General features: G+C 29.5%; 55 protein-coding genes (2 of these 55 only partly in view). 40 read left to right on the forward strand and 15 right to left on the reverse strand.

Annotated features, from left to right (window positions below):
• From BUA92_RS07375 to BUA92_RS07435, 14 genes are all read left to right on the forward strand, one after another.
• A protein-coding gene (locus tag BUA92_RS07375; protein WP_242950099.1) for a hypothetical protein crosses the window boundary here: on the forward strand, positions 1-143 show its 3' portion. The gene continues 442 nt to the left of window position 1, outside the view; the window shows 143 of its 585 coding nt (coding positions 443-585); the start codon falls outside the window, past its left edge; it ends in the stop codon at positions 141-143.
• A 372-nt stretch (positions 144-515) separates the two neighbouring features.
• Complete coding sequence (locus tag BUA92_RS07380; protein ID WP_021800698.1) at positions 516-719, forward strand: DUF4177 domain-containing protein; 204 nt, start codon at positions 516-518, stop codon at positions 717-719.
• Positions 720-1,126: 407 nt separating this feature from the next.
• Positions 1,127-2,098 (forward strand): HAD-IC family P-type ATPase, encoded by a 972-nt coding sequence (locus BUA92_RS23575; protein WP_242950101.1) that lies wholly within the window; start codon positions 1,127-1,129, stop codon positions 2,096-2,098.
• 59 nt (positions 2,099-2,157) lie between these two features.
• Positions 2,158-3,489 (forward strand): HAD-IC family P-type ATPase, encoded by a 1,332-nt coding sequence (locus tag BUA92_RS23580; RefSeq protein WP_242950103.1) that lies wholly within the window; start codon positions 2,158-2,160, stop codon positions 3,487-3,489.
• 155 nt (positions 3,490-3,644) lie between these two features.
• On the forward strand, positions 3,645-3,788 hold the full coding sequence (locus BUA92_RS23840; RefSeq protein WP_341412121.1) for a hypothetical protein: 144 nt from the start codon (positions 3,645-3,647) through the stop codon (positions 3,786-3,788).
• Between the two features lie 521 nt (positions 3,789-4,309).
• Positions 4,310-7,771, forward strand: a complete 3,462-nt coding sequence (locus tag BUA92_RS07395) for a DUF5050 domain-containing protein (RefSeq protein WP_073018319.1) — start codon at positions 4,310-4,312, stop codon at positions 7,769-7,771.
• 564 nt (positions 7,772-8,335) lie between these two features.
• On the forward strand, positions 8,336-8,701 hold the full coding sequence (locus BUA92_RS07400) for a DUF1304 domain-containing protein (protein WP_073018321.1): 366 nt from the start codon (positions 8,336-8,338) through the stop codon (positions 8,699-8,701).
• Positions 8,702-8,818: 117 nt separating this feature from the next.
• Positions 8,819-9,559, forward strand: a complete 741-nt coding sequence (locus tag BUA92_RS07405) for an NADPH-dependent oxidoreductase (protein ID WP_073018323.1) — start codon at positions 8,819-8,821, stop codon at positions 9,557-9,559.
• Between the two features lie 235 nt (positions 9,560-9,794).
• A complete protein-coding gene (locus BUA92_RS07410) occupies positions 9,795-10,538 on the forward strand; it encodes a YwqG family protein (protein ID WP_073018325.1) in 744 nt (247 codons plus the stop codon).
• Between the two features lie 222 nt (positions 10,539-10,760).
• On the forward strand, positions 10,761-11,468 hold the full coding sequence (vanR, locus tag BUA92_RS07415; protein ID WP_073018327.1) for a VanR-ABDEGLN family response regulator transcription factor: 708 nt from the start codon (positions 10,761-10,763) through the stop codon (positions 11,466-11,468).
• 7 nt (positions 11,469-11,475) lie between these two features.
• Complete coding sequence (locus BUA92_RS23845; RefSeq protein WP_083553462.1) at positions 11,476-12,543, forward strand: sensor histidine kinase; 1,068 nt, start codon at positions 11,476-11,478, stop codon at positions 12,541-12,543.
• Positions 12,544-12,694: 151 nt separating this feature from the next.
• The gene (locus tag BUA92_RS07425) at positions 12,695-13,063 is read left to right on the forward strand and encodes a YxeA family protein (protein ID WP_073018330.1); all 369 of its coding nucleotides are present in this window, start codon (positions 12,695-12,697) and stop codon (positions 13,061-13,063) included.
• A 71-nt stretch (positions 13,064-13,134) separates the two neighbouring features.
• Complete coding sequence (locus tag BUA92_RS07430; protein WP_073018332.1) at positions 13,135-13,905, forward strand: ABC transporter ATP-binding protein; 771 nt, start codon at positions 13,135-13,137, stop codon at positions 13,903-13,905.
• On the forward strand, positions 13,892-15,841 hold the full coding sequence (locus BUA92_RS07435) for an FtsX-like permease family protein (protein WP_073018334.1): 1,950 nt from the start codon (positions 13,892-13,894) through the stop codon (positions 15,839-15,841). The genes BUA92_RS07430 and BUA92_RS07435 overlap by 14 nt, the downstream gene beginning before the upstream one ends.
• A gap of 138 nt (positions 15,842-15,979) precedes the next feature.
• On the opposite strand, the gene BUA92_RS07440 is transcribed toward BUA92_RS07435, so the two are convergent.
• Positions 15,980-16,690, reverse strand: a complete 711-nt coding sequence (locus BUA92_RS07440; protein ID WP_073018336.1) for a GntR family transcriptional regulator — start codon at positions 16,688-16,690, stop codon at positions 15,980-15,982.
• Between the two features lie 243 nt (positions 16,691-16,933).
• On the opposite strand from BUA92_RS07440, the gene BUA92_RS07445 reads away from it, so the two are divergent.
• The 8 genes from BUA92_RS07445 to BUA92_RS07480 all read left to right on the forward strand — a co-directional run bounded on the left by BUA92_RS07445 (position 16,934) and on the right by BUA92_RS07480 (position 23,618).
• A complete protein-coding gene (locus BUA92_RS07445; protein WP_073018338.1) occupies positions 16,934-18,322 on the forward strand; it encodes a glycoside hydrolase family 1 protein in 1,389 nt (462 codons plus the stop codon).
• Between the two features lie 16 nt (positions 18,323-18,338).
• Positions 18,339-19,637 (forward strand): PTS sugar transporter subunit IIC, encoded by a 1,299-nt coding sequence (locus BUA92_RS07450; RefSeq protein ID WP_073018340.1) that lies wholly within the window; start codon positions 18,339-18,341, stop codon positions 19,635-19,637.
• A 38-nt stretch (positions 19,638-19,675) separates the two neighbouring features.
• On the forward strand, positions 19,676-19,978 hold the full coding sequence (locus BUA92_RS07455) for a PTS sugar transporter subunit IIB (RefSeq protein ID WP_073018342.1): 303 nt from the start codon (positions 19,676-19,678) through the stop codon (positions 19,976-19,978).
• Between the two features lie 11 nt (positions 19,979-19,989).
• Positions 19,990-20,313, forward strand: coding sequence for a PTS sugar transporter subunit IIA (locus tag BUA92_RS07460; RefSeq protein WP_073018344.1), 324 nt, complete (start codon positions 19,990-19,992; stop codon positions 20,311-20,313).
• 172 nt (positions 20,314-20,485) lie between these two features.
• Positions 20,486-21,349, forward strand: a complete 864-nt coding sequence (locus tag BUA92_RS07465) for a transglutaminase-like domain-containing protein (RefSeq protein WP_242950104.1) — start codon at positions 20,486-20,488, stop codon at positions 21,347-21,349.
• Between the two features lie 15 nt (positions 21,350-21,364).
• Positions 21,365-22,222: an AraC family transcriptional regulator gene (locus tag BUA92_RS07470; RefSeq protein WP_073018346.1), complete on the forward strand. Its 858-nt coding sequence runs from the start codon at positions 21,365-21,367 to the stop codon at positions 22,220-22,222.
• 94 nt (positions 22,223-22,316) lie between these two features.
• The gene (locus BUA92_RS07475; RefSeq protein WP_073018348.1) at positions 22,317-23,135 is read left to right on the forward strand and encodes a M55 family metallopeptidase; all 819 of its coding nucleotides are present in this window, start codon (positions 22,317-22,319) and stop codon (positions 23,133-23,135) included.
• A 30-nt stretch (positions 23,136-23,165) separates the two neighbouring features.
• A complete protein-coding gene (locus BUA92_RS07480; protein WP_073018350.1) occupies positions 23,166-23,618 on the forward strand; it encodes a GNAT family N-acetyltransferase in 453 nt (150 codons plus the stop codon).
• An 80-nt stretch (positions 23,619-23,698) separates the two neighbouring features.
• Here BUA92_RS07480 and BUA92_RS07485 read toward each other — a convergent pair whose 3' ends face one another.
• Complete coding sequence (locus tag BUA92_RS07485) at positions 23,699-25,438, reverse strand: ABC-F family ATP-binding cassette domain-containing protein (protein ID WP_073018352.1); 1,740 nt, start codon at positions 25,436-25,438, stop codon at positions 23,699-23,701.
• 267 nt (positions 25,439-25,705) lie between these two features.
• Between BUA92_RS07485 and BUA92_RS07490 the strand changes: the two genes are divergently transcribed.
• Both BUA92_RS07490 and BUA92_RS07495 read left to right on the forward strand, forming a co-directional pair.
• Complete coding sequence (locus tag BUA92_RS07490) at positions 25,706-26,713, forward strand: hypothetical protein (protein ID WP_073018354.1); 1,008 nt, start codon at positions 25,706-25,708, stop codon at positions 26,711-26,713.
• Between the two features lie 110 nt (positions 26,714-26,823).
• Positions 26,824-27,270, forward strand: a complete 447-nt coding sequence (locus BUA92_RS07495; RefSeq protein ID WP_073018356.1) for a NanQ anomerase/TabA/YiaL family protein — start codon at positions 26,824-26,826, stop codon at positions 27,268-27,270.
• A gap of 115 nt (positions 27,271-27,385) precedes the next feature.
• Here BUA92_RS07495 and BUA92_RS07500 read toward each other — a convergent pair whose 3' ends face one another.
• Together BUA92_RS07500 and BUA92_RS07505 are read right to left on the reverse strand one after the other, a co-directional pair.
• Positions 27,386-28,180 (reverse strand): nitroreductase family protein, encoded by a 795-nt coding sequence (locus tag BUA92_RS07500; protein WP_073018359.1) that lies wholly within the window; start codon positions 28,178-28,180, stop codon positions 27,386-27,388.
• A 14-nt stretch (positions 28,181-28,194) separates the two neighbouring features.
• Positions 28,195-29,412, reverse strand: a complete 1,218-nt coding sequence (locus BUA92_RS07505) for an MFS transporter (protein ID WP_073018361.1) — start codon at positions 29,410-29,412, stop codon at positions 28,195-28,197.
• Positions 29,413-29,550: 138 nt separating this feature from the next.
• Between BUA92_RS07505 and BUA92_RS07510 the strand changes: the two genes are divergently transcribed.
• Positions 29,551-30,369: a helix-turn-helix domain-containing protein gene (locus BUA92_RS07510; protein WP_073018362.1), complete on the forward strand. Its 819-nt coding sequence runs from the start codon at positions 29,551-29,553 to the stop codon at positions 30,367-30,369.
• 14 nt (positions 30,370-30,383) lie between these two features.
• On the opposite strand, the gene thpR is transcribed toward BUA92_RS07510, so the two are convergent.
• The 3 genes from thpR to BUA92_RS07525 form a co-directional block, all read right to left on the reverse strand.
• Positions 30,384-30,941 (reverse strand): RNA 2',3'-cyclic phosphodiesterase, encoded by a 558-nt coding sequence (gene thpR, locus BUA92_RS07515; RefSeq protein WP_073018363.1) that lies wholly within the window; start codon positions 30,939-30,941, stop codon positions 30,384-30,386.
• A 122-nt stretch (positions 30,942-31,063) separates the two neighbouring features.
• On the reverse strand, positions 31,064-31,771 hold the full coding sequence (locus BUA92_RS07520; RefSeq protein ID WP_073018364.1) for an ABC transporter ATP-binding protein: 708 nt from the start codon (positions 31,769-31,771) through the stop codon (positions 31,064-31,066).
• Complete coding sequence (locus BUA92_RS07525; protein WP_073018365.1) at positions 31,764-32,924, reverse strand: ABC transporter permease; 1,161 nt, start codon at positions 32,922-32,924, stop codon at positions 31,764-31,766. The genes BUA92_RS07520 and BUA92_RS07525 overlap by 8 nt, the downstream gene beginning before the upstream one ends.
• A gap of 151 nt (positions 32,925-33,075) precedes the next feature.
• On the opposite strand from BUA92_RS07525, the gene BUA92_RS07530 reads away from it, so the two are divergent.
• The 6 genes from BUA92_RS07530 (at position 33,076) to BUA92_RS07555 (ending at position 39,379) form a co-directional block, all read left to right on the forward strand.
• A complete protein-coding gene (locus tag BUA92_RS07530) occupies positions 33,076-33,960 on the forward strand; it encodes a cobalamin-dependent protein (protein ID WP_073018366.1) in 885 nt (294 codons plus the stop codon).
• Positions 33,961-34,204: 244 nt separating this feature from the next.
• Entirely contained in the window at positions 34,205-35,236 is a 1,032-nt protein-coding gene (locus BUA92_RS07535; RefSeq protein WP_073018367.1) for an iron-siderophore ABC transporter substrate-binding protein, read from the forward strand.
• Positions 35,233-36,231: a FecCD family ABC transporter permease gene (locus BUA92_RS07540; RefSeq protein ID WP_073018368.1), complete on the forward strand. Its 999-nt coding sequence runs from the start codon at positions 35,233-35,235 to the stop codon at positions 36,229-36,231. Before BUA92_RS07535 ends, BUA92_RS07540 begins: the two co-directional genes overlap by 4 nt.
• Entirely contained in the window at positions 36,228-37,259 is a 1,032-nt protein-coding gene (locus tag BUA92_RS07545) for a FecCD family ABC transporter permease (protein WP_073018369.1), read from the forward strand. The genes BUA92_RS07540 and BUA92_RS07545 overlap by 4 nt, the downstream gene beginning before the upstream one ends.
• A complete protein-coding gene (locus BUA92_RS07550; RefSeq protein ID WP_073018370.1) occupies positions 37,259-38,077 on the forward strand; it encodes an ABC transporter ATP-binding protein in 819 nt (272 codons plus the stop codon). Before BUA92_RS07545 ends, BUA92_RS07550 begins: the two co-directional genes overlap by 1 nt.
• Before the next feature lie 186 nt (positions 38,078-38,263).
• Entirely contained in the window at positions 38,264-39,379 is a 1,116-nt protein-coding gene (locus BUA92_RS07555; RefSeq protein ID WP_073018372.1) for an SLC13 family permease, read from the forward strand.
• A gap of 70 nt (positions 39,380-39,449) precedes the next feature.
• Here the strand turns inward: BUA92_RS07555 and BUA92_RS07560 are convergent, their stop codons facing one another.
• The gene (locus tag BUA92_RS07560; RefSeq protein WP_073018374.1) at positions 39,450-39,635 is read right to left on the reverse strand and encodes a hypothetical protein; all 186 of its coding nucleotides are present in this window, start codon (positions 39,633-39,635) and stop codon (positions 39,450-39,452) included.
• 153 nt (positions 39,636-39,788) lie between these two features.
• Complete coding sequence (locus BUA92_RS22815) at positions 39,789-40,466, reverse strand: helix-turn-helix domain-containing protein (RefSeq protein ID WP_083553446.1); 678 nt, start codon at positions 40,464-40,466, stop codon at positions 39,789-39,791.
• 360 nt (positions 40,467-40,826) lie between these two features.
• Between BUA92_RS22815 and BUA92_RS07570 the strand changes: the two genes are divergently transcribed.
• The gene (locus tag BUA92_RS07570; RefSeq protein WP_073018376.1) at positions 40,827-41,483 is read left to right on the forward strand and encodes a DUF6796 family protein; all 657 of its coding nucleotides are present in this window, start codon (positions 40,827-40,829) and stop codon (positions 41,481-41,483) included.
• A gap of 59 nt (positions 41,484-41,542) precedes the next feature.
• On the opposite strand, the gene BUA92_RS07575 is transcribed toward BUA92_RS07570, so the two are convergent.
• From BUA92_RS07575 to BUA92_RS07585, 3 genes are all read right to left on the reverse strand, one after another.
• On the reverse strand, positions 41,543-43,213 hold the full coding sequence (locus tag BUA92_RS07575) for a sensor histidine kinase (RefSeq protein ID WP_083553447.1): 1,671 nt from the start codon (positions 43,211-43,213) through the stop codon (positions 41,543-41,545).
• 3 nt (positions 43,214-43,216) lie between these two features.
• Complete coding sequence (locus BUA92_RS07580) at positions 43,217-43,894, reverse strand: response regulator transcription factor (RefSeq protein WP_073018378.1); 678 nt, start codon at positions 43,892-43,894, stop codon at positions 43,217-43,219.
• Between the two features lie 96 nt (positions 43,895-43,990).
• Positions 43,991-44,446: a hypothetical protein gene (locus BUA92_RS07585; protein WP_073018380.1), complete on the reverse strand. Its 456-nt coding sequence runs from the start codon at positions 44,444-44,446 to the stop codon at positions 43,991-43,993.
• Between the two features lie 150 nt (positions 44,447-44,596).
• On the opposite strand from BUA92_RS07585, the gene BUA92_RS07590 reads away from it, so the two are divergent.
• On the forward strand, positions 44,597-45,559 hold the full coding sequence (locus tag BUA92_RS07590) for a tRNA dihydrouridine synthase (RefSeq protein ID WP_073018382.1): 963 nt from the start codon (positions 44,597-44,599) through the stop codon (positions 45,557-45,559).
• Between the two features lie 75 nt (positions 45,560-45,634).
• Here BUA92_RS07590 and BUA92_RS07595 read toward each other — a convergent pair whose 3' ends face one another.
• Together BUA92_RS07595 and BUA92_RS07600 are read right to left on the reverse strand one after the other, a co-directional pair.
• A complete protein-coding gene (locus tag BUA92_RS07595) occupies positions 45,635-46,384 on the reverse strand; it encodes a DUF975 family protein (protein WP_073018384.1) in 750 nt (249 codons plus the stop codon).
• A 177-nt stretch (positions 46,385-46,561) separates the two neighbouring features.
• Entirely contained in the window at positions 46,562-47,137 is a 576-nt protein-coding gene (locus BUA92_RS07600) for a TetR/AcrR family transcriptional regulator (RefSeq protein WP_073018385.1), read from the reverse strand.
• Positions 47,138-47,367: 230 nt separating this feature from the next.
• Between BUA92_RS07600 and BUA92_RS07605 the strand changes: the two genes are divergently transcribed.
• The gene (locus tag BUA92_RS07605) at positions 47,368-48,069 is read left to right on the forward strand and encodes an ABC transporter ATP-binding protein (protein WP_021800734.1); all 702 of its coding nucleotides are present in this window, start codon (positions 47,368-47,370) and stop codon (positions 48,067-48,069) included.
• A gap of 12 nt (positions 48,070-48,081) precedes the next feature.
• Positions 48,082-51,495, forward strand: coding sequence for an FtsX-like permease family protein (locus BUA92_RS07610; protein ID WP_073018386.1), 3,414 nt, complete (start codon positions 48,082-48,084; stop codon positions 51,493-51,495).
• A gap of 50 nt (positions 51,496-51,545) precedes the next feature.
• On the opposite strand, the gene BUA92_RS07615 is transcribed toward BUA92_RS07610, so the two are convergent.
• Positions 51,546-52,181: a YgjV family protein gene (locus tag BUA92_RS07615; RefSeq protein ID WP_073018387.1), complete on the reverse strand. Its 636-nt coding sequence runs from the start codon at positions 52,179-52,181 to the stop codon at positions 51,546-51,548.
• Positions 52,182-52,403: 222 nt separating this feature from the next.
• Here BUA92_RS07615 and BUA92_RS07620 point away from each other — a divergent pair, with 222 nt between their 5' ends.
• The 5 genes from BUA92_RS07620 to BUA92_RS07640 all read left to right on the forward strand — a co-directional run.
• Positions 52,404-52,940, forward strand: a complete 537-nt coding sequence (locus BUA92_RS07620) for a coiled-coil domain-containing protein (RefSeq protein ID WP_073018388.1) — start codon at positions 52,404-52,406, stop codon at positions 52,938-52,940.
• A gap of 185 nt (positions 52,941-53,125) precedes the next feature.
• On the forward strand, positions 53,126-53,962 hold the full coding sequence (gene licT / locus BUA92_RS07625; RefSeq protein ID WP_073018389.1) for a BglG family transcription antiterminator LicT: 837 nt from the start codon (positions 53,126-53,128) through the stop codon (positions 53,960-53,962).
• Between the two features lie 156 nt (positions 53,963-54,118).
• The gene (locus tag BUA92_RS07630; protein ID WP_073018390.1) at positions 54,119-55,975 is read left to right on the forward strand and encodes a beta-glucoside-specific PTS transporter subunit IIABC; all 1,857 of its coding nucleotides are present in this window, start codon (positions 54,119-54,121) and stop codon (positions 55,973-55,975) included.
• An 18-nt stretch (positions 55,976-55,993) separates the two neighbouring features.
• Complete coding sequence (locus tag BUA92_RS07635) at positions 55,994-57,448, forward strand: glycoside hydrolase family 1 protein (RefSeq protein WP_073018391.1); 1,455 nt, start codon at positions 55,994-55,996, stop codon at positions 57,446-57,448.
• A gap of 62 nt (positions 57,449-57,510) precedes the next feature.
• Positions 57,511-57,671 carry the start of a 2-keto-3-deoxygluconate permease gene (locus tag BUA92_RS07640; RefSeq protein ID WP_073018392.1) on the forward strand. 769 nt of this gene lie beyond the right edge of the window, so only the first 161 of its 930 coding nucleotides appear in the window; it begins with the start codon at positions 57,511-57,513; its stop codon lies off the right edge, out of view.

A 57,671-nucleotide genomic window follows, 5' to 3' on the forward strand; every position in this document is an offset into this window, starting at 1 on the left:
TGATAGATAAGTTATTAAGCTCTGGTGATAGTAAATATATCAATCAAATAAAGAGTTTTTCAAGCCTTCAAAGTGAGCTTAATATCAAAATAGTGCTTGTAGAAAATGAAGATAACCTATTAAAGACAAAGAGAATTAAATAATTCTTTGATTTGGTAAAGTTGAAAAATTATTAACTGTAAGGCAAAGATTAATTAAAAAATAGGGGTGAAGTAACAAGAGGATATATTATAGTAGATTATAGTGTATTTTAAAGGGTTATGTTTCGCCTCCAACATTAAATCCAAGGCATATATGTCGTGGATTTTTTTAGGTTTAAGTTATTATAAGTAGGTACTAAAATTAAAGAATTTAAAACTTGATATATATTATATTTATTGAAACAATTTACTTTTTGAGGTATTATTTGAAGTGATGGCATTTATATTAATGGTTTATGATAACGATTAGAATATAATTTGCCTATACAAAAATTAAGCATATAAAAATATGTATAAAAGAAGGGATTGAGTATTATGGATTATGTTGTTTTGCAAGTTGTACTAAAAGAAAAATTTATTGGGACAGGCTCTGGAAATTTGACAGAATTAGAAAAAGTGATAAACACACAAGCTAGTAAAGGTTATAGATTACATACTATTACTACTGCTTCAGCTGGTAGCAAAGGTTTGATGGGTGGAGATAGAATTCAAGCTACATTAGTTTTTGAAAAATTATAATAAATCAAAGAACTTAATTAATAATTGTGGTTAAGTATGAATAGTGGATTTATTTAAATATAATCCACCACTACCACATGGAGCCTAGGCAGAGATGTCTAGGTTATTTCATTTTATTTTTACAAACCTTTTATTAAAATCTAAACTACTTTCTAGAAACTAATTTGAATAGCAAAATGTGCTCTTTGAGACCAAAAGCACCACTTGGCACAGGCAAGGTTTATTAAAGTTAAGTTATATTTTCTAAAATACTTAAGAATTTTTAAGATTTGGTTTATGAAAAACTTAAGATAGTTCTTATAAAATAGTATTATGAGGTAATAAGTATAAAAGAATAAAAATTTATAAGTGGAAGTATGTTTGCAATGGAATATACACAAAGGACTAGAATATAAGGAGTTATAAAAATGAATGATTTAAGGAATATTGTAGGATTGACTAATGAACAAGTAGAAATACAAAAAAGATCAGGATTAAGTAATACAGCAGTAAAACCCCTATCAAAAACTAAATTACAGATAATTATATCAAATGTATTTACTTATTTTAATTTAGTTTTTGCAATCATTACAATATTGCTGATATCAGTAAAATCTTATAGAGATTTAACTTTTTTACCGATTATTATTGCTAATATTTTAATTGGAATTATACAAGAATTAAGAGCAAAAAAAGTTTTAGATAAACTTACTATGATAAATACACCATGTTCTTTAGCGATTCGTAATGGGAAAAGAGTGAAAATTCCAGTTCACGAACTTGTTAAAGATGATATTGTGATATTTAAAGCAGGTAATCAAATATCTGCAGATTGTATAATAATAAAAGGAGATGTAACAGTTAATGAAGCCTTACTTACGGGAGAAGCAGACGAAGTACATAAATATGAAGGTGATACCTTAATGTCTGGAAGTTTTGTTGTATCTGGACAATGTTATGCTAGACTAGAAAAAGTAGGGGAAGAGTCTTATATATCACAACTAACATTAGAAGCAAAAGCATCAAAAAAGGAAGAACAATCCAAAATAATAAGATCTTTAAATAAGATTGTAAAAATAGTAGGAATTATTATAATACCAATAGGTATAACTTTATTTTATCAACAATACATAGTTCAAGGAGAAAGTGCAAAAATAAGCATTCAAGCAATGGTTGCAGCAATAATAGGAATGATTCCAGAAGGATTGTTTTTATTGGCAAGTGTAACATTAGCAATAAGTGCAATGAAACTTGCAAAAGGAAAAGTTCTTCTTCATGATATGAAATCAATTGAAACATTGGCAAGGGTTGATACCTTATGTGTTGATAAAACAGGAACCATAACAGATGGTACAATGAAAGTAATTGATATGTACTTATTAAATAAAAAGATGATTTAATAAAAATAAAAGATTTAATCGGTGATTTTTCATATGCGCAGAGTGCTGATAATATAACAATGAAAGCAATAAAGGAGTATTTTACAAAATCAACTGGAAGAAAAGCAAAATCAATATCAGGTTTTTCATCAGAATTTAAATATAGTGGGGTTGAATTTGAGGAGGAATCTGTAATATTAGGAGCTCCAGAGATGGTTTTAAAAAACATATACAATGAATATGAAGATAAAATAGAGGAATATAGCAATCAAGGGTATCGTGTATTAGTATTTGGAAAATATGAAGGAATACCAAACGGAAAAGAATTAACAGGAAAAGTTATTCCTTATTGTTTAATTATACTATCTAATCCAATTAGAGAAAATACTCCAGAAACTTTTAAATATTTCTATGAGCAAGGTGTAGATATAAAAGTTATTTCAGGAGATAATCCTATTACGGTTTCAAAAATCGCAAAACAAGCAAAAATTGAAAATGCAGATGATTACATAGATTGCTCACGTTTATCAGATGACAAGGCAATAGAAAATGCAGCCAATGAATATACGGTATTTGGAAGAGTGACACCAGAACAAAAAAGAAAATTAATAAGAGCATTAAAAAAACAAGGAAAGACTGTGGCAATGACAGGAGATGGAGTAAATGACATTTTAGCTTTAAAAGAAGCTGATTGTTCAATAGCAATGGCTTCTGGAAGTGAAGCAGCAGTGCAAGCATCTCAACTTGTATTATTAGAATCAGATTTTTCTAAGATGCCTAATATCGTAAAAGAAGGAAGGCGAGTAGTTAACAACTTGGAAAGATCAGGTAGTTTATTTTTAGTAAAAAATATATTTTCTATTTTAACAGCAATACTAGCAATTTCTTTTAGAATGAGATATCCATTAACACCATCACAAATTTCACTTATTAGTATGTTTACAATAGGGATTCCAGCATTTTTATTATCACAAATACCAAACACAGATATAATAAAAGGAAATTTTGCAAAAAATATTATATTAAAAGCACTTCCAGGGGGATTAACAGATACAATAATCGTAGCTATTATGGTGACTGTTGGAATATATTTTGATGCAAGTGTATCAGATACTTCAACAGCATCAACAATATTACTAGCAATAGTAGGACTAATGGTCTTATATAATATTAGCAAACCAATGAATAATTATAAATTTGCAATATGGATAGCTTGCACTTTAGGATTGATTTTGAGCATGATATTTTTTAAAGATTTATTTGCTCTAACAAAAAGTATGGCTATACAAGCAGTTTTATTATGTATAAATTTTTCAATTATGACAGAACCAATTTTGCGATATATAACCAAAATGATCAATTGGATAAATTTACTTTTAGAACGACATAGTAAGGAAAGATTTAATAATTAAACAAAAAAGATTATATAAATTTTAGAGAAGATGTTAAAAATATTTTTTCTATTGCAGTTAATTGAAGAGTTTGGAGTAAGTGATACTGAAGAGGTTATACCAAATGAAGAGATATATATGAATCCTTATACAATGATAAATCTCAAAGCTTTTATATTTATGTAGATAATAAAAAAGTTGGTGGTGTTGTTTTGAATATAGATACTAAAATACATCATAATAGTTTGGATTTATTGTATATTTATCCAGATTGTCATAGTAAAGGACTTGGATATAATGTATGGAAGAAGACTGAATAAAAGTACTCAGAAACAGAAGTTTGGTAAACTATTAAACCTTATTTTGAAAAGTGAAATATAAATTTTTATATAAATAAATGTGAATTTCATATTGTTGAATTTTTAATAAACAGCATAAAGATAAAATGGCAAACATTGTTGAAAAACATTCAATACTCATGCTAATGTGTATATTAAGGAATAATCTACTAGAGTTTTATAATCAATACGGTAGTGAGTATTTTGGAAGTGGCTGACACCAACAAAATTAAAAAAATTGATTATTTTGCCATAGAAGAAGTGCAACTAGCTAATGGTCAAATTTTCTTCTTGTGTCTAAGCAAACCAAAAATAAGGGAGTTATTGGAGTGTGAATAAATTCAATAACTCCCTTTAAAATTGTTATCATTATTTTGTTGTGCTAATGCAACATCAGAAACATTTCGCTACTCTTAATTTATTCTTTTTAACATTATATTTACATGTTTACACATTATGTTAAAATATAAGTATGCTAAAAGGGAATTAAGGTGGGGGATTTTATGAAAAAGGTATTTAAGAAAATTCTTATTTTTTTTCTGATTATTTGGATTATGCCAATGGGATTAGTAAAGGCTAAATCAGAAGTTTTAAATGATACAACTTTAAATAAGAACTTAGATGTTAACAAAGACTTGGTAGTTGATATTAAAGATTTAGCACAGGTATCTATAAATTATAACATTAATAGCAAAATGCCTGGATGGCAAGAAAAATATGATTTTAACGGTGATGGTATTATTGATATATATGATCTTACTATGGTGTCTAGATTTATAAATAGTACAATTGTAATAAGTAGTAATGTAATCAAGACTGTTGAACAAGGGAAAGCATACTCATTACCTCAAACTATTAGTGCCAATATGGGTAATAACTATTATGTAGATTTGTTAGTTAAATGGAACTCAACAGCAGTTAATACTTCAAAGGTTGGACAATATAATTATACAGGTACAGTATTAGACTATAACAAGTCGATAACATTAACTTTAAACGTTGAACCACCTAATAACGCTAATATAAATAATTATGGGTTTGCAACATTTGATGGCACATGTGTATATTATGGAAATCCGATAAATGAAGGAAAATTATCAAAGGCAAAAATCGACGGTAGTAGTGTTACAAAGATAAACGATGATCAAGCGCTATTTATAAATGTTCAAGAGAATTATATTTATTATTGCAATCTGTCAGATAATAATAGTGTATATAAAGTTAATAAAGATGGAACAGGAAGAACAAAACTAACGACAGAGCCTGCTACTTATCTAAGGGTGTATAATAATTCAATCTATTACCAGAATATTAATGATAATTATAGTTTATATAGAATGGATTTAATAGGAAGCAATAAGGCTAAAGTAACTGAAGATATACCAATTTATATTAATTTATATGAAAAATATATGTACTATAGTAATCTTTCAGATTACGGGGAGATTACTAAAGTGAATTTAGATAATAAATCTAAGATCGCCCTTAATTCAGCGCAGTCATTATATATTAGCGTGTTAGGAAATTATATTTTTTATCAAGATTATAATGATAAGTTTATCTATAGAATGAATACAGACGGTACAAATATAACACTTCTAAGAGCAGTTAATGGCATAGAATTGAATGCAATAAATGACTGGGTGTACTATATAAATGAAAGTGATGGAAATACTCTACATAGGGTTAAAGATGATGGCAGTATTGATGAAAAACTTAATAATTTTCCTATTACTGATATTAATATAACTGGTAATAGAGTATTTTTATATGATGAAAATGGTTATTTGTATAGTAGTAAGCTAGATGGAACAGATTTGAAGCTTTTTGGTATATGTAGGACTATCTTAAATATCGATGATCAGAATATACAAGTTGGACAAGGTGATTATTGTGAACTACCTCAGTATTTTCTGGCTAGGATGACAGATGGCTCAAAGTTAATGCTACCAGTTCTTTGGAATTCTTATGATATTGACACCAGTAAAAAAGCAACTTATGCATATAAAGGAGTAGTTCAAGGATATAACAAAGAGATTAATTTATCAGTTCAAATTGTGGAAAGAGGAAATAGTAACGGAAATAGTGTTTATGAAGGTTTGGTTATAGAAAAAAATGGATGGGAATATTTTTCTGATATAGGTGATGGAAAGCTTTATAAAATTAAATCTGATGAAACATGTAAAATTAAACTTAGTGATGATCAAGTGAAAAATATTAATGTAATAGGAGATTGGGTTTACTATAGAAATGTTTCTGATAACGATAAGCTTTATAAAGTTAAGAGCGATGGGTCTTTAAGAACATTAGTATGTAGTGATTCTATGGAAAATTTAAGTATCGTAGGAGATTGGGTTTTTTATTCAAATACCACTGATAATCATTTTTTATATAAAGTCAAAACTGATGGAACAAATAGAACTAAACTAAGTGAAGAATATGTTAGCAATGTAAACGTGATGGGCAACTGGATTTATTATTTAAGTGTTACGGATAGAAGTAAGATATACAAAATAAATAAAGATGGTTACGAAAGGACTAGGCTAACAAATCATGAAAGTTATAGTCTAATTGTTTCAGGGAATAATTTGTTTGCTAAATATTCCTCAGGTATTTTAAAGATGAATACAGATGGCTCTAATCAAGAGGAGATATCAGCTGATTCATATATTTTAAATTATAATGTATCAGGAGATAAAATTTACTATTATGATAGTATAGATTATAAGCTTAGAGTAATGAATACTGACGGAAGTGGAAGAAAGGTCTTAAGTCAAGACAAGTTAGCAGATGGTACATTCAGCCTAAATAATATACAAATAAATGGTGAGTGGATTTACTATAAAAATATTTCAGGGCATTCGAAAATGTATAAAGTAAAAAATGATGGATCAGGAAGACAAAGATTCGGTGTGGATATGACTATAAAAAATATTGAGCAATTTAGTGTTAGCGTTAAATTAGGAGAAACGTATAATCTTCCATCCACAATTATTGCTACAATTTCTAGTGATGAAAAGATTTATGTACCTGTTAAATGGAACATAGAGAAAGTTGATACTTTTAAACTAGGAAGCAGTACTTATGAAGGAACAGTAAATGGATATAGTGGTAATGTAAAATTAACTGTTATTGTTGTAGATAAAGAAGTTGCAGGCAATATACCAAATCAAGATTTCGTTGCACAATCTGGTGAGTGGACTATTATCAATAACTTTAAGATGAAAGAAGATGGTACTGAAAAAGGATACTTTATTAACGACTGGGTTAACAATCCAAATGTGGTTGGAGATTGGGTGTATTATTCTAATGGATATCTTAATAAGGTTAAGATTGATGGGACAGGTTTAACAGAGATATGTGACGATAGTGCGGTTATGATTAGTGTATTGGGTGATTGGATTTACTATATAAATAATAGTGATGATGGGAAACTTTACAAGATAAGGCTTTGTGGACTTGATAAGTCAAAAGTTACAGATGATAAAGTTGATAATACTATAGTTGCAGCTGATGGGTGGATATATTATGAAAACAAAATTGATCCTCATAATTTAAACAAAGGTGCATTTTACAAAATAAAAACAGATGGTACAAATAGAATGAAATTATCAGATGATACTCCAAGCTATATTAATATAGTTGGAGACTGGATTTATTTTCAATCGAGTTATTCCACAATAAGTAAAATGAAAACAGATGGTTCTTCTAAAACCGTTTTAAGTAATGTAACTCAGCCGAGTAGCATGAAAGTAGTTGGAGACTGGATATATTTAGATAACAACTATAAATTAAGTAAAATAAAAATTGATGGTACGAGTCCAAGTCGAATATGCGATATGCAAGCGGTTCATATAAATGTTTTAAATGATTGGATTTATTTTTACGCAACTGATGGAAAATATCATCGAATTAGATTTGATGGTTCTGATAATCAGATTGTATATGATCCTTTTTATAAATAGAAAAAATGGTTATTTAAACTCTTTAAGCATAATATTTTGTTTATTGAATAAGATAATATTTTTCTTAAGTTCTATCTTTGATTATCGAACCTTAAGATAGGATATCGATAATGGGGAAATGAGCCTATGTAAGCTTTACCACAGAAACTGAAATTTTAAAGCTATTAAAACCAGTAACCTGTTCTTGAGCGTCTGGAAGAGGGAAATGTAGAACTGAGGACTGTCCTAGTCGAGAATTATTTAAGCATTGCTACTTTCGGACAGGGTTTGACATCCCTCTCTCCACCAAATACTCAATTAGATAGTAATTAAATGTAAAGTCCTTGATTTCAAGGGCTTTATTTGTTTTTAAGTTGTGAGCATGCATTTTTTAGTGATTATACTCTCCCTTTATAATTTGCAAGATAATAATACATTGACAAAATCAATTAAATAGAATAAAATTTAATTGTGTAAAATACAATTTAAAACAAAAAGCTATTACTTATAGATTTAGTCAAATGTTTATATGAAAGATATAGACTTATAAGTAAATAAGGTTATGAATTTGCAAAGGAGGTTATTATGCAAATTATCTTAGATATTTTAGTTATTGCTGTAGCGCTTGAACATATTTTTATAATGCTACTGGAGATGTTTTTCATTAAATCATCAGTTGCTAGAAAAACTTTTAATATAGATAGTAAACTTCTTGATAGAAAAGAAGTAGGAGTTATGTTTGCAAATCAAGGATTATATAATGGCTTCTTAGCTGCAGGATTGTGTTGGAGCTTTTTTGTACCAGAATTAATGTCAACGCAATTAAGGTTTTTCTTTTTAGGATGTGTAATTATTGCTGCTATATATGGAGCAATTACATCTAATAAAAAGATTCTTGTAAAGCAAGGTGGTTTAGCCATATTAGCAATGATTTTATTAATAATAATTTGAGCTATATCATAATTATTTATAGATAATCATGATAATGTAAAAGATAAATTTAAAGATTACAATTTACGAAGTAAATTGAGTTATATAAAATATTTAAAATTTAGGAGGTTATTTATTATGAATAATACAATAGATAAAATAAAAAATCATAGATCAATAAGACAATATCTAGATAAAGAGGTTTCAAATGAATTAATAGATGAAATTCTTAAGAGTGCTCAGGCTATGCCTAACTCAATTAATGGACAACAAACATCTGTTATAGTTGTAAGAGATAAAGAGAAGAGAGAGAAATTATCAGAACTTGTTGGTAATCAACCATATGTTGCAAAGGCTCCAGTATTTTTAGTGTTTGTGATGGATTTTTATAGAACTAATCTTGCAGGTGAAAAAACTGGTATGAAGCAGGTAATTCATGAAGATGTAGAAGGTATTCTTGCAGGATCTGTAGATGTTGGAATAGCTTTAGGAGCTTCTGTTGTTGCTGCCGAATCTCTTGGACTTGGAACAGTACCTATTGGTGGTATCAGAAAAAATCCAGAAGAAGTTATAGAATTATTAGGATTACCTAAATATACTTTCCCAATGGTAGGATTAGTAGTTGGATATCCAGCTGATGAATCACATAAAAAACCTAGAGTTCCTTTTGAAAGTTTTAGGCATGATGAAGCTTATGATATAAAAGCTGTTGAAGACTCAATTAATGTTTATGATGAAGAGATGGATGAATATCTAAAGGAAATTGGAAGAGCTGAGCAAGAAACAAACTGGAGTACTGTAACTTCAAGAGTTTATCAATCAGTTTATTATCCTAAAGTTAAAGATGCTATTAATAAACAAGGCTTAAAAACTAAATAATCAATTTTATTGTGAGTAAAACCCTAGGCTAATTTGATTAGCCTAGGGTTTTTATTTTTATAGATTTTAAATTATCTTAGTGGGAACTATAACATAAATAAGCGAGCTTTTACTCTATAATTATTGAAAATAATTGGTTAAGCCTGTTTTATATGCGAAAATACTATATAATAAGGTTAGTATAAATTTTCAAAAAGATGTTATATTTGGCACATTTATTTATGGAGGAGATAAAATGATTACATATGAAGTTCCTGAGATTTTAAAAAAGTATGAAGACACAATAAGAAGCACTTACAGATATAGTAATGAAATAAGTTTTAAACGTGAAGAAACAAAACCATGGGAGAGTAAGTTAGGTGGATGTCCATATTTGAAAGATATTGAAGAGTATCCATTAGATGAAGATGGAGATCCTATGTTGTTTTTAGCACAGATAAATATATCAGATCTTGAGAAAATGGACGAGTTACCAGAAAAGGGATTATTGCAGTTTTTTGTTATGAATGATGATATGTTTGGTTTAGATAATCCCGTTGTTGTAAAATACATAGAAAACTATGAAGAGGATGAGGAGTTTTTAATAAAGGAAAATCCATATGAAAATAATAAAGAATATAAGTCAAATCTTCCTTTTTCACATAATGGAAAAATGTATTTTGAAACAAGGGAAATGCCTATATCTTCTTCAATAGATTTATTTGAAGAACTTTTTAAGGATGAGCTTACAGCAGAAGAATATGAGAAGCTAAGTGATGACTGCTACAGTTGTGATAGTAGAGTTGGTGGATATCCATATTTTGTTCAGCATGATAGTTTGGGTTTTGATGATGAGGATTTCCTTTTATTACAGCTAGATATAGATGATGAATGTGGCATTATGTTTGGAGACTCTGGAAACTGTGTTTTCTCCATTCCTAAGGATGCCTTGAAGAATAGAGATTTTTCAAAAGTGGTATATGATTGGCAATGTTGTTAATGAGTAAGACAAGTTATATGACACTTTTGAAGAGTTAGGAAGATGGACTCCTTGAGCCACATACAAGATTCAATATAATAACAGGCAAAAACAAAGCAAGTGATTGTATTTACACACATAGTCACTTGCTTTTATTATTGGTTAAACTAAAATATATGCCTAGTGCTAGAATTAAAATTGTGTGTTAACATATAACTACTAATAGGAAAGGGGCGTTAAATTTTGAGTTCAAGAATTTTAGTGGTTGATGACGAGAAAGAAATTGCTGATTTAATAGAAGTTTATCTAAAAAATGAAGGTCATAGTGTTTATAAATATTATAATGGGAAGGATGCACTTGAGTGCATTAATTCACAGCCATTGGATTTGGCTATTTTAGATGTGATGCTTCCAGATATAGATGGTTTTACGATTTGTCAGAGGATTAGAGAAAAATATTTTTTCCCTGTTATTATGCTAACAGCTAAGAGTGAAGATATGGATAAGATTATGGGTTTAACTATAGGTGCAGATGATTATATCACAAAGCCATTTAACCCACTAGAGGTATCGGCACGAGTAAGAACACAACTTAGAAGATATAATAATTATAATCAGGTTAAGGAAGTTAATATGGACTTAGCTGAAACTTGTAATGAATACGATTTTGATGGATTAATTATTAATCAGGATACTCATAAATGTACCTTATATGGAAAGCAGTTATCATTAACACCAATAGAGTTTTCGATTTTATGGCATTTATGTGAAAACAAAGGGAAGGTTGTTTCTTCAGAGGAATTGTTTGAGGCAGTATGGGGAGAAAAGTATTTTGATAATAATAATACAGTTATGGCTCACATTGGGAGGTTACGTGAAAAGATGAAGGAACCAGCTAGAAATCCTAAATTTATAAAAACAGTGTGGGGAGTTGGTTATCAAATTGAATAAGATAGATATGAAGGCTTTTGTAAGACGTATATTTCTCCATGTATTTGGGCGTTTTGTTTTAGAGGTTACAATATTTTCTGTAGTTTTAATGACTATAGGTTATTTAGTTTATGATCTTCTTAAAAGCCTTACACAGTATGACTTTTTTAAATTTATTGATTATAATAAGTCGATTTTATTTATGACTATATGGTTTTTTGGTTGTGTTGCTATTCTTGTGAGGTATTGGATTAAGACAATTAAATATATTACAATGGTAGCAGATTCAAGTACTTCTCTTATTAATTCAAATGGAGAGATGATTCATTTTCCACCTATATTAAAAGAGGTTGAGGATCAGATTAATGATCTTAGGGTACATGTGCTTCGAAATGAGCAAATTGCAAAAGAGGCAGAACAAAGGAAAAATGATTTAGTTATATATTTGGCTCATGATTTAAAAACACCTCTTACTTCTGTCATTGGTTATTTGACGTTGTTAAGAGATGAACAGCAGATTTCAGAGGAGTTAAGAGAACGATATCTCTCTATTTCTTTGGAGAAAGCTGAACGTTTAGAAGATTTAATTAATGAATTTTTTGAAATTACAAGATTTAGTTTATCAAATCTTACTTTAGAATTGACTAGTGTTAATCTTACAAGAATGTTAGAACAAATTGCTTATGAGTTTAGGCCCATGTTAATACCTAAAAATCTTAAATGTGAGTTAAAGTCTCCAGCTGATGTGATTATTAAGTGTGATGTGAAAAAAATAGAGAGGGTGTTTGATAACCTAATTCGTAATGCGATTAATTACAGTTTTGAAGGGAGCAACATTACAATTACTATTTCTCAAGATGAGAGTGGTGTTAAGTTAAAGTTCAGTAATTATGGTAATGTTATTCCAGAAGAAAAACTTAATCGTATTTTTGAGCAGTTTTACCGTTTAGATACTGCAAGAACTACTAAAACTGGGGGCGCTGGTTTGGGTCTTGCAATCGCAAATGAAATTGTTCAATTACATAAAGGAACTATTACGGCTTTTAGTGAAAATGACATAATTGAGTTTGAGATTTTTATTCCTAAACTTTCGTAGGAAAATCGTAAGAATTTCATTAAAGAAAAGTAGGTTTTTCTTATGGGAAAACGAAAATAGAATGCTTCCTGTTTCGATATAATTGGATTATCGAAGCAGGGAGCATTTTGCTTACAAAAAAATTATTTAATTAAAATATGGAGGTTTTATTATGAAAAAAATTATTATTCCGTTTATAATTTTAGCGGTTGGGGTGGGAATATTTTTAATGAGTGGCAGTATGACTGTTGATAGAATTAACCCATTTATTAGCACAGACAAGTACTATACAGTTATAAAAGAAGATGGTAAATATTTAGGAAAAGATAAAGTTCGTCCAGAGGATGAGTGTTATGAGCATGAGTTTATAGGCTACAACAATGAAGGTAAGGAACAAAAGATTATAATTAATGCAGCAAAGAAGTTACGTCATGGTGCCTATTTATTAATAGACTCTAAAGGAAAGAATGGAAAATACTACGAAGAAGTACAACCAGACCAAATTCCAGCAGCAATAAAAGAAAAATTAGATTCAAAATAGAAATTTTTATATATGTGAAAATATTGTAAGAAGAATTCATAGAAGTGTTTGAGAAAGGGAGAGGGTAAAAGATGAAAAAAGTATTAGAGGCAAGAAATATTTCAAAAGTATATGATACAGGTGAAAGTAAATTTACAGCATTAAAAGGAATTAGCTTACAGGTAAATGAGGGCGACTTTGTTGGAATCATGGGCCCTTCAGGATCAGGTAAAACAACTCTGTTAAATGTTCTCTCTACAATTGATAATACTTCAAAAGGAGAAATCTTGATTGACGGAAAAGATGTAGTAAGTATGAATGATGACAAATTAGCATTGTTTCGTCGTAACCATTTAGGATTTATTTTTCAGGATTATAATTTATTAGATACTTTAACTGTAAGAGAGAATATTGCATTACCCCTTGCATTATCTAATGTAAAGGCTAGAGAAGTAGATTCTCGTGTAATTGAAATTGCTAACAAATTTGGTATTAAAGATATTTTAGATAAATATCCCTATCAGATTTCAGGTGGACAAAAACAACGTTGTGCTGCATCACGTGCTATTGTGACAAATCCAAGTATAATTTTTGGAGATGAACCAACAGGGGCACTTGATTCAAAATCAGCAACAGATTTATTAGAAACTATAGAAACATTAAATGAAAATAATAAAGCAACTATTTTGATGGTAACTCATGATGCATTTGCTGCAAGTTATTGTAAACGCGTAATTTTCATCAAAGATGGAGAATTATATCAAGAATTACAACGAAATGATTTAACACGTAAGCAATTTTTCAAAAAAGTTGTAGATGTCATGTCTACTATCTCGGGAGGTTCTGTAAATGACGTTATCTAGTATTGCCTTTCGTAATATAAAAAGGAACTTTAAGGATTATTTTATATACTTTGTTTCTATAATTTTTAGTATTGTGATTTATTTTACATTTAAGGCATTGCAGTACAATTCTCAAGTGGTAGGAGATGGGGGAGATTCAAAGATTGCTGATGCCTTTAAAATTTCTAGTGTCATGTTGATTATATTTGTTGCAGTTTTTATTATTTATTCTAATGGATTTTTTGTACGTAAACGTAAAAAGGAAGTGGGATTATATTCGCTTCTAGGAATTCAAAAAAAGCAAATTGGAAAAATGTTGTTTTATGAAAACATGTTAATTGGGCTTATATCACTAGTAGTTGGTATTATAGTTGGAAGTTTGCTATCTAAGTTATTTCTTGATTTATTGATAAACATAATGGGATTAGAATTAAGTGTTTATTTTGAAATACCATTAAAAGCAATAATAGATACAGGGTTTATCTTTTTTGCAATTATATTTTATACATCAATTCAAGGGTATCGTTTGATTTATAGATTCAAGTTAGTTGAGTTATTTAGTGCTGAAAACGAAGGGGAAGCTATGCCGAAAGGCTCTGTTATTATAGCATTAACTTCAGTATTTTTAATAGGATCTGGGTATTTTCTAGCATTAATTTTTTTAGAGCTTCTTAAAAGGAATGTTAATTTCCTTATGGGTTCTCTATATATAGTGCTTTCAACAGTTTTGGGAACCTATTTATTATTTAAGTTTTTTACTGTTTTCATTTTGAAAAGAGCAAGAAAAAATAAGGCTTTATTTTATCGTGGAATAAATATGATAGCAACATCTCAGCTGTTATATCGTATCAGAGGAAATGCAAAATCACTTGCAACAATTGCAGTGTTAAGTGCTGTTACATTAACATCTGTAGGGGCTTCTGTTTCTATATATTACAATACCTTTATACAATCTAAAAAAGTTGCACCATTTAGTTATTCCTATGAAAAAAATGATAAAGAATTAGAGAATAGAGTAAATGTTATTTTAAATGAGGAAAAAGCTAACCATCCAGTAACCAATAGATTTGAAGTAGAAATGGTTCCAGTTAAAGGTAACTTTGAAGGAGAAAAAGTAGAGGAAATTAGAAATGCTAATTTTATTATTTCAGAATACTATCATTTCTTGTCTCAATCATCCTTTAACAGACTTTCAAAAGAAATGGGAACAGAGGAAGTAAGTTTAAATGATGATGAAGCCTTTGTGTATGATTATGCCTATGTTAAAGGATATGAGTTTAGTCCAATATATAAGGGAAATAAAGCAGTATTTCCAATTGGAAATGAGATGAAGAGATTAACAGTTAAAGGAGCAAATGAGAGTAGTATAACTAATTTAAATGAATTAGTTATAATTGTTCCAGATAAGGTGTACGAAAAAGCAAAAGAAGTAAATGGAGTAAAAACTGTTGAGAATATCAGTGTTAAGAATGAAATTAATGCTAAATCACTAACAGAAAAATTTAATAATATAATGCCTGTAGAAGAATTTCTAAGTGTGAGATCTTTTAATGATTTTTATACAGGATTTCAAAAGCAAATTCAAGTAACAGGCTTAATAATGTTTATTGGTATCTTTTTAGGGCTTGTATTTTTACTTGCGACAGGGTCAGTAATTTATTTTAAACAGATAACAGAAGCAAATATAGATCGAGTACGGTATTCCATACTTCATAAAATTGGAGTAACTAAAAAAGAGATGAAAAAGACTATAGCAAAACAAGTAAGATTCGTTTTTATAACCCCATTAGTTATAGGGATTTTACATAGCTTATTTGCTTTGATATCTTTATCTAAATTGATTCCATACAAAATCTTGATTCCTTTACTAATAAGCATAGGTGTGTATGTTCTTATCTACAGTGTATATTACCTTCTAACAGTTCGATCTTATTATAAGATTGTTAGAAGAAAGTAGATCATAGATAAAATGATAATTGGATTTCAAAGGTCACGTTTCATATCAACCATAAAAACCACGACAATACCTGTATAAGTATTGTCGTGGTTTTTTATTGCCATGGATGTTAGCTAATGATTTTATCTAAAAGATTTTTTAAATATTATTTACTAAAACAGTATTGAATTTAAAGAACTCATACCTATGGTGAGTTATTGAATATTCAAAAATCTTACCATTTTCTAAATAACATATTTTTTCAATTTCCATAATAAAGTCAGATTCAGTTAAGTTCAAATAACGTTGGTCGTTGGCATTAGCTTTATCACCCTCTATAGAGATGTGAGCACTTTGGATTTTAAGATTAAGTTCATTATTTATGTAATCATAAATTGATCCTTCTAAATGTTTTTCCTTTAGTCCAGGTATAACATAAATAGGCATATAAGTTTCTTCTAATATTTGTGGTTCGTTATCTACAGAGCGTAATCGTAAGATTCTATATATATATTCGTCTGTTATATTAAGTTTTTCTGCAATATCTTTAGTTGGTGTAATAATAGAAAAATCTATTACTGTTGATTTTAAGTGTTCTTTTCCAAATTTTTTAGAGTAACTTGAAATTTGATTTAATTCTACAGTAGTCTTACTAGACAAATTTTCCTTAACATAGGTTCCGGAGCCTTGTCGTCTTATCAGCATCCCCTGTTGGACTAATAAGTCTAATGCTTTAGTAACTGTAAGTTTACTACACTTGTAATGTTCAGCTAAAGAGCTTCCGTCTGGAATTTTTTCATTAGTTTTATAAGTATTATTATTTATCTTACTTTTTATATCTTCATATACTAATTTATATTTAGGTAGCATAGAATCTTCCTTTCTAAAATTGTTGCTATACATATTATATACTATATGCAAATAAAAGTATATATTTATATATGCCTTTTATTAATTGATATATATCTTTTGAAAAAGATATATATCAATTAATAAAACATACTGATTATTTTTAAAAAGATGTTGATTATTTTTAAAAAGAGATATATAATTGAACTTGAAAATGTTTTCTGATCGCGACAAGAAAATAATATATTAAGATGGGAGTTACTTATGAAGAAAATTTATAAATTTCCAGAAGGATTTTGGTGGGGAAGTGCCTCATCAGCTGAACAATCAGAAGGTAAGGGTAATACCGATAAGGGAAAAACAATTTGGGATCATTGGTTCCAGATAGAAAAAAACAGATTTTATGATGAAGTTGGACCAGAGACAACATCAGATTTCTTCAATAGGTACGAAGATGATATAAAATTAATGAAAGAACTTGGACACAATTCATTTAGAATGTCTATTTCATGGGCTAGATTATTTCCAAATGGAGATGGAGAAGTTAGTGAAAAAGCGGTTGAATTTTATAATAAGGTAATTGATACATTTATAGCTAATGATGTAAAGCCTTTTATTAACTTATTTCACTTTGATATGCCATTAGTAATGCAAGATAAAGGCGGCTGGGAAAGTAAAGATGTAGTAGAGGCATATGTGAACTATGCAGATAAGTGTTTTGAACTTTTTGGAGATAGAGCTGAACATTGGTTTACATTTAATGAACCTTTAGGACCAATACTTGGAGGCTACCTACAAGACTTTCACTATCCAAATATAATAGATTTTAAAAGGGGAGCACAAGCAGCTTATTATACAATACTTGCACATGCAAAAGTCATTGAAAGATTTAAAAAACACAACTTAAAATCTAAAATTGGTGTGATACTAAATCTTAGTCCAACCTATCCAAGAAGTTCTAATAAGTATGATATTGAGGCGGCAGAATATTGTGATTTATTTTATAATAGGAGCTTTTTAGATCCTTGTGTAAAGGGGGAGTTTCCTAATAAATTAGTAGACCTTCTTAAAAAATATAATCAAATGCCTATATATACAGATGAGGAATTAAAGATAATTAAGGAAAATACAGCACAGATTTTAGGATTAAATTACTATGAACCAAGAAGAGCGAAGGCAAGAGAAAATGCTGTAAATCCTAATTCTCCATTTATGCCAGAATGGTTTTTTGATTCGTATGTAATGCCAGGAAGAAAGTTTAACAGCTATAGAGGTTGGGAAATATACGAGAAGGGAATACTGGACCTTTGCAAGGATGTAAAAGAGAATTATGGAAATATAGAAGCTTTTATTTCTGAAAATGGTATGGGTGTCACAGACGAAGAACGTTTTATTGAAAATGGACAAGTTAATGATGAATATAGAATTGAATTTATTAAAGGTCATTTAAAATATGTTCATAAAGCAATTGAAGAGGGATGCAATATAAAAGGATATCACCTTTGGACATTCATTGATTGCTGGTCATGGATGAACGCATATAAAAATAGATATGGTCTAGTTAGTTTAGATTTAAAAACTCAAAAGAGAACAGTAAAGAAAAGTGGAGAGTTTTATAAACTATTAGGCGAAAATAATGGTTTCGAAGAATAAAAAGGGGGAATATAGAATGAATAAATTCTTTAATAAACTAGGAATGTTATCACAAAAATTAGGTGGACAAATTCATTTAAGGTCACTTAGAGATGCATTTGCATCGTTAATTCCATTTATAATTATTGCAGGTTTAATGATTTTCTTTAACTATGTTGTTATTGAACCAACAGGATTTATGTCTAATATAATTAACTCAGCAACATTAACTACTTGGCAAGATGTTGGAACATCTATTACTAACGGTACTCTAAATTTCTTAGCAATATTGCTAGCGGGTGCATGTGCATATCATTTAGCATTAAATAGAAAATTTGAAAATCCAATTGCACCAACGCTTTTAGCTATATCAATATTTGTTATTATGCTACCATTTATAACTACAGTTACACCAGTAGGAGCTAAAGAAGCAGTTCAGGTTGCAGGTGTTATTTCTTTTGGATCTACTAATTCAGGAGGAATGTTTGTAGGGATAATAGCCGCTATATTATCTACGGAATTTTTTATTTGGCTAACTAAAAATGAAAAACTTAAGATTAACATAGGTGGTGAATCAGTACCTCCTGCTGTAACAAAATCATTTAATGTCTTAATTCCTATAATGATTACTATTCTAACTTTTGCTATAGTATCATTTGCAATAAAGCAACTTTTTGGAACAGATATAAACTCTCTAATTTTAAAAACAATACAAAAACCACTAGTGGGACTAGTTACTAGTTTACCAGGATTTATAATATTAATGTTATTATCTAATTTACTATTTGCAATAGGAATACATCCAGGCGGAGTAATTGCTCCAATTATGGATCCAGTATTATATACCACTATGAATGAGAATATGATTGCTTTTTCTCAAGGGCAACCAATTCCTAATATAATAAACATGGCATTTAAGGATACCTTTGGAGTAATGGGTGGTTCAGGTAATACCATCGCATTGTTAATTGCTATATTTTTATTCTCTAAGAGAAAAGATTATAGAGATATAGCTAAACTTTCTACAGCACCAGGTATATTCAATATTAATGAACCAGTTATATTTGGGTTACCAATAGTATTTGATTTAACACTAATGATACCTTTTGTATTGGCTTCCCCAATTTGTTTAACAGCAGCATATTTTGTAACTAAGATAGGCTTAATGTCACCTGTAGTAATTCAAACACCTTGGACTACTCCACCAGTTTTATCAGGATTTTTAGCAACAGGCGGTGATTGGAGAGCTTCGGTATTCCAAATAATTATGATTGGACTTACAGTTTTATTATATATTCCTTTCTTAAAGGTTGCAGAGAAAAAAGCGGTTGAATAAGAAAAAATAAGTATAAACAGATAAAAGGAGATGTTTTAATGAAAAAGATATTGTTAGTTTGTAATGCAGGAATGTCAACATCAATATTAGTACAAAAGATGAAGAAAGTAGCTGAACAAAAAGGCATAGAGGTAACAATAGAGGCTATACCATCAACAGATTTATCTCAATTTTGGCAAAGCTCAGATGTAATTCTAATAGGACCTCAAATTGGATTTATGAAAGATAGTATAAAAGAAACAGTAGAAAATAAGATACCAGTAGAAGTTATTAATATGGTTGATTATGGAAGAATAAATGCAGATAAAGTTCTAGCTTTAGCTATAGATTTAATAAAATAAGGTGGTTTGAAATGGACGGAATGGAACTAATTGCTTTCAATATTATCAGTAATGTTGGAACAGCAAAGAGCATGGGAATTCAGGCATTAATTAAAGGAAGAGAAGGAAAAAAAGAAGAAGCAGATAAATTACTTGAAGAAGCAGCTTCGTTTTTGAAAGAAGGACATAAGTCACATGCACAACTTATACAAGAAGAAGCAAAGGGAAATAAACAAGAGCTTTCACTAATACTTATGCATGCAGAAGACCAATTAATGGCATCAGAAATAATTTTATCTTTAGCTAAAGAGATGTTATATATGCAGACAGAAATTAATGATTTAAAGAATAAGTAGTAGAAGAATAACATGAAGAAACAAAGCAAGTGATTGTATTTACAAATATAGTCACTTGCTTTTATTATTGATGTTAATTGTATAAAAACAGCATAAAATATCACTCATCATCATTTTTAGGATGGTACAATTACATTAATTAGTTATTAATAAAGTAATAGGAGTGATTATTATGATGGAAGATACTCTTAGACGTTATAAAGAGCATGATATTATGACAGAAATTAAAACAATGAAACATATGGTTAGGGGCGTTGAAAAGGACATAAAGACTATTGTGGATTATGTTCAAAATATATTGCTTCATCAACATTGGAGTGAAGCTTATGGATTGAAACTTACAGAGGAAAGAAAGAGAGAACCCTTTATAAGAAGCTTTGAAGACAAGCTGATTTTCTTAAAAAAACTAGGATATAATCATATATCAGAGCAAAAGCCTAATGAAAATAAAATGATAGGAATATGTCGAGATTTTTCTGTAGCTTCAACTGCACTTTGCAGAGAGGTCGGGATTCCTGCAAGAGCAAGATGCGGTTTTGCTAGTTATTTTGAGAAAGGAAAATATATTGACCATTGGGTTCTTGAATATTGGAACGAAGATAAGAAACAGTGGGTAATGGTAGATGCCCAGCTAGATACTCTTCAGCAAAAGGCGCTAAAGCTTCCTTTTAACCCCTTAGATGTAAGTGAAGAATATTTTATAACAGGACCAAGAGCTTGGCTAATGTGTAGAGAAGGATTAATTAATCCAGAGGTATTTGGAATTTTTAAATGGTGGGGATATGACTATTTAAGGTGCAACTTAATTCTAGATGTTAATTCATTATTAAAGATTCCAATGCAGCCATGGGACATGTGGGAAGGATATAAGAGTATGGCAATAGAAAAGTGGAGTGAGAAAGATTATGAGGTGATGGATAATCTATCTAGACTTGCTCTGGATGTTGATATTAACTATGACTCCTTATATGAATATGTGCAGATAAATGGTAAGATAAAAGTACCTGAGGATTTAGGAAAGGTCATAATAGTCTAGAATAAGGGGATAAATATGTCTTATATAGATTCCATGGAAAAAGCGTTAGTTTATATAGAAAGTCACTTACAGGATGATATTGATTTATCTTCTATTGCAAAAGAAGCAGGATATTCTCTTTATCATTTTCATCGTATTTTTAAAGGAGTTGTAGGTGACTCAATCAAGGATTACATTAGAAAGAGAAGAATTACTGAAGCTGCAAAAGAACTAGTGGGTACAAATAGGTCTATTGTGGAAATAGGTATAAGTTATGGGTACGAGTCAAGAGAGGCATTTAGTAGAGCCTTTGAAAAAGTTTATGGAAGAAACCCTTCAGAGGTAAGAAGAGATAATTTGCTTTATTTTATTAGGGAGCCAATGAACTTTGATTACATGATGTTTCAGTTGAAGTTAAGAAAAGAAGGATTAACACCTTTATTTCGAAAGCTCCCTGAAAGATATGTGGTAGGTAAGAAGTGGAAGGTAAAGGCAGATGGTAGTAATCTTCAAGACATACCATTGTTTTGGCAAAAGTGGAATACCCAAAAAGAGAGTGAAAAAATAACAGAACGTAAATATACTAATGAAATTATGGGGATTTGTATATTTTCAGAGGAAGACGTTTTTGAGTATATGATAGGTCATGAGGTTAAGAGTATAGAAAATATTCCTGAGGGTATGGTACTCCATAAATTAGAACAATCCTTTTATGCAGTCTTTAGAAGTATGGGACCAATAACAGAAAGTGTACAAAAAACTTGGTACTACATCTATTCAGTATGGTTAAATGAATCAGAATATAAACACAGAAACACTGATGATATCGAATATTACTTTTATAATAACGGTGAACTTGTTGCTGAACTTTATATACCTATTATAATAAGATAAAGCCTATAAGTTTACTGATTATGGTATTATATCCTTAATAAGGTCTTGAAGACGTAATAAATAGTAAAAATATGATGGGAAATGGAGTGATAACTTGAAGATTTATATTTCAGCTGATATTGAAGGAATAAGTGGGGTTGTAAGTAAAGCTCAGCTTAGTCCAGAGGGATATGATTATCAAAGAGCAAGAATGCTTATGACAAAAGAGGTTAATGCAGCTATTGAGGGTGCTATTGAAGCTGGCGCAAAGGAGATAGTAGTAAATGATTCTCATGGACCTATGACTAATATTATTATAGAAGCTTTAAATCCAAAAGCAGATCTAATAACTGGTACCCCTAAAAAACTTGGAATGATGGAGGGAATTGATGATACCTATGATGGGGTTATTCTAATAGGATATCATTCTAAAATGAATACTCCAGGTGTTCTAGCTCACTCATATCATGGAGGAGTTGTTTCTGATATAAAAATTAATGGAAAAAGTTTTGGAGAGTTTGGTATTAATGCTTTTGTTGCTGGTTACTTTGATGTTCCTGTGGTTTTGGTTTCAGGTGATAATATATTATCTGATGAAGTTTCAGCCATAAATGATAAAATAGAAAAAGTTGTTGTAAAAATAACTCAAGGAAGATATGCTGCTAAATGTATATCTCCAGAAATAGTTCATGATATGATTAAAGAAAAGGTTAAAACAGCCTTATCAAAGATTGATAATATACCTTTAACTACAGTCAATGGGGCAATTGAGTTAAAAGTTAGTTTTTTAAATAGTGGTTTAGCTGAAGTTGCATCAATTATGCCTCGTACAGAATTAATTGAGCCTAATGTTGTTTTATATAATGCGGATAATATTATAGAAAGCTACAGAGCTTTAATGGCAATGATTCATATAGCGAGTTCTATAAATTAGATTACTTTGCATATGAAGAGGATGGGTTTTATGGAGAAAGAATTAAGTTTAAAAAAAGTTGATGAAAGCAATTTTATTGATTGCTTTAATTTAAAACTTGGATATGGTCAAGATAAGCTTGTATCTCATCCAGTTCGTAGTTTGGCTCAGGCATATGTATATTATAATCAATGTACTCCCCTTGCAATTTATGAGTATAACATTATTGTAGGATATGTTATGGTAATTTACGATTATGATGAAGAAACATATAATATCTGGCATATGATGATTGATGAGAAATACCAGGGGAGAGGATTAGGAACAGAAGCCCTGAAATTATGTATAAACTATATAAAATCAAAACCTTTTGGGAATTCAAATGATGTTCTATTAACTTGTAATTTTGATAATTCTCATGCAATTCATATTTATGAAAAGTTAGGTTTTAAAGATACTGGAGAACGTGATGATGATGAAATAACTATGAAGTTAGTAATTTAACTTCATATACAAAATGATTATAAGTACAACCCCTCCACAGTGAAAAATATGTTGTGGAGGGGTTGCTTATTTACCTAATATTATAGTAATTTAACCAGCTTTTCTAATGTTTCAGATAGTTCTTTCGCTAGCATAAAGTCTTTAACTCTTAAGGCTGCTTCTATTTGTGTTTCAATTGATTTTTTATTTTGTTCAATTTCTAAGTAGTCTTTGCCAAAATGATTAGCGTATATTCTTTGTCTAAATTTACGCATACGCACTTTTCTAATGGTCTTATCTTCAATGATTAAAACAGAATCCATACAGTTTACTACGGTATAGAAATCATGAGAAATCATTAAGATAGCACCTTTGTAGTTTTTTATAGCTTTTTCTAATGCTATTTGTGAATATGTATCTAAATGACTTGTAGGTTCATCAAGTAACAATAGGTTTGCTTGACTTGCAGAGATTTTAGCTAGTTGAAGCATGTTTTTTTCTCCACCAGATAAAGCACTTATTTTCTGATTAACTGATTCTTCATCAAAACCATAGTCTAAAACATGAGCTTTAATATCATCACGAGTTTTAAAACCAGCATCAAAGAACTCTTCAAGTATTGTATTAGATTCATTTAGTGTTTTGTTTTGAAGCTGAGATAAATAAGCCACAGTAGCATTCTCATTTATTTTGATAGCAGGATTATTATTTTCAAAGATTTCTTGTAGTAAAGTGGTTTTCCCTGTACCATTTGAACCTATAATAGCTACTTTTTCAGTAGGGTTAAGTTCGAAGTTAACATTTTCTAAAAGCACATCATCAAAGGAAACATTATAATCATTAACTTCTAAAGCAAGACCTTCTTTAATTTCATCATATGTAAATAGATTGATATTAGGTTCTTTAATCTCTATAAATGGCGCCTTAATTCTACGTTTTTCTAATCTTTCTTGGATTTTAACTCTAGCGTTTAATGTTCTTCCTCTAAATGCTTCGGCATTATCAGTTGCTATATCTCTTAGCTTCTTTATTAAGAGTTCGTTTCTAGCAATTTCTGCATCATCCTCAGCAGCAAGTTCTTGAAGTTCAATTTTAGTTTGAAGTAAGGAGAAGTTATAATCTATATAGCTTCCATCAAACTCTTGTAGTTCCAGGTTCTCAAGATGAAGAATTTTATTGAAACAATGATTTAATAGATATCTGTTGTGAGTAATAACTAACATTGTTCCTTGGTGTGAATTGATTAGATCTTTAAGGGATTTAAGGTTCTCAAAGTCTAAAAACACATCTGGTTCATCCATTATAATTAAGCTTGGATTATTTAGCATTGCCTTAACTACTTGAATAAGTTTAAATTGCCCACCACTAAGCTCAGACATCATTGAATTTTTATACTTAATTAAATCTGTAAGATTTAACTGTTTATCTATAGTATTTTCGAAATCATTACCACCTATTGCGTCAAAAGCATCTAAAGCTTCTTGGTACTTTTCTAATAAAGTATCAATATCTGATGAAGTTTCCATTTCAGTACATATAGCTGTTATTTCATTTTGTAGTTTAATGAAGGATTCGCCTATATATTCGAAAACTGTAACATCTTTCCCTTCGTCTAATTTAGGGAATTGACTTACATAACCAATTCTACAATTAGGGTCTATCTCTAGGGTACCATCAAACATATATTTTTCAGGATCCATTATCATATCTATAAGTGTACTCTTTCCACTGCCATTTGTTCCTATAAAGGCACAATGTTGATCTTCTTCTAATGTAAATGAAATATTATTATATAGATCTTTTTGTGGATATGAATAGGATAAGTTATAAGCTTTTATCATATTATTACCTCTCTTTACAATTAAAAAAGAGCCTATGAAAATAAGCTCTTTAGTATATTAATTTACTAATTTAAATTTCACACTTAGGTTTATGTTGAAAAGACTTTTATTAAGTTTAACATTGATAGCATAACACCTTTTTTTACTAAGTTCAATGATTTCATACAATAAACTTTCTTATAAATTATGGTAGAGTCATTGACAAAGAATTTAGATGTAATTAAGATGAAATTAGTTGATGCAATAATTTATAAAAGGGGTATGATTATGAAGAAAATGAAAAAACTAGCAGTGGGCTTAATTTTAATTATATCAACAACAATGCTATATGGATGTTGGTGGCAAAACCCTGATTTTATTACACATAGCTACTTTGGGGACGCTAAAAATGGCCATGCTGATATTCAAAAATTATTTACCATGATGGAAGATGAATCAAATCAAAACATTAAGAAAGATTTTAACGGCAATAGTTTTTCAGAAGAAACTCAAAATAAATTATTGAAAAAGCTAAAGGGGATAGATTATAAGGTTGAGAGTGAAAATATTGATGGGGATAGAGCGAGGGTTAGGGCTAATATAAAAGGGATGGATTTAAATATTATTGTAGGAAAGGCTATGGAAGAAACTTCCGGTTACATACATGAACAAGCTCTTTCTGGAGTTCAAATATCTGAGAAAGAAAAAAATGATTACTTTGATAATTTGGTTAATAAATATTTAGATCAAGTTACTTATAGTGATAGAGTATCATATGTTGATGTGGAAAAGGTTGATAAAAAATGGATTGTTAAAGAAAGTGCTGCAATATCGAAGTTGTTGTTAGGAATTGATGAATATACTTTCGGTAATGAAAATCAAAATCCAGAAAAAGTACAAGCAATGAGTTTAAATACTCCATTTACAGTAGAAACTGAACTAGGAAATTATAATTTAACTATTGAAGATGCAAGAGCAATAGGTGCAGGTAAATGGTATGAATTTGGTGTTAATAAAGTAGTTTTAGATTACAATTATGAAAATATAAGCTTTGGGGTAAATAATGTTACTATGCTTTATATTGGTGAATCTGCCTTTCAAGTTTTAGATGATGAAGGAAATATTGTTGATACATATCCAACATCTGAGGAAAGTAGGATACCTGAAAATATTGGAATAGGAGAAAAGTGTTCAGCAACTGTAACATTTAAGCTTAAAAGTGATAGCAAAAACTTAAATGTTGTATTTACAAGAGGAAGTCGAAAAATATGCAAGATAACAGTTCCAATTAATTAAATATATATGAAATAGATATAGAACATATTGGTTTTTAGAAATAGATGTGATAATATTTAGTAAGAAAATAGTCGGATTTTGTAACATATAAGTAGATTGGAGAGACGTTTATGATAATCGATAAAATGGACAATATCTTATTGTATAAATCAATGGTTCCTAATTTAGAGGTTGGTTTAAATGCTATAAAACAATTAGAGGTTTTTGAAGAAGGCAAGTATACCTTTGAAGGTGGATTTTACATGATTCAAAAAGGTGAAACTAAATCTTTAGAAGAGGGAACTTTTGAAGCTCATCGTAAGTATATAGATATTCAGATCCTTGTAGATGGCAGCGAAGAGGTTGCTTGGTCAGATATTAAAGATCTTACTACAGTAATTGAATATGATGATATAAAAGATGCAGAACGTTTTGAAGGAGACAAGAGTCACAATATTCTTGTATCAAAAGGTATGTTTTACATAGCATTTCCTCATGATGCACACAGAGCAACAGGACATACAACTGAAAAACACAGTTACACTAAAATAGTAATGAAATTGCCAGTGGAAGCTTAATAAATATAAATAAACCAAGTGATTATATGATAAAACCTATAATCACTTGGTTTTTTATTGCAGTTACACAAATCTACTTACAGCATGATATAAAAATAAGAATTATTTAGTTATATCAGGAATTTATAAAAGTAAACTCTAGTGGGTTTTTGTCAACTAGTCTGGGGTAGGTATATTTAGGATAACCAACCATAACAGCTCCAGTGATTTTTTTGCTGAGTGGTATATTAAATAATTTTAGAAGTGGGGAATCTTCTTTCATTGCAACTCTTTCAAACATTCCAGCCCAGCAAGAACCTAATCCTAGTGTTGGTGCATATAACTCTAAATAGGATAATGAAATGATAGAGTTTTCTCTTCCTCTTGGAAAGTTTGAGTCAGAGATTGCAAGAATAAGACTTGATGCTCCTCTTAAAATTGTATCAATTCCTTCTTCACGATAAGGTTTTGTAAATTCACTTGATACATTGTTTTTTTCAAATTCTTTTATAACAAGCTCAACAGCTTTATCAAGCATCTTTCTGTCATCTATTATAACGTAGGAGATACTTTGTAGATTATGGCCACTAGGTGCATAATGAGCTATGTTTACAAGGTCTATTAGTTTTTCTTTTGGGACAGGAGTTTCTTTATATGAGCGAATGGAACGTCTTGAACGAAGAAAGTTTTCTGCTTCTTCTGGGGTTAGTTTTGGGTATTTTTTTGAACTTACTTGATTTGATAAAGGGGTTTTTATGTTATCAATTGCTTCTCGTGGGCATATAGCTACACAATGGCCACAAGCTATACATTCTTCAGACAAGGTTTCCACAGGTCCATTCTTTTTAAGTTTTAATATATGCTCTGGGCATTCATTTACGCATAAACCGCACTTAATACATTTCTCTTGATTAACAGTTATTAAATTCATTTAATCGTCTCCTCTTATTGATTGTTTGATGTTAATATATTTGAAGTTTTTCTTTTTAAAAAGTTATTAGTAAGTAGGTAATAAATATAAGCTAGTAGAAGTACAGAGCAGCTTGCAATTGTAATTCCAATAACATTATATGAATGATATACAGAGGTACTTATCCAAGAGCCAAGAGAGCCTCCTAAATAATATCCAACCATGTAGAGGGAATTTAATCTACTATGGTTTTGAGGATTGAGTTTATAAATTCTTCCTTGATTTAGTGACATATTCATTCTTGAACCAACATCTAAAGTAAAGGTTACTAAAATTATAATTATAAGTTTAGACCATCCCATGCCTAGTAACATAAAAGATACAAACATAACTGCTAAAGCAAAAATGTTCCATAAGCTTACATGTTTGCTGTTTGTGAGTTTTCCTGTGAATCCAGCTGCTAGTGCCCCTGCTATTCCTAAGAAACCAAAAAGCCCAACTACAGCACTTCCATAATTATAAGGAGAACCTTCTAATATAAAGGATAATGATACCCAAAAGATATTAAAGGCACAAAATGCAGCAGCACCAAAAACTATAGTCTCTCTTAATATCTTCTCTTTCTTTAATAAAGGAGGTAAGGATAATACTATATTTTTATATGAATTTTCTTTTTTTACATTGTCTTTAGGTAGAGCATGATATAAATATGCTGCAAAGATTAATAAAACTATTGAGGCTATTTCATGAACAGCTCGCCATCCAAACATCTGTCCAATAACACCACCAAGTACTCTTCCAAGCAAAACTCCAAGAAATACGCCAGTCAGTAAGTGACCAACTATTACTCCTCGTTTTTCAGAAGATAGGTTTGATGAAACAAAGGGAATTATAAGCTGTGCTGAAACACTTGCAAGTCCCATAAAAAATCCTACAGCTACTATTAGATTAAATGTTGGTACTAAAGTCATTAAATATAACAAAACAGAAGAACAAGTAATACTTAAATTAATTAAGGTTTTTCTACTATATCTATCTCCTAAAGGAACGATAAACAATAGTCCTAGAGTATATCCTATCTGTATAGCTGTTACGAGTTTGCCAGATGATGAAGCAGGTACCATAAAGTCCTTAGAAATGTTAGTTAATAACACTTGATCGTAGTATAAGTTAGCTACTATAATTGCACAAATGATTGATAAAATAAATAATAATTTATTTGAAAAATTTTTGCTTTTTATTTCTGAATCCATTTTACATCTTCCTCTCTTTAGGTTATAAAAATAGTGTATAATGGAATTATTATTTTAAACAGAATCTAGATTATCATATGATTAATAGTACTATGTTTAGCTTAGCTGAAATAATTAATGTAAATAGGAGAGGGCGTTATGATATCTAAAAATAAGGAACTTGGGTTATTTTTAAAAAAGAAAAGATCAACACTAAGACCAGAACAATTTGGGCTTAAGTTCGATAAAAGAAGACGAGTAAAAGGCTTAAGAAGAGAAGAGGTTGCAGACTTAGCAGGAGTAAGCAATGACTGGTATGTACGTATTGAACAAGGTCAAAATGTTAATCCATCAGTAGAAGTTTTACTCTCTTTAAGTAAGGTTTTACAATTAAATAATGAAGAGAAAAGATATTTATTCGATTTATCAGATAAAAAATTGCCTTTTGAAGACTTTACAAAGGTTATAATTTCTAATACCCTACAACAATTTTTAGATAATCAAAATCCTAATATAGCCTATGTTACAGATAGTGAACTAACCATAATTGGATGGAATAAAGCAGCTCTTAAGGTTTATGGTAACTATAAAGAAATGAGTGAAAAAGATAAAAACTCTGTTTGGAGAGCCTTCAATGATGATTACATAAAGGGCCTTCTAGATAATTGGGAGGGACATTCTAAATTACGTGTTGAACAATTGAGAGCTAATTATAACTATTATGATAATGACAGTAAAATAAATAAGATAATAGATGAATTAAATGAAAAAGAGCCTTTATTTAATAAGTGGTGGAATAATCAAGGGATTATGGGAACACCAGAGGGGCAAAAACTTTTACACCATCCTGAAGTAGGAGACTTATACTTAAGTTATATTTCTTTTAAATCTACAGAAATAGACGGAGCAAATATCACCATTCAAATGGCTATAGATGATGATACAAAAAATAAGCTGGAGAAGCTTATCTTATTATAAATTGAAACCGTGCCTTAATTGTGTTTTGGCACGGTTAACTCAGCTTCATAAACAGGGACCCCATCTAACTTTCCATTGACTTCTTTACTTTCCATCAAGGTAACTGCTTTTATTGGAATCTTAATTCGGTCATACTGAATTAAGTTATCCAAATCTATAGATTCTTCGTTAAATACAATTCTTCGTCCTAGGGTTATATGAGGTGTAAAAAGTTTATCATAAAATCCTATTTTGTTTTTTGATAATAGGGTAGAAAGCTCTTTATGTAGTTCAGAAAGAACAGGGTTTTCTCTTGTGCCTATCCATAGAATATTGGTATTCTTTCTTTTAAAAACACCTAAGTTACTTAAGGATAATTCAAAAGATGGAATAGTTAAAACTGCTTTATCTATAACTTCTTTTATCTTTTCAATTTGAATATCATCAGCTTCTCCTATGAAGCAAACTGTTAAGTGAAAGTTATTCTTACGAGTAAAGCTGCCTTCGGTGCAGTGATTTTTTATATCTGAGGTTATTTGTTCCAAATAATCTTTAACTTTATCTTCAAAAGCTATAGCAATATAGATTCTCATATTTTTATATCCCTTTCATCAAATCATAGTGTTTATAAGTTATTTTTAACAAATAATTATAATGGAGTAAAGGGGATTAGAAAATTTCTTAAAATTTCTAATCCCTTTTACTCCTATTAAGCTTAAAGTACAATATGAAGGTTTTTATTTATTAAGTCACTAGTAACTTTTCCATCTTTTATTTCAATGATTCTATCTGCTTTTTCAGCTATTCTATTATCATGAGTTATAACTATAAAAGTGGTTTTCATTTTCTCATTTATATCTCTAAGAAGATTGTAAATACTTTCAGTAGATTCTGAATCTAGGTTTCCGGTTGGTTCATCAGCAAGTACTATTTTAGGGTTATTAATTAAAGCTCTTGCTATAGCAGTTCTTTGTTGTTGGCCCCCTGACATGTTGGTTGACATGTTATTTTTAACTTTACTTAAACCTACTAAGTCTAGAAGTTCATTAGCTCTTTCCTTGATTTCCTTTGAAGGCTTTGAATTTCCTATCATAAAAGGCATTAGAACATTTTCAAGAGCTGTGAACTCAGGAAGAAGATAATGAAACTGAAATATGAAGCCAATAGCCTTGTTTCTTAAATCCGCTAATTGATTCTTTTTCATTGTATCTGTTCTTATTCCATCAATATATATTTCTCCATTAGTTGGTTTATCTAAGGTTCCCATTATATTAAGAAGTGTACTTTTTCCACTTCCAGAAGCACCAATAATTGAATTAAAGGTACCTTCTTGAAAGGATAGATTTACATTATTTAAAACTTGAGTTTTAAGTACTTGACCATATACTTTATCTATATTTTTCAATTCAATAATATTACGCATTTCTAATCACCTCTATTGGATTTAATTTTGAAGAACCTCTTGCAGGAATTAATGCTGCCAATGTTGAAGCTATAAGTGCTATAACAGCTGATATTATTATAAAGTTGTAATTGATATATAATTCAACTACAGGAGTTCCATCAGGATTTAGAGCGAATTTTGTAAAGATAAAACTTAAGCCTAAACCTAAAGCCACTCCAAGTATTGCTCCCATTAAACCTAATAAAAATCCTTCAAATAGAAAAATTAAACTTGATTGACTGTCCTTAATTCCCATAGCTTTAAGTATTCCAATTTGCTTCGATTTTTGTACTACAGTTATAATTAAAACGCTAGCTATACCTAATATAACTGATACCATAACAAATACTTGAATCATATAACTTGATATGCTTTGACCATTTAAACCACTTAATAATGATGCATTTTGATCTTTCCAGTTATCAACCTTAATATCACTTCTATTAATGTTAGAACCTATAACTGTTGCAATCTCATCTGCTTTAAATACATCTGTTACCTGCATTTCAATACCAGTTATTTTATCACCAGTAGAGAATAATTCTTTTGCAGAAGATAAATCAGTTATAAGCCATGCTTTATTTATGCTAGCAACTTTTAAGTCATAAAAGCCAGTTACTATTAGAGTTTTTACATCACCTGAGTTAGTTATTAAGTCAATTTTGTCATTTAGGTTAAGGTTAAGCTCTTCTTTTAAATCTTTTCCTACTAACGTTTCAAATTTGTTGTTTGGAACTTTACCTTCATAAATACTATCTTTGAGATCATAAATTTTATCTGAATCATCAATGTTCATACCACGTACTAGAACTGAGTATGTTTTAAGATCTGTTTTAATAAGTGCAGGCGAATCTGATACTACAGAAACATCTTTTATTCTTGAATCGGATTCTTTTATATTATCTACTATGCTATCATAATCAGATATTAATCTATCAGAAGTATCTGATGATAAGGTTACTTGAGAAGAATTACCTACTGTTTTATCAATTAAACTTTTCTGAAGCCCTTGTATTAAGGAGCCTATAAATATCTGAACTGAAACACCAACTGCTATTCCTAAGGCTATAAGAGCAGTTTGACCTTTTGTAGATTTTAAGAATCTGAGTGCTATTTTAAACGAAATTTTCAACTTAATCGCTCCCTTATAATTTAATTTGCATTATTTATTAATAACTATTATTATTTATATATTAATAGTATATTACAATATGAAATAAATCAATATATTTAATATAAAAATATTTCAATATGTGTTAAAATTATATGAAGAGGTGACTGCTATGGAAAAAAGTATTTCTGATAATATAAGGTATTTAAGAAGTTTAAAAAAGTACACTCAAAAAGAGTTTGCTTCTTTACTGGGAGTAGCACAAACTACTGTTGCAAATTATGAAAATGGGCTTAGAGTTCCTGATGCTCAGAAACTTCAAAAAATTGCAGATATATTTGAGGTATCTTTAGACAATTTATTAGGACGAGAGAGTAGAAAAGAGAATAGCAGTATAATTCAGAAGAAATTATCATTAATAAATAATAAAGAGGAATCTTTTAAAATATATTTAAATTTACTTTTGGAAGGGAAGGGCACAGATGCAAGAGAGTTTGTAATAGGTCTATATCATCAAGGATTGCCTATGAAATCTATATATTTTGATATTTTTGAAAAATCATTAAAGGAGGTAGGGACTTTTTGGGAGAGTGGTAAGATAGATGTTTGGCAGGAGCACTTTATTTCTGAAGTAACTATGGATTTAATGAGAGAAATAAAAAGTAAAGAGCAAAGAAAAAAGAAAAATTTGTGTTATGTAATGGGGGTAACAGCTGGGGCAGAGCTTCATAATATTGGACTTAAAATGATTTTAGATACTCTAGAAATAGAAGGTGGAAAATCACTTTATCTAGGGTCTAATGTACCAGTTCAAAGTTTGGTGAATGCAGTTAAAAGTGAAAAACCTGATTTATTAGCTATATCAGTAACAATAGATCATCATATAGAATCAGTAAAATATATGATTGAAGCCATAAGAGAGAATGTTAAGGGTAAGTTGCCAAAGATTGTTGTTGGTGGAGGAGCTTTTAAAAATAATCCAAAGCTCTGGCAATCAACTGGGGCAGATCAGTATTCAGACAGTGTAGAGGATTTGATTTCCTTTATAAATATTTAATAATGTCATTAAAAAAGCAAGTGAGGATCTTTAAATATCTACACTTGTTTTTTTTATTTAAGCTAGTATTACATATGCTTATGCACAATAAAATAATTTTATAACAAACTGTTAATAGAATGTTGACAAATTTTACGAATCACTATAAAATAATACAGGGATGTAAATGATAATTACTTTCATTATCTTTTACCAATTAAAGAGGTTGATAAAAATTAATATAACAATCGGAGGGAGATTCAAAATGAAACTAAAAGGACTAACTACTATGATCCTTGCTTGTGCTTTATTAGTAACTGGCTGTGCTAGCAAAGCAAACAAAACTGAAGATACATCTAAGGGAGGCGACACTGCTTCTTCTGTTTCTTATCCAATAACAATTAAACATGCTTATGGTGAAACTGTAATAAAAGAAGAACCTAAAAATGTTGTTGCAATTTCTTGGGGGAATTCAGATACACCTTTAGCTTTAGGAGTTGTACCAGCTGGTATATCCAAAGCTAACTATGGTAAAGTCACTGAAAAAGGATTATTACCATGGACAGATAAAAAGTTCACTGATTTAGGAGTAGACAAACCAGTTGTATTTGATGACGTTGATGGTTTAGATTATGAGGCTATAAGTAATGCTAATCCAGACGTTATATTAGCTGCATATTCAGGGCTTACTCAAGAAGAATATGATATGTTAAGCAAAATAGCCCCTGTTGTTGCTTATCCTAAACTTGCATGGCAAACATATTGGAGAGATCAAATAACAACTAATGCAACTGCAATGGGTAAAAAAGATGAGGGAACTAAATTAGTTTCAGAATTAGATAAGTTAATAGCAGATAAAGTTGCTGAATATCCTAGCATTAAAGGTAAAAAAGTTGCTTTCTGTTACTTTAGCCCAACTGATTTAAGTAAGTTCTACATATATACTTCAACAGATCCACGTGCGGCGTTCTTAAATGATCTTGGATTAGTAGAAGCTGATAGTGTTAAAGAGCTTGCAAAATCTTCAGATAGTTTTGCTCTTACAATTAGTTCAGAAAATATTGATAAATTAGCAGATGTTGAAGTAATTGTTGCTTATGGAAATGCTGAATTATTAAAACAACTTCAAGCTGATAAGCTATTAGGAACACTTCCAGCAATTAAAAATGGATCTGTAGCGTTAATTGATGAAACTTCAGATTTAGCAGCAGCAGCTACTCCAAGTGCATTATCTATTCCTGCAACTATAGATGAATATTTAAAGCTAATCGGAGAGGCAGCAGATAAGGTAAAATGAAGCTTACAAAAACAATAGGAATATATTTAGGGAGTATTCTTTTTCTAGGTTTATGTGTGCTTGCATCACTAGCATGGGGATCAAAAAATGTAGGATTTAGTGAGGCTATTAATGCCTTACTAAATTCTACTGATTTGTCCTTTTCTGCATTAGTGGTTCGTGAGCGTATCCCGAGAACAATTTTTGGTATTATGGCAGGAGCTTCTCTTGGAATATCAGGAGCCCTTATGCAATCTATAACAAGGAATCCAATAGCTGACCCCAGTATTTTAGGTGTTAATACAGGGGCATCTTTGTTTGTTGTAATAGGAATAGCATATTTTAATATCAGTTCAGCAAATCAATATATTTGGCTAGCGCTGGCTGGAGCAGGGATAACAGCAGTGATTGTGTATTTTATTGGTTCTATTGGAAATGGAGGAGCAACACCTATTAAACTTGCTTTAGCAGGGGCTGCTACTAGTGCAGTCTTAACTTCTTTAGTAAGTGCAATTATACTTCCAAGAAGTGATGCTATGGATAAGTTTAGATTCTGGCAGGTTGGTAGTATAGGTGGAGCTAACTGGGATAGTATTAGATTGATACTTCCTTTTGTAATAATTGGATTAATAATAAGTGTAGCAGCAACACCTGCATTAAATGTATTAGCTTTAGGGGACGATGTTGCAACTGGTTTAGGTGTAAATATAGGTATTATTAGAATTATTTGTGCAGTTGCAGGAGTTATATTATCTGGTGCAACTACAGCAATAGCTGGGCCTATAGCCTTTATAGGATTAATGATACCACACACTATACGTCTTATTTTTGGTTCGAACTTAAATGGAATAGTTCCTTTATCAGCTATTGGAGGTGCAGCTCTTTTAATAATTTCAGATGTTATTGGAAGAGTAATTGGAAGTCCAGGTGAAGTTCAGGTAGGAATTATTACAGCATTTATTGGAGCACCAATTCTTATTATGATTGCTAGGAAAGCGAAGGTGAGAGCTATATGATACAAACTAATCACAATACGATTAGACAAGGTTATACTAGAAGAAAAACTCGTTTGATTAGCGTCAATATTATTTTGATTGTACTAACTTTACTATTGTGTGGTATTATGCTTGTATATGGTAAAAATGTTTATGATTTAAATACGGTTATAAGAGTTCTTAGTGGAGAACAGATACAAGGTGCGACCTTTACTATAGGAACTCTACGTTTACCGAGAATGCTTTGTGGACTTTTAGCAGGATTAGCTTTTGGTATAGCAGGAAATACATTTCAAACTATGTTAAGGAATCCATTAGCAAGTCCTGATATTATAGGCATAAGTTCAGGTTCTAGTGTAGCTGCGGTTTTCTGTATATTAGTTCTTCGTATAAGTGGGACTGGTGTTTCTATAGCAGCAGTAGTTTCTGGAATTCTAGTGGCATCACTTATATATGTGTTATCTAAAGGTTCAGGATTTTCAGGTGGAAGACTTATACTTATAGGAATTGGAATGCAGGCAATGATAAATGCTATAATATCATATTTGCTTGCAAAATCTTCACAGCATGATGTACCAACTGCACTTAGATGGTTAAATGGGAGTTTAAATGGAATGGTTATTGAAGATGTACCATTTTTATTTGTCGTTGTTGTTGTATTTGGAGTTACTATTTTATGCTTAACAAAACAGCTTCAGGTATTGGAATTAGGAGATGAGTTTGCAACTACACTTGGTGTTAGAATTAATGTAGTAAGAATTATGCTGATTCTTAGTGCTGTATTTCTAATAGCTTTCTCAACTGCTGTTACAGGCCCTATATCTTTTGTAGCATTTTTAGCTGGACCAATAGCAGCAAGGCTTGTTGGACTGGGATCGCCAAATGTTTTATCAGCAGGGCTAGTTGGAGCTTTATTAGTACTTAGTGCAGATCTTATTGGTCAATTTGCATTTGGTACAAGATTCCCTGTTGGAGTAATTACAGGGATTTTAGGAGCGCCATATATGCTGTTTCTATTAATAGTTATAAATAGGAGGGGTCAGGCATAATGACTAAAAAACAACCGTTATTTGAAGCAAAAAAAGTAGTAACTGGATATGATAAAAAGATTATAATAGATGGAATTGATATAACTATTCCGAGTAATAAGATTAGCGTTATTATAGGTGCTAATGCATGCGGTAAATCAACCCTACTTAAAACCCTTGCTAGACTTATTAAACCTGTTTCAGGAGATATTGTAATTGATGGTAAGAAGATTACTTCAATACCTTCTAAGCAATTAGCACAAGTTTTAGGTTTACTTCCTCAATCCCCAATAGTTCCAGAAGGAATAACTGTTTGGGATTTAGTTTCAAGAGGTAGATATCCATATCAATCATTTCTAAAAAGTATGGATAAAACAGATTTTAATGCCATAGAAGAAGCACTTGAAATCATGGGAATAACAGAACTTGCTAACCGTAGTGTAGATGAGTTATCAGGTGGTCAACGTCAAAGAGTATGGATTGCCATGGCTCTTGCCCAGCAGACAGATATACTTCTTTTAGATGAACCAACCACTTATCTTGATATAGCGTACCAAGTAGAGATTCTTGATTTATTAACAGACCTAAATCGTAAAAGAGGAACTACTATTGTGATGGTACTTCATGATATAAATTTATCTGCTAGATATGCTGACTATATATTTGCTCTACGTAAGGGTAAATTAATTAGTCAAGGAACACCGGAAGAGGTTATAACTTCAGAATTAATAGATACTGTATTTGATTTGGATTGTGTAGTTATACAAGATCCAGTGTCTGATTCACCTTTTATTGTACCAAGAGGAAGACACCATGCTAATACATCAGATAAAAGTTAATAGATTTATTTAAGAGACAAGTGATTATATGTTTAATATTATCACTTGTTTTGTGGTTTAAAGATAAAAACTAGGTTTAATTAATTTATTATAAACATTCAGTGAGAAAATTCATTTTGTAAATAAATTTAACTGTGATATAATGAAAAATGCTGTTTTGAAGTAAGTATTGGGGGAATTTATAATATGAAATATTTTTTTAATAAAGCAATGACAATGATGAAAGCAGAGATGGTATTTAGCATTACATTTGCTTTATCTATCGTTACATCCATAATAATTAGTCCTAAATTAAGTTATATTGATTTTCCAGTATTGATGCTTCTTTTCAATCTAATGATAGTAATAGCTGCTTTTGAAAATGTACAATTATTGGACAAGATAGCTATTGGGATTTTAAGAAAGAATAAAAATCTTAGAATGATTTCTGGTATATTAATTAGTTTATGTTTTGTTTTTTCAATGTTTATAACTAATGATGTTGCACTTATAACTTTTGTACCATTAACTATGATTATTGCTAAAAAAGCTAAATTTGATCCTATAAAGATAGTAATTTTAGAAACTTTAGCAGCTAATATAGGAAGTAGTTTTACACCTATGGGAAATCCACAAAATCTGTATCTCTTTTCATTTTTTAATATAAATATCCTGACATTTTTTAAAATCACAATATTAATAGCTGTGGCAGGAATGTTGTGGTTATTTATTTTAAATAATAGAGTTGAGGATTCTGAACTAGAGTTTGAATTAGACAAAATAGAAGTTAGAAATAAAAAAGTTGCAATAATATACTGTATTTTATTTATATTTATACTCTTGTCAGTTTTTAATGTTATTGATTATAGGGTAGCTTTTATTGCAACCATTATTGTAACATTAATTATAAAAAGAAGTTTATTTAAAGAGTTAGACTATGTACTTTTATTGACTTTTGTATGTTTTTTTATTTCAATAGGAAATATTTCTAATATGAAAAGTATAAATGAGATTATGAAAATCTTATTAAGTAATAATATTGGAGTGTATTTCTCTGCAATATTTTTTAGCCAGTTAATAAGTAATGTACCGTGTGCTATTCTTTTATCAAAATTTACTACTTCATGGCAAGTTATATTAATTGGTGTTAATGTTGGAGGAATGGGTACAATTATAGCTTCACTAGCAAGTTTGATATCTTATAAAATTTACATTAAAGAGTATGATGGGAAAAAGTATTTATCTAAATTTACAAAATACAATTTTGGAAGTTTGTTAGTATTTGGAGCCTTATTTTTAGTGTTTGTATTTTTACCAATATAGTAAATAATATCTGTAAAAAACAAGTGACGATATTCAGGGATAGCGTCACTTGTTTTTAATTTAGGATAAATTATTCTCCATCCTCTCCTCCAGGACCATCTCTTCTTGGACGGAAGGATTCAGGAAGAGGTTCAACATTTTTATATTGACTAGCAATTTTGCTCTCATTCTCTGAATTAAATGTGCTACCTTGCTCCTTAGAAGATGAGCAACTATTTTGTTGTTTAAAGTTTGAATTATTATTTTTATTAGCCATACTATATCACCACCTTCAAATTTATTTTGTACATATGATTGGTTTTTATGTACACTAAAACTTGAGATAATTTGATGCTAAAAAAATATGGCATTACATAAAATAAAAAGGGAATATGTGAAATATAAGTTCTAAAAAGGTCAATTATAGATCTTATCTTTCATTTATCATAAGAATTCTGTTAAGCTTTATGATACTCTTTTTATTTTTATTATTTATTAGAATTTCATCATGAGTTATTTTCTCCACCAAAACATCAAAATGCCCTTGTGGTGTAGTAAACATTGATTTACATATATAACGAATCATGCAGCGTTTACCTTCAAAGTATTTAAGAGGACTTGATAAAGGTAGGTTATCTAAGTATATGTCTGGTATCTTTGTTGAAGTTTTTTTGTATATATCTGCATCTGAAATTGAAAGAATGCTTTTAATTTTTAATATTCCTTTTTTGCCTTTTTTATCATGGAAAAGTAGGTAATCATCATCAGTATTAAGCATAGCTACTTGATAAAGTCCTCCAAAACCCCTGTCATCTAAAAATATCTTTACCCAACGCCCAATAAAATCCTTATAGCAATCTAAAGAAGATGTATTAGTTGAGGTATCCGTATTTCCTTTTGAAGGTAGAGTTAATCCTTCTATAAGAAGATAGTCTGTTGAAACTCTAAATAAGTAGCTTAATTGAATTATTTTATCTGTATCTGGAATCGACTGATCTAACTCCCATTTTGAAATAGCCTGTCTTGAAACCTCAAGTTTTTCCGCTAATTGCTCCTGAGAAAAATTATTCTGTTTTCTAAGTTCTTGTATTCTTTTGCCTAATGTCATAATAAGACCTCCCTTATTTTAGTATTATCAGTATACTAATTAGGACAATTCACCACTACCAAATAAACCTTGAATATTCGCAACCTATAGTTGCAAGTTTAAATTTAATAAGAGTATTTTTCTATTTATCATAAGATTATTATACTATTAATATTGGAACTTTAACTCTAGAGGTTGAAAAGTTGTAATAGGATAAATTGGTATAGTATACTGTAAAAGATATCAGAGGCATATAATATGTAATTAAAATAAACTATATTGAAATATATAGAAAGGAAAATATATAGTGAATTTTACTGAAATTCGTTATATAAGGATAGAATTATAAAAGATACAAAAGAATTTAAAATAATAATTAGTATGGGAGTAATAGGCATTATTGCTGTAATAATAACTATAATAAGTGACTTTATATTAATAGGTAGGCCTAATAGTGCTATGGATTTTTTGAAATTTGGCACTGAAAGCATGGCTGGATTATCGCAATGGAGAATAACTGTTGGTACATTTCTTGGAGTTATAGTAATTCCATTTCAAATAGCTGGATTAGGTATGGTTTATTACGCTCTTAAGCCGGCAGGTAAATTTAAGTCACTTACAGTAGTCATTTCAACTGCACATGCATTAATGTTAGCTGTAGGATTTCATATAGCCTATGCATATATTGCAAGTGGGTGGAGACTTTATTATGAAACTGGGGCTTCTAATCTGATAGTTAGAGATATGATGAAAATGTTCGATAATTATTGGCTTATAACATTAATTATAATAGGCGTAGAAGCTACAGTTAGTTCCCTTTTATATATAATAATTATTATAAGGTATGAAACCTTGTATCCTAAATGGATGGCATTTTTAAATCCTGTTGGCATTTTAATTTGTGTTTTTCTTATGATGTTGGTACTGCCTTATCCTATTGGAGGATTTATTGCTCCAGCTTTTCTTAATATATCAACCTTAACATTTTTTATATGTCAATTGGTTATTTTTAAACAAAAAGATAAAGTGCTTATATAATGTTTAAATCAAAAAAACTCCTAAGCCTTTTATTAGCTTAGGAGTTTTTTATATATTTGCTACCACTTAAACCAAAAAATTACTCCATTATCGTAATTTTTTGCGCCATAGGAGAAATTATATAATTCAAGTATTTTACTGGATATAGAAAGACCTAGTCCTGTACCTTTAGTATTACTACGAGAGGAATCAACTTTTTTGTATGGTTTCCATATTTCAGTTAATTCTTTTTCCGGTATATGACTTCCACTGTTGTAGAACTCAAGAATATCTTCATTTATAGTGATATTAATTGACCCACTATTAGGAGTGTGTTCAAGTGCATTTACAAAAAAGTTATTAATAACTCTCTCCATTAATGCAAAATCAGCTTTTATAACCTCATCACCCTCCATATTTATAACAATTTGTTTCTCATCACAGATTGGACTATAGTGATTAATTAATTTATCGCATACTTCAGAAAGAGAAACATCTTCATATTTGATTTTAAAGGAATCAGATTCTAATTTTGATAATTCAATCATACCTAGAACTATCTTGTCCATACGTTTTACGTTAGCTTGAATATTTGCAGCATAATGATCTTTTTTTTCTGTATGAACATTTTCTATAAGATTTTCAGCATAACCTGATATGATACTTAGGGGTGTTTTTAAATCATGTGCTAGTGCATTTGTTGTCTCTATTCTATATTTTTCTAAGTCATCCCTCCTTTTATAAAGCTTGTAGCTTTGGGTAGATATGATAAGAGCAGCTATAAAAAATGTTAAGAAGCAACTTATCCATACAAATATTAATGTTGGGTAAGTTAGTTTTAATAAATTAACTTCAGTGGCACAAACTGTCCAATATTCACTATAAAAGTTTTTACCATCGAAGGTTAATGATCTTATAGTGTTTTGATATGGAACAGGGTAATAATACTGATAAGTGAATAAACCTATTTTTTCAATTGATATTCCTACGAATTTCTTAACAGTTTTCTCTAATTTATCTTTATTTGACGCCAAGTTGCGAAGATTAGTATAATCTTTATTCTTTTTATTAATAGGGTTTATGGAGCCAATTTTAAAATAGGGCAAGTCCTCTGTAGCTTTATTATTGTTAGAAATGAATACCTTACTTACATTAGATCCAGAGCTTGAGGATATTCCATTATCTTCACTGAGCTTAGTTGCATACATAGGAGTGACATTTATTCTATCAGGAATAATCATTTCATCTTTTAACCAAAATCCATCTATGTCTAAAATATATCCAGAAAGATCACCGACTTTCTCAACCTTTGGTTCTGAAGAGAGATAACCTTCTAGTTCTGATATATCTTCATCACTAAACCAGTCGTATGGGTTTAAAGATGCATAACCAGTATAATGTGTGTTACCTTCAATACTCTCTGTATAACTGCAAAGCCAATTTTCATTAGTGTTAAAAATTAGATTATAGTTACTTGTGAATATTCCAATTTCTGTTCCAGAGTTAGCATAAAGAGATAAACTTCCTATCATTTTTCTTTTTAGCTTAGGGAAGTCTGTAATATTATCTTTGATAATATTATTAGCTGTATGATTAATCTGTAATGCTAACGAGTTAAACTGTAATTCTTGTACTTTTTTCTCCTTATTTATAAGAAATATGCTAAACCCTATCATAAGTATAAGGTATGCTGTAAATAAAGAAGAAAAAGTACGCACATAAATTGTTCTCTTTGTTTGATTTTCTTTCAACCTCTAATCCTCCAATCTATAACCGACCTTAATAATAGTTTTAATCTGATTAGATGCAGCTCCAAGAGATTTTCTAAGCTTCTTTATATGATTATCAACAACTCTATCATTACCCTCAAAATCATACCCCCATACTCGAACTAAGAGGCTGTCGCGGCTCATTATCTTACCACGATTCTCCATTAGTATTTTTAATAAAGTAAATTCAATAGGAGCTAAGGTGGTTTCTTTATCCTCTACAAAAACTGTGTAGCGATAAGGATTCAATTTTATTTTTCCAGAGATCATGATGTCATTTCTTATGGTACCTTTTGTACGTCTGATTAAAGCTGTAACCTTTGCGTAAAGTTCTGCTAATGAAAATGGCTTAGATATATAATCATCACAACCAAGGTTATAACCATATAATTTATCTTGTTCATTAGTTCTTGCTGTTAAAAAGATAATAGGAACATCACTATTTTTTCTAAGTTCCTTACATATTGTAAAGCCATCAAGCTCTGGAAGCATAACATCTAAAAGTACTGCATCATATTCATTTTCAATACATTTTTCATGACCTTCATTACCGGTTTCAGCTGAGCATACCTCGAATTTACCGCAGCTTTTTGAGGTAAAGTAATCAGTTATGATTTCTATTATTTCTTTGTCATCTTCAACTAATAAAAATTTATATACCATTTTTCACCTCCAAGGATATGTTAACAGATTAATATATCCTTTCTGTATCCTAATTAGTGTAAAAATAAAGTTGGAGATATTATACTAACTCCAACTCTACATGATTTTATCTTTTATGTAATTATTTCTTATTCTATAGGGGAATATTTTCATTGCCTCTGAACCTTCATCTAGTGTTGAAAGCTCTAGTTTACTAAATATATAATCATTTTTATCTTTTTCTAAGGTTATTATAGCAGGATATTTTGATTTAGTAAGAGTTGGGTCATCAGAACTATATCCAGAACAATTAAGCCAGGCATGTATATAAACTTTGTTGCCTTTTTCTTCACAAACAATTATCTCTCGTGTGTAGTCTATTTCATCTATAAAAATGGCTCTTAAATCTTCTCTTTTATTTAGCTCAGCTTTTATATTTTCTGAAAATATTTTATCTAATGTATTTGCAGGTATATTAACTACATTTACTGTATTCATTGATTTATAAACTAATATTGATATTACAATTATAGAAATAATAGTAGATAAAAATATAAAATGCTTTCTTTTCATATAAACAATCCTTCCATAAAATAATTTGGATATATTTCCATAATAAACTATAGGGAATTTATTGTAAACAAGCTTATGATGAGAAGTGGGTAGATAAGAAAAAGGAAGGCTGATATAATATTCTCTAGAAAGATATAAAGGAGTTAGTAGATGAAATTTTATTTAGCACCAATGGAAGGAATTACAGGATACATATATAGAAATTCTTATGAGAGGATTTTTGGCAATATAGATAAATACTTTGCCCCTTTTATTACACCAAACAAGAGTAGAAGTCTTAAAACTAAAGAACTTAGAGATATTTTACCTGAAAACAATAAGGGTATAAATATGGTTCCTCAGATCTTAACTAACGATTCAGAAGGATTTATTGAAACCTCTATGAAATTTAAGCAACTAGGTTATAATGAGGTGAATTTGAATTTAGGATGTCCAGCTGGGACTGTTGTTTCAAAAAATAGAGGTTCAGGATTTTTAGCTAAAAGAGAAGAACTTGATAGATTTTTAGATGATATATTTAAAATAGATGATATGAAAATTTCTATAAAAACGAGAATAGGAAAAGAGAGCCCGGAGGAGTTTTATGAACTTATTAAGATATATAATAAGTATCCTATGGAAGAGCTAATCATTCATCCAAGAACTAGGGAAGACTTTTATGGAAACAAACCTAATTTAGAAGTTTTTAAAGATGCATTATCATTAAGTACTAATACCATATGCTACAATGGAGATATATTCACAAAGGAAGATTATAATAAATTCACAAAGGAGTTTCAAACGGTAGACAAAGTAATGCTTGGAAGAGGGGTATTAGCTAATCCTTGCCTAATAAACCTTATAAAAGACAATAGTACTTTGGATAAAGTGGATTTAAAAGATTTCCATGATGAGATTTTCAAAAAGTATATAGAGATATTTAATGAAGAGAAAAATGCCATATTCAGAATGAAAGAATTATGGGGATATATGATTTATATTTTTTCAGATAACAAAAAATATGGCAAGAAAATTAAGAAAGCACAAAAGCTTGCTGAGTATAATGAAGCTATTTTGAGCCTATTTGAGGAGCAAGAGATTATACAGGGGGCGGGATTGTTTTATAATCAATAGTTATGAGAAGATATAAGATTAAAATAAAGACTGCTTAATTATAGGCAGTCTTTACTTAAGATAGATTAAATTGTATTACCAAATATCGTTTGAATTAGATGAAACTAATGCTAAATCTTCATAACTACACAAATTATTATTTAAGGCTTCTTTTCTTAAAACCAAATAAAGTTCTGCATTTGTAGCATTAAAGTAAGGATTAACAAATAGCACTCCAACTCCTAGAGCTAATATTCCAAGCAAATACCATCCTATAAAGGATAGGTCCAACACAAACATATCAAGTTTATGACCTCTAGTCATATCATTACTTAACTCAATAGCTTTATTAATCCCTATATTAGGATTATCAGCAAGAATATATGGAACCATGCTATAAGCGTAGGATTTAATTATACCAGGAATAATTAAGAGTAAAGTCCAAAGGAAAATATAAATATTTTTAACTAACATTGTAGTTGTTATACCTTTGTAATTCCCATCTTGAAATCCAAAACGCAAACATCTTGTATTATCATCATATTGAGCGGATTTAATGAAGTATCTTCTTCCTCCAACTTCAAGGCAGTATCCAATAAGAATACGTAGTACCAATGCAATTAGAAAAAAGATTAATAACATAGAAATAATTTTCCAATTGATGAAATAATGAAAAACTGAGTTTATATTATCAGGGTTTTCAATTGAAAATCTAGATCTATAATTAGACCTAGAATTCCAACCACCTTCAGCTAGTGTTATAACTATACTAACTCCAAATGCACTCAAATATCCTCTTCTTAAAACTTCTTTAGCTTTGCTTTTTAATTCTTTTCTAGACCACATATTATCCTCCATAAAATTATTAATCGAACTATTTAAATAATTGCTATGATGATATTATATGGTATTTAATAACTTAAAACAAGTTATTAAATATATAGGAGGATGTTGTTTTTAGTTGAAAAAAGCTATTAGATGCAAATAGGTTTAAATTGCTTTCAATTACTTAAATTTTCTAAGTTATTTGAGATTTTGAGCAAAATTACTGCTACTAAACCTATTAATATTATTAATAATTGCAAGGAGTTCTCTAGGCGATTCAACTAAATCATTTTCTAACCAAGTTTGTACAACAGCAACAATACCACCTATTGCATATTTTAATAAGTAATTTAAATATGCATCAGTGAAACCTGGAGTATTAATTATTTTATCTAAATTTGCTTTATTAGCTACATAAAGAATGCGATCTAGTATTTTACTATCGTTTTGTTTACAAAATAGTACTTTGCAAAGCTCTTTATTTTCCGCAATTAATTCAAAGACTTTAATTAAAAGTATGTCGGTATAATCCTCAACTGGAATTTCAGTGAGATACACAATAACTTGATTAAATAATTCATCTTCCATTGATTGAAGAAGATCAAAAGCATCTTTATAATGACTATAAAATGTTCCTCTGTTAATATCAGCTTTTTTGCATATATCAGTAACAGTAACTTGATGAATTTCTTTAGTTTCAAGTAGCTCTATTAAGCTTTCTTTAATTATATTTTTTGTGTACAAAATTCTACGATTTCCTTTAACTCCAGGCATGTATATCCTCCTTTTTATAAAACTTATTTAACTAGATATTTATGAATAAAATATTATCAATTAAACAATTATAAAGTTTATGTACATTTAATAACAATAAAATTTTATATGATTATTGTCAGTAGCTTTCTAATTAACTATACTAATATTGTACTATTGAATCAACAATATGTCTATTTAATAACTCTTAGTATAAATAGAAGAATTACTAAAGAAAATGGAGGGAGAAAATGTCGTATATACAAATTATTGATGAGCATAAAAGATACAAAATTGGAGATAACACTGTTGTAGCAAACAACGGAATTAATTTCTCCATTAAAAAGGGAGAGTTTGTTATAATCTTAGGACCTAGTGGTGCAGGAAAATCAACAGTACTTAATATACTTGGAGGCATGGACACTTGTGATGAAGGTAAAATTATAATTGATGATACTGATATATCAAAGTTTAATAAAAAAGAACTTACTAGATATAGAAGGCATGATGTAGGGTTTGTATTTCAATTTTATAACCTGGTACAGAATTTAACTGCAAAAGAAAATGTAGAGCTTGCTGCACAAATTTCAAAAAATGCATTAGATGTGGACAATACACTTGAATTAGTTGGACTCGGACATAGAAAAGATAATTTCCCAGCACAGTTATCTGGGGGAGAGCAGCAAAGAGTATCCATAGCAAGAGCTATTGCAAAAAATCCTAAATTACTACTTTGTGACGAACCAACTGGAGCTCTTGACTACAAAACAGGAAAACAAATTTTAAAAACTCTACAAGATACTTGTAAAGACACAGGTACAACAGTTATAGTTATAACTCATAATTCAGCCATTGCACCTATCGCAAATAGGGTAATAAAAATCAATGATGCCAAAGTTAGAAGTGTTGAAGTTAATGAAAATCCTGTACCAATTGAAGAGATAGAATGGTAGAGGTGGAGAAAAATGAAAAATAGTGCATATAGAAAATCAATAGTAAGAGAGATAGCATCGTCAAAAGCAAGATTTGCCTCAATATTAGCAATAATATTTTTAGGTGTAGCTTTTTATTCTGGTATAAAGTCAAGTGGACCAGATATGAAAGCATCTATAAGCAATTTCTATAGTAACCAAAATCTTATGGATAGTAAGATTGTATCTAGTATAGGACTTACAGATAAGGATCTAGATTTACTTAAAGATAATGATAAAATATTAGACTATTATGGGACACATAGCGTAGATGTAAATCTTATAAGTAAAAATAGTGTAGTAAAATTTATGACCTATGATCCCAACAATTCTAAAGTGATAAACACTCCGATTATTGTAGAAGGAAGATTGCCTGAAAATAGTGGAGAAATAGCATTAGATGAGAAAGTCCTCAATTTAGATGATAACTTGAAAATAGGGGATACCTATAAAGTAGATGCTGATGAAGATACTATGAAATACTTTAAGGAAAATACCTTTAAGGTGGTTGGATTTGTTAAAAATCCAATGTATATAGAAAAAGAATCTAGAGGTACAACTTCTGTAGGAAAAGGAAGTATTGATTACTTTGGGGTATTAAATAGTTCAGATATATCCATGGATGTATATACCGAAATCTATGTGAGATTTAAAAATGTACAAGGAGTTAATGGATATAGCGATGAATATAAAGACAAGATGGAAGAAAATAGTCAGTATCTTGAAAGTTTATTTTCTAACAGAGTAGTAGAAAGAATAGAAGAAATAAAATCAGATGCTAAGGTAGAATTAGATAAAGGTTATAAAGAAATAGAAGATGGAGAAATTAAACTTAGAGATGCACAAAAAGAAATAGACGATGGCAAAGTAAAACTTAACGATGGTAAAAAACAGTATGAACAAGGTTTAAAAGATTACGAAAAGAAAATTAAAGATGGCGAATTAAAACTAAAAGATGGTGAAAAGCAGCTTAATGACGGGCAAGCTGAACTTAATAAACAAAAGCAAAAGCTAATTGATGGAGAAAATCAGCTTAATCAAGCTAAGGTTCAAATAGATAAAGCTAAAGATGAGTTTATAAAGCAAGGTATTGATCCTGATAAAGGAACTAGTGAATATGAGAATCAGATATCCTCACTTAATACTTTAAATTCTGCTTATAGTTCTTTATCTAAGGATATAAGAGATACAACTAGCAATATTAAAGATGGAGATGAGATTACTCAAGAGAAAATTCAATATTGGAAAGCTATGATATCAAATCCTAACTTAGGCTTACAAGACCTAAGTGCTTTAGTAAGTGGATTAGAGCAAAATCCAAGCGATATTAGTTTAGCTATTAATATAGCTAATGGTATTGACTCTGCAAGTAAGGTTTTGGGAGAAAATATAACCAAACTTACAACTTTAGTTGGTGGAATCAATCAATATCAGCAAGGTAAAGCACAATATGAAACACAGCTAAAAGTACTTAATGATGGTAAGCTACAAATTCAAGAAGCTCAAAAGCAGATAGATAATTCAAAAATAGAATTATCTAAGGGGCAAAAAGAGCTTGAAGATGGTAAAAAGCAAGGAATATCAGAACTTAATAAGGCCAAAAAAGATTTAGAAGATGCAGAGAAAAAGCTTATTGATGGTGAAAAAGAAATAAATGAAAATAAGCTAAAATTAGTTGATGCAAGAGTAAAAATAGATAAAGAAAAAGATAAGTTAAAAGATTTAGATAAGAGTAAGTATTATTTCTTTGATAGAACTGATAATCCAGGATATGGTGGATTTAAAGATGCTATAAAAAGCATAGACAACATTGCTAAAGTATTTCCTGTATTTTTCTTCTTACTTGCAGTATTAATTTGTTTAACTACTATGACAAGAATGGTGGAAGAAAACAGAGTTGAAATAGGAACTCTAAAAGCTTTAGGATATAGTGATTTAGAGATATCTAGAAAGTTTGTGATTTATGCGGCATTAGCTAGTATCTTTGGAGGCATTTTTGGAATATTACTAGGAAGTAATGTATTCCCATATGTAATTAATAATGCTTACGGAATGATGTTTAGCTTACCAGCTCTTAAAATATATTATTATCCTGCTTATATAATTCAATCTTTAGCAGCATCAATAATATGTACAGTTGGAGCATCTTTATTTGTATTAAAGGTAGAGCTGCAAGAAAATCCATCTAATTTAATGAAAGCTAAGGCACCTAAATTAGGTAAAAAAATATTCTTAGAGAGAATTACAATACTTTGGAAAAGACTAAACTTTAATCAAAAGGTTACACTTAGAAACATTTTTAGATATAAGCAACGTATGATAATGACAGTGTTTGGAATAGCTGGATGTATGGCGATGCTTGTTACTGGATTTGCACTTTTAAACGCCAACAATGTAGTTATAGGCAAACAGTTTGATAACATCTGGAAATATCAAGCTATTGTAATCTTTAATGATGAGCATAATGAAGAAGATAATAAAGAATATAATGAAGCTCTAAATCAGATTGAAGGATATCAAAGTAGTATAAACATACATCAACAATCAGTAACCTTTAGTAAAGAAGGAATGAACAAACAAACTGTTAGTATGTATGTGCCACAAGATGGAGAAAGCTTAAATGAGTTTTTAAGTTTACATGATAGAAAAACAAAAGAAGAATACAAGTTATCAGATAACGGTGTGATTATCAATGAGAAGTTAGCCAAACTTCTAAAGGCATCCGTTGGAGATATGATTACTATGAAGGATGAAGATAATAATTCATATACAGTAAAGGTTGAAGAAATAGCAGAAAATTATTTCGCTCATTTCATCTATATGTCACCATCATACTATGAGCAGATATTTGGGGAGAAAGCAATATATAATGCACAATTCTTAAAATTAGATTCAGCTGATGGAAAAGAAGATGAAATATCAACTAAACTTATGGATTGCAAAAAAGTAATAAATGTAACATTAACATCAACAATCTCAAATGCAAGTAAGGATTCTGCAAGCAAACTTAATTTGGTAATGTTAGTTATAATCATTTCTTCAGGAAGCTTAGCATTTATAGTACTGTATAACTTGACCAACATAAATGTATCTGAACGTATAAGAGAGTTATCAACTATAAAAGTATTAGGATTTTTTGATAATGAGGTTACAATGTACATTTTAAGAGAAAATGTAATATTAACGTTATTAGGAATACTCGCAGGTTCATTTATGGGAAGAATATTATATATCTTTATAATAAATACTGCAGAAACGGACATCATGATGATGTTCCCTGATATATATATTAGTAGTTATATATATTCGGGACTTATAACTTTGTTATTTTCACTTTTGGTTATGATTATGATGCATATTAAACTAAAGAGTGTAAATATGATTGATGCATTAAAGTCAGTTGAATAATAAATATAAAGAGATAGTCTTAAAAGGCTATCTCTTTATATTTAAAAAAATTAGGAAATAGATTTAACAAAAGTGTTTGTATCATTTTCTGATACCTCTTTAAATCCCATCTTTTTTAGGTATTTTATATGAGTATCACTTGACGAGTAGCAGATAAATCTTGAGTACCCTTTATCTAAAAAATAGCTTTTATTAGCTTCATATATAAAAGCTCCTATTTTAAAATCTCTATATTCAGGAATAACAAAATCCAGTTCTATTTTAAGAGTTTTATCATCATGTTTAGAGCCAATAAAAATTCCAGCTGGTACTAGGTTTCTTAAAATAAAAAAACTGATTGATTCGTCAATTGAATTAAAAGCATTTGAATTACTGTATTTATTAATATCATTTTTATAAAAATCTAAAAAATAATCAAGATATTGTGAATTATCCTTAAGAGGAAGAATTTTAAAATATTCTTTTGTTCCATAAATTTTATAAAGATAATATATATTAATGATGCAGATACATAGGTTCATAAAACCTACAGGAAAAGCCCCTATCAAAAAACCATATAGAGAAAAAACAGCTGATCCCAATAAGTTAATCCATCTAAGCTTTATTATTGAACTCATTAGTAGTGAAATTAGAACTATTAAAGAAGCAATATAACCTAAGATTTCTAAGAAATTAGTATTATCCATTGTAAAACTCCTATCATATATTTAATATTCTATTTTTAGTATAACCTAACATAATACGTTTTCATTAATTTTAAGTTATACCAGAGAAATTATATTTTAGCATAACTTTACAGAATATTATATAGGGTTTTAGTTAATCAATATTTCTTTAATATGAATTAGTATTAAGAAACTTATATAGGACAAAATAAAGTTGTAATAATATATAAGGAGATTAGGGATATGAAAAGAAAAATAAGTTGTTTGCTATTATCAGTGATATTTATGATGTTAGCCATGAATAATATAGTATATGCTAAGTCTATATCTGTAGAAACAATGCCTTATGGACCAAAGATACAGGATTTAAAAGGAAAAGATGAAATCATTAAAAACTTAGAAAATATCAAGAGAATAAGAGCAAATTTAATTGTTGTAGCTATAAAAGAGAGTTCAACTAATGAGGAATTACAAGCATTAAACAAAGACCTAGAGTCTTATTTAAATGAAATTAATAAATCTAAAAGAAATTTAGAGCAACATAAAATTACATATAAAGATTCATTTCCAGATGTATTTTTTGCAGAAGAAGTTTCATTTATAGCAGAAAGTTATATAATAAGTATAAGACAACAGCAAAATTTAATAAGACAATTGCAGTTAAACCAAGAAGAGGCAAAAAAATTGTTTTATTCAGGGTATTTAATACCTGTATATTACTATTTAACACTTGGAGATCAAATGGTTACATATATAGAAACTTATTTTGTGATAAGTTAAAGTTTTTTATAATTCCTTGAAGAGAGTGTTGACATGTAATTGTTTTAATGATATATTTAATACATACATAATGTGCGGACTGTTACTGATTCGATCAGGCATGACCAATTCATAGCTATTTCTATGAGTTGGTCTTTTTTATTTCATATTATAATTTTATTCTGAATTGGAATGGTGATATTAAAATGAAAGTAATTAAGAAACTAAATAATAACGTTGTCTTAGCACTAAATAGGAGCAATGAAGATATAATTATTGTAGGTAAAGGATTAGGATTTAAAAAGATTCCGTATGAACTTGAAGATGAGTCTATTATAGAAAAAATATATGTTATTCCAAAGAATACAAAAGCAGAAGAAGTTTTAGCATCCATACCTACAGAAATCATTGAAGTAACTGAAAAAATAATTAGTTATGGAAGTAATATTTTGAACAAAGAATTGAATTCTAGCATATTTCTAGCTTTATGTGACCATATAAATTTTGCAGTTAAACGAAGTAAAGAAGGAATTGTGGTGAAGAGTCCTCTTTATTGGGAAATAAAACACCTATATCAAAATGAGTATAAAATAGGACTTGAAGCGATAAAAATTATAAATAAGGAGTTAAAATTAGAGTTAAGTTCAGAGGAAGCACCATTTATTGCACTACATTTTGTAAATTCCCAAATAGGCGACAATGATATGATGGAAACTACTAAAATAACTTCAATTACTGGAGAGATTTTAAATATAGTAAAATATCATTTCAAAATTAACTTTAATGAAGAATCTTTTAACTTCACTAGATTTATAACTCATATTAGATATTTTATATTAAGACAGTTAAACAAAGAACATTTAGAAAATGATAATGAGTTTATGTATGATATTATGAAGAAGAAGTACAATGAAGAGCATAAATGTGTAAAGAAAATAGAAGAATATTTATATAAAAATTATGGATGGACTTGCTCTGCAGATGAGAAGTTATATTTAATAATGCATATACAAAGAGTGAAATCAAGAGAATATAGTATATAAGGACTGTTACTGATTCGATCAGGCATGACCAAGATAGCGTTACTTAAGGGACGTTTATTTTGGTCATTTTTTATTTTAAAAATAAGTTAAATATCAAATTTAAATGCTAGCAGATTTGATTTATTTATATAAAAAATATTTTTAGGAGAGGATAATATGACAAATAAAGAGATTGCTTTAAAAACTTTAAAATTAGTTGGTGGAGAGTCGAACATATCAAATGTTACACACTGTGCAACAAGATTGAGATTAGTATTAAAAGATGATAAAAAAGTAAACTTACAACAATTAAACATGGTAGAAGGTGTTTTAAAGGCACAAAATAGCGGAGGACAGCTTCAAGTTGTATTAGGTGGAAAGGTTGAGAAAGTATATGATGAGTTTGTGAAAGAAGCTAATATTACAAGTATATCTTTAGACAGTATCTCTTCAGTTAAGAAAAATCCTTTTAATACTTTTTTAGAGACAATAGCCGGAGTGTTTACTCCAATTTTACCAGCTCTTGTTGGATGTGGAATGATGAAATGTCTATCATCAATACTAACTGCATCTGGATTTGTAAATGCTCAATCAGGGTTTATACTAATATTTAATATGATAGCAGATTGTGTATTTTATTTTATGCCATTTTTCTTAGCAGTAAGCGCAGCTAAAAAATTTAAAACAAATGAATACTTAGCAATAGCATTAGCAGCATGTTTATTGCATCCAACTATACTTACAGCTGCATCAAATATTGCAACTACAGGTGTATCTACAATTAATTTCTTAGGGTTACCGATATTGCTTGTAAAATATACATCAACTGTTATTCCGATTATATTATCAGTATGGGTAATGAGCTATGTATACAGATTTATAGATAAGTTTATACCAGAAATGCTTAAGGTAATCTTGGTTCCAATGTTAGTACTATTAGTAATGGTTCCCTTAACTCTGATTGCTATAGGACCTTTTGGATCTTATGTAGGTACATGGTTATCAAATATTATAAGTCTTTTATTTACAGCTAATGGTATAATTGCAGGATTTGTTTTAGGCTTTTTTAGACCTATATTAGTTATGTTTGGAATGCACTATTCAATTATGCCTATGCAAATTCAACAAATAGCTGAACAAGGATATACAGCTATGTTACCTAGTGCACTTGCGGCTAATATGGCACAAGCTGGAGCAGTATTTGCAGTATTTGTGATAACTAAGAACAAAACTATGAAGGCAGCAGCCGGATCAAGTTCAATTACGGCAATATTTGGAGTAACTGAACCTGCAATCTATGGCGTAAACTTAAAGTATAAAAAGCCTTTTTTTGCTGGGTGTTTAGCAGCTGGAATAGTTGGAGGATTCTTTGGCTTAGTAAATGCTAGCGGAACAGCAATAGCAATCCCTGGAATACTTAGTTTAGGAACATATCAAGCGAATAGCTTTATTTTTATAATAATTGGAACAGTAACAGCATTTGCTTTAGGTGCAATCTTTACATTCATTGCAAGAATAGATGAAGATTCTATTGGAGAAGTAACTGAAACTAAAATTGAAGTAAAAGCACAACTAGGCGAGGAAGTTATAATTAGAAGTCCATTAAAAGGAAATTTAAAAGATATAGCTGAAGTTAATGATAAAGTTTTTTCAGAAGGAATAATGGGTAAAGGTGTTGCTATTGAACCTTCAGAAGGTAAAGTTATAGCTCCTTTTGATGGAAAGGTTGAAGCACTTTTTAACACAAAACATGCTATTGGATTAAAATCAGATAATGGAGTAGAAATGTTAATTCACATTGGAATAGATACTGTAAATCTAGAAGGAAAATATTTTACAGCTTATGTAGAAAATGGTCAGGAAATAAAAGCTGGAGATTTACTAGTTGAGTTTGATATTGATGCAATAAAAAATGAAGGATACGATATAATTACACCAGTATTGATTACTAATGTTGAAGAGTATAAAAATATATTTCCAATTACAGCTAGTAATATGGTAGAAAATGATGAAATAATTAAAGTAATTAAATAAGAAAGGAAATAGATATTTATGAATAAAGGATTTTCAGAGGATTTTTTGTGGGGAGGGGCATTATCTGCATGCCAAGCAGAAGGTGCTTATAATGAAGATGAAAAAACTTTGACCATACCAGAAGTTATGAAATTTAATCCTAAAAATGATAGAAAAGTTACAAAACAAATTCAGATAAATATGGAAATGATAAAAGAAGCTAAAAACGATCCTGATACTATTAAGTATCCTAAAAGAAGAGGAATAGATTTCTATCATACTTATAAAGAAGATTTAGCTTTATTTGCAGAAATGGGTTTTAAGGTATTTAGATATTCTATCGCTTGGGCACGTGTATTCCCTAATGGAAATGACAAAAAACCAAATGAAAAAGCACTAGAATTTTATGATAATGTAATTGATGAATGCCTTAAATATAATATGAAGCCATTAATTACAATATCTCATTTTGACATGCCTATAGTTTTAATAGAAAAATATGGTGGTTGGTATAATAGAGAGCTTATAGATTTATATTTAAGATACTGCGAAGTTATATTTAGTAGATATAGAGGAAAAGTTAACTATTGGGTGACATTTAATGAAATAAATATGAGTGTTAAGGCTGGAGCTAAGACTTTAGGTATATTAAATGAAGGACAATCAAACTATGAAGAAATGCTGTTCCAAGGATTACATCATCAATTTGTAGCCGCAGCAAAAGCTACAAAATTAGCTCATAAAATTGACGCAAATAATAAAATTGGAAGCATGGTTGCATACTTTACAACTTATCCATATACATGCAAGCCAGAAGATGCTATGGCTATGCAAAATGATGACCAAATGAAAAATTTATTTTTCCTAGATATTCTTAACAAAGGAAACTATCCTTATTATTCAAAAACATATTTTGAGAGAAATAATATAGAGTTAAAGATTGAAGCTGGAGATTTAGAAATAATAAAAGAATATACAGCAGATTTTGTTGGAATGTCTTATTATAATTCTATGATTTCAAGTAATGATGGAGAGCAATTGGAGTTGACGGCAGGAAATGTTCATAGTGTATATAAAAATCCTCATTTACCTTCAAATGAATGGGGATGGCAGATAGATCCTGTTGGATTAAGATATACTTTGAATCATGTTTATGATAGATACAATAAGCCTATATTCATATTAGAGAATAGTTCAGGTTTTATAGATAAACTAAATGATGATTTTAGTGTAAATGATCCGTATCGTATAGATTTCTTAAAAAAGCATATTGAACAAATGAAACTTGCTATTGAAGATGGAGTAGCAGTTATAGGATATACTATGTGGGGACCGATTGATATGATTTCCTCAAGTACATCTGAGATGACTAAACGTTATGGATTCATATATGTAGATCAAGATGATTATGGTAATGGAAGTAAAAAGCGATACAAAAAAGATTCTTTTTATTGGTATCAAAATCTAATAAAAACTAACGGTAGAGAATTATAAAACAAAATTTATTTAATTAACGCTGCTTTAAATAAGGCAGCGTTAAAATTTAGGAGGAAAAGATGGATATATTAAATAAAATGAAAAAAACTCCTGGGGGACTATTAATTATACCAATGTTGATAGTGGCTATTATTAATACATTTTTTCCACAAATACTTCAAGTAGGAAATCCAACAACAGCTTTATTTACAAACAAGGGAACTATGGTTTTAATTGGACT

Source organism: Clostridium intestinale DSM 6191 (genome assembly GCF_900130055.1).
GTDB classification, from domain to species: Bacteria; Bacillota; Clostridia; order Clostridiales; family Clostridiaceae; genus Clostridium_T; species Clostridium_T intestinale.

Bases quoted from the DNA above. Each gene is read 5' to 3' on its own strand.
- BUA92_RS07380 (WP_021800698.1), top strand. From the start codon at position 516: ATGGATTATGTTGTTTTGCAAGTTGTACTAAAAGAAAAATTTATTGGG.
- BUA92_RS23575 (WP_242950101.1), top strand. From the start codon at position 1,127: ATGAATGATTTAAGGAATATTGTAGGATTGACTAATGAACAAGTAGAA.
- BUA92_RS23580 (WP_242950103.1), top strand. From the start codon at position 2,158: ATGAAAGCAATAAAGGAGTATTTTACAAAATCAACTGGAAGAAAAGCA.
- BUA92_RS07395 (WP_073018319.1), top strand. From the start codon at position 4,310: ATGAAAAAGGTATTTAAGAAAATTCTTATTTTTTTTCTGATTATTTGG.
- BUA92_RS07400 (WP_073018321.1), top strand. From the start codon at position 8,336: ATGCAAATTATCTTAGATATTTTAGTTATTGCTGTAGCGCTTGAACAT.
- BUA92_RS07405 (WP_073018323.1), top strand. From the start codon at position 8,819: ATGAATAATACAATAGATAAAATAAAAAATCATAGATCAATAAGACAA.
- BUA92_RS07410 (WP_073018325.1), top strand. From the start codon at position 9,795: ATGATTACATATGAAGTTCCTGAGATTTTAAAAAAGTATGAAGACACA.
- BUA92_RS23845 (WP_083553462.1), top strand. From the start codon at position 11,476: ATGAAGGCTTTTGTAAGACGTATATTTCTCCATGTATTTGGGCGTTTT.
- BUA92_RS07425 (WP_073018330.1), top strand. From the start codon at position 12,695: ATGAAAAAAATTATTATTCCGTTTATAATTTTAGCGGTTGGGGTGGGA.
- BUA92_RS07430 (WP_073018332.1), top strand. From the start codon at position 13,135: ATGAAAAAAGTATTAGAGGCAAGAAATATTTCAAAAGTATATGATACA.
- BUA92_RS07435 (WP_073018334.1), top strand. From the start codon at position 13,892: ATGACGTTATCTAGTATTGCCTTTCGTAATATAAAAAGGAACTTTAAG.
- BUA92_RS07440 (WP_073018336.1), bottom strand. From the start codon at position 16,690: ATGCTACCTAAATATAAATTAGTATATGAAGATATAAAAAGTAAGATA.
- BUA92_RS07445 (WP_073018338.1), top strand. From the start codon at position 16,934: ATGAAGAAAATTTATAAATTTCCAGAAGGATTTTGGTGGGGAAGTGCC.
- BUA92_RS07450 (WP_073018340.1), top strand. From the start codon at position 18,339: ATGAATAAATTCTTTAATAAACTAGGAATGTTATCACAAAAATTAGGT.
- BUA92_RS07455 (WP_073018342.1), top strand. From the start codon at position 19,676: ATGAAAAAGATATTGTTAGTTTGTAATGCAGGAATGTCAACATCAATA.
- BUA92_RS07460 (WP_073018344.1), top strand. From the start codon at position 19,990: ATGGACGGAATGGAACTAATTGCTTTCAATATTATCAGTAATGTTGGA.
- BUA92_RS07465 (WP_242950104.1), top strand. From the start codon at position 20,486: ATGATGGAAGATACTCTTAGACGTTATAAAGAGCATGATATTATGACA.
- BUA92_RS07470 (WP_073018346.1), top strand. From the start codon at position 21,365: ATGTCTTATATAGATTCCATGGAAAAAGCGTTAGTTTATATAGAAAGT.
- BUA92_RS07480 (WP_073018350.1), top strand. From the start codon at position 23,166: ATGGAGAAAGAATTAAGTTTAAAAAAAGTTGATGAAAGCAATTTTATT.
- BUA92_RS07485 (WP_073018352.1), bottom strand. From the start codon at position 25,438: ATGATAAAAGCTTATAACTTATCCTATTCATATCCACAAAAAGATCTA.
- BUA92_RS07490 (WP_073018354.1), top strand. From the start codon at position 25,706: ATGAAGAAAATGAAAAAACTAGCAGTGGGCTTAATTTTAATTATATCA.
- BUA92_RS07495 (WP_073018356.1), top strand. From the start codon at position 26,824: ATGATAATCGATAAAATGGACAATATCTTATTGTATAAATCAATGGTT.
- BUA92_RS07500 (WP_073018359.1), bottom strand. From the start codon at position 28,180: ATGAATTTAATAACTGTTAATCAAGAGAAATGTATTAAGTGCGGTTTA.
- BUA92_RS07505 (WP_073018361.1), bottom strand. From the start codon at position 29,412: ATGGATTCAGAAATAAAAAGCAAAAATTTTTCAAATAAATTATTATTT.
- BUA92_RS07510 (WP_073018362.1), top strand. From the start codon at position 29,551: ATGATATCTAAAAATAAGGAACTTGGGTTATTTTTAAAAAAGAAAAGA.
- thpR (WP_073018363.1), bottom strand. From the start codon at position 30,941: ATGAGAATCTATATTGCTATAGCTTTTGAAGATAAAGTTAAAGATTAT.
- BUA92_RS07520 (WP_073018364.1), bottom strand. From the start codon at position 31,771: ATGCGTAATATTATTGAATTGAAAAATATAGATAAAGTATATGGTCAA.
- BUA92_RS07530 (WP_073018366.1), top strand. From the start codon at position 33,076: ATGGAAAAAAGTATTTCTGATAATATAAGGTATTTAAGAAGTTTAAAA.
- BUA92_RS07535 (WP_073018367.1), top strand. From the start codon at position 34,205: ATGAAACTAAAAGGACTAACTACTATGATCCTTGCTTGTGCTTTATTA.
- BUA92_RS07540 (WP_073018368.1), top strand. From the start codon at position 35,233: ATGAAGCTTACAAAAACAATAGGAATATATTTAGGGAGTATTCTTTTT.
- BUA92_RS07545 (WP_073018369.1), top strand. From the start codon at position 36,228: ATGATACAAACTAATCACAATACGATTAGACAAGGTTATACTAGAAGA.
- BUA92_RS07550 (WP_073018370.1), top strand. From the start codon at position 37,259: ATGACTAAAAAACAACCGTTATTTGAAGCAAAAAAAGTAGTAACTGGA.
- BUA92_RS07555 (WP_073018372.1), top strand. From the start codon at position 38,264: ATGAAATATTTTTTTAATAAAGCAATGACAATGATGAAAGCAGAGATG.
- BUA92_RS07560 (WP_073018374.1), bottom strand. From the start codon at position 39,635: ATGGCTAATAAAAATAATAATTCAAACTTTAAACAACAAAATAGTTGC.
- BUA92_RS22815 (WP_083553446.1), bottom strand. From the start codon at position 40,466: ATGACATTAGGCAAAAGAATACAAGAACTTAGAAAACAGAATAATTTT.
- BUA92_RS07570 (WP_073018376.1), top strand. From the start codon at position 40,827: ATGGGAGTAATAGGCATTATTGCTGTAATAATAACTATAATAAGTGAC.
- BUA92_RS07580 (WP_073018378.1), bottom strand. From the start codon at position 43,894: ATGGTATATAAATTTTTATTAGTTGAAGATGACAAAGAAATAATAGAA.
- BUA92_RS07585 (WP_073018380.1), bottom strand. From the start codon at position 44,446: ATGAAAAGAAAGCATTTTATATTTTTATCTACTATTATTTCTATAATT.
- BUA92_RS07590 (WP_073018382.1), top strand. From the start codon at position 44,597: ATGAAATTTTATTTAGCACCAATGGAAGGAATTACAGGATACATATAT.
- BUA92_RS07595 (WP_073018384.1), bottom strand. From the start codon at position 46,384: ATGTGGTCTAGAAAAGAATTAAAAAGCAAAGCTAAAGAAGTTTTAAGA.
- BUA92_RS07600 (WP_073018385.1), bottom strand. From the start codon at position 47,137: ATGCCTGGAGTTAAAGGAAATCGTAGAATTTTGTACACAAAAAATATA.
- BUA92_RS07605 (WP_021800734.1), top strand. From the start codon at position 47,368: ATGTCGTATATACAAATTATTGATGAGCATAAAAGATACAAAATTGGA.
- BUA92_RS07610 (WP_073018386.1), top strand. From the start codon at position 48,082: ATGAAAAATAGTGCATATAGAAAATCAATAGTAAGAGAGATAGCATCG.
- BUA92_RS07615 (WP_073018387.1), bottom strand. From the start codon at position 52,181: ATGGATAATACTAATTTCTTAGAAATCTTAGGTTATATTGCTTCTTTA.
- BUA92_RS07620 (WP_073018388.1), top strand. From the start codon at position 52,404: ATGAAAAGAAAAATAAGTTGTTTGCTATTATCAGTGATATTTATGATG.
- licT (WP_073018389.1), top strand. From the start codon at position 53,126: ATGAAAGTAATTAAGAAACTAAATAATAACGTTGTCTTAGCACTAAAT.
- BUA92_RS07630 (WP_073018390.1), top strand. From the start codon at position 54,119: ATGACAAATAAAGAGATTGCTTTAAAAACTTTAAAATTAGTTGGTGGA.
- BUA92_RS07635 (WP_073018391.1), top strand. From the start codon at position 55,994: ATGAATAAAGGATTTTCAGAGGATTTTTTGTGGGGAGGGGCATTATCT.